The 54,818-nt window shown below is 65.7% G+C and carries 59 protein-coding genes and 1 pseudogene (2 of these 60 cut by a window edge); 46 read left to right on the top strand and 14 right to left on the bottom strand.

The window, feature by feature from the left end; translation table 11 throughout:
- The 4 genes from N911_RS0110170 to N911_RS0110155 form a co-directional block, all read right to left on the bottom strand.
- Positions 1–685, bottom strand: partial view of an ABC transporter ATP-binding protein gene (locus N911_RS0110170; protein WP_029896799.1) — the 5' portion only. Its footprint begins 287 nt before the window's first position; only the first 685 of its 972 coding nucleotides appear in the window; the start codon lies at positions 683–685; its stop codon lies off the left edge, out of view.
- Between the two features lie 3 nt (positions 686–688).
- Positions 689–1,618 (bottom strand): ABC transporter permease, encoded by a 930-nt coding sequence (locus N911_RS0110165; protein WP_029896797.1) that lies wholly within the window; start codon positions 1,616–1,618, stop codon positions 689–691.
- Between the two features lie 3 nt (positions 1,619–1,621).
- Positions 1,622–2,599 carry an ABC transporter permease gene (locus tag N911_RS0110160; protein ID WP_029896795.1) on the bottom strand — a complete coding sequence of 326 codons (978 nt, stop codon included), beginning with the start codon at positions 2,597–2,599 and terminating at the stop codon, positions 1,622–1,624.
- A 98-nt stretch (positions 2,600–2,697) separates the two neighbouring features.
- Positions 2,698–4,326, bottom strand: a complete 1,629-nt coding sequence (locus N911_RS0110155) for an ABC transporter substrate-binding protein (protein WP_029896793.1) — start codon at positions 4,324–4,326, stop codon at positions 2,698–2,700.
- Between the two features lie 332 nt (positions 4,327–4,658).
- On the opposite strand from N911_RS0110155, the pseudogene N911_RS19090 reads away from it, so the two are divergent.
- The 22 genes and pseudogenes from N911_RS19090 to hcp all read left to right on the top strand — a co-directional run.
- Positions 4,659–4,784: pseudogene (locus N911_RS19090) on the top strand (VOC family protein); the annotation flags it as partial.
- Positions 4,785–4,926: 142 nt separating this feature from the next.
- Positions 4,927–5,094, top strand: a complete 168-nt coding sequence (locus tag N911_RS18840; protein WP_237559933.1) for a VOC family protein — start codon at positions 4,927–4,929, stop codon at positions 5,092–5,094.
- Between the two features lie 295 nt (positions 5,095–5,389).
- The gene (locus tag N911_RS0110145; RefSeq protein WP_029896791.1) at positions 5,390–6,007 is read left to right on the top strand and encodes a TetR/AcrR family transcriptional regulator; all 618 of its coding nucleotides are present in this window, start codon (positions 5,390–5,392) and stop codon (positions 6,005–6,007) included.
- Between the two features lie 100 nt (positions 6,008–6,107).
- Positions 6,108–7,211 carry a sulfite exporter TauE/SafE family protein gene (locus N911_RS0110140; RefSeq protein WP_051694161.1) on the top strand — a complete coding sequence of 368 codons (1,104 nt, stop codon included), beginning with the start codon at positions 6,108–6,110 and terminating at the stop codon, positions 7,209–7,211.
- Between the two features lie 12 nt (positions 7,212–7,223).
- Positions 7,224–7,688 carry a hypothetical protein gene (locus N911_RS0110135; protein WP_029896787.1) on the top strand — a complete coding sequence of 155 codons (465 nt, stop codon included), beginning with the start codon at positions 7,224–7,226 and terminating at the stop codon, positions 7,686–7,688.
- 271 nt (positions 7,689–7,959) lie between these two features.
- Positions 7,960–8,547: a Na+/H+ antiporter subunit E gene (locus N911_RS0110130; protein ID WP_081859153.1), complete on the top strand. Its 588-nt coding sequence runs from the start codon at positions 7,960–7,962 to the stop codon at positions 8,545–8,547.
- Complete coding sequence (locus N911_RS0110125) at positions 8,547–8,840, top strand: MrpF/PhaF family protein (RefSeq protein WP_029896783.1); 294 nt, start codon at positions 8,547–8,549, stop codon at positions 8,838–8,840. The genes N911_RS0110130 and N911_RS0110125 overlap by 1 nt, the downstream gene beginning before the upstream one ends.
- A 1-nt stretch (position 8,841) precedes the next feature.
- The gene (mnhG, locus tag N911_RS0110120) at positions 8,842–9,165 is read left to right on the top strand and encodes a monovalent cation/H(+) antiporter subunit G (protein ID WP_029896781.1); all 324 of its coding nucleotides are present in this window, start codon (positions 8,842–8,844) and stop codon (positions 9,163–9,165) included.
- Between the two features lie 4 nt (positions 9,166–9,169).
- Positions 9,170–9,415, top strand: coding sequence for a hydrogenase subunit MbhD domain-containing protein (locus N911_RS0110115; protein ID WP_029896779.1), 246 nt, complete (start codon positions 9,170–9,172; stop codon positions 9,413–9,415).
- The gene (gene mbhE / locus N911_RS0110110) at positions 9,412–10,245 is read left to right on the top strand and encodes a hydrogen gas-evolving membrane-bound hydrogenase subunit E (RefSeq protein ID WP_029896777.1); all 834 of its coding nucleotides are present in this window, start codon (positions 9,412–9,414) and stop codon (positions 10,243–10,245) included. Before N911_RS0110115 ends, mbhE begins: the two co-directional genes overlap by 4 nt.
- Positions 10,242–10,622, top strand: a complete 381-nt coding sequence (locus N911_RS0110105) for a cation:proton antiporter subunit C (protein WP_029896776.1) — start codon at positions 10,242–10,244, stop codon at positions 10,620–10,622. Before mbhE ends, N911_RS0110105 begins: the two co-directional genes overlap by 4 nt.
- A gap of 2 nt (positions 10,623–10,624) precedes the next feature.
- On the top strand, positions 10,625–12,082 hold the full coding sequence (locus N911_RS0110100) for a complex I subunit 5 family protein (RefSeq protein ID WP_029896774.1): 1,458 nt from the start codon (positions 10,625–10,627) through the stop codon (positions 12,080–12,082).
- An 11-nt stretch (positions 12,083–12,093) separates the two neighbouring features.
- Positions 12,094–13,560 carry a monovalent cation/H+ antiporter subunit D family protein gene (locus N911_RS0110095; RefSeq protein WP_029896771.1) on the top strand — a complete coding sequence of 489 codons (1,467 nt, stop codon included), beginning with the start codon at positions 12,094–12,096 and terminating at the stop codon, positions 13,558–13,560.
- Positions 13,561–13,571: 11 nt separating this feature from the next.
- Positions 13,572–13,820, top strand: coding sequence for a hypothetical protein (locus tag N911_RS0110090; protein WP_029896769.1), 249 nt, complete (start codon positions 13,572–13,574; stop codon positions 13,818–13,820).
- On the top strand, positions 13,810–15,573 hold the full coding sequence (locus N911_RS0110085; RefSeq protein WP_029896768.1) for a Na(+)/H(+) antiporter subunit D: 1,764 nt from the start codon (positions 13,810–13,812) through the stop codon (positions 15,571–15,573). Before N911_RS0110090 ends, N911_RS0110085 begins: the two co-directional genes overlap by 11 nt.
- Positions 15,574–15,594: 21 nt before the next feature.
- On the top strand, positions 15,595–16,074 hold the full coding sequence (locus N911_RS0110080) for a Crp/Fnr family transcriptional regulator (protein ID WP_029896766.1): 480 nt from the start codon (positions 15,595–15,597) through the stop codon (positions 16,072–16,074).
- A 214-nt stretch (positions 16,075–16,288) separates the two neighbouring features.
- Entirely contained in the window at positions 16,289–16,564 is a 276-nt protein-coding gene (locus N911_RS0110075; RefSeq protein WP_029896764.1) for a hypothetical protein, read from the top strand.
- A complete protein-coding gene (locus N911_RS0110070) occupies positions 16,561–17,022 on the top strand; it encodes a hypothetical protein (protein ID WP_029896762.1) in 462 nt (153 codons plus the stop codon). Before N911_RS0110075 ends, N911_RS0110070 begins: the two co-directional genes overlap by 4 nt.
- A 131-nt stretch (positions 17,023–17,153) precedes the next feature.
- Entirely contained in the window at positions 17,154–17,417 is a 264-nt protein-coding gene (locus tag N911_RS0110065; RefSeq protein WP_029896760.1) for a hypothetical protein, read from the top strand.
- Positions 17,414–17,890 (top strand): hypothetical protein, encoded by a 477-nt coding sequence (locus N911_RS0110060; protein WP_029896758.1) that lies wholly within the window; start codon positions 17,414–17,416, stop codon positions 17,888–17,890. The genes N911_RS0110065 and N911_RS0110060 overlap by 4 nt, the downstream gene beginning before the upstream one ends.
- 63 nt (positions 17,891–17,953) lie before the next feature.
- Positions 17,954–19,150 (top strand): GAK system CofD-like protein, encoded by a 1,197-nt coding sequence (locus tag N911_RS0110055; protein WP_029896756.1) that lies wholly within the window; start codon positions 17,954–17,956, stop codon positions 19,148–19,150.
- Between the two features lie 166 nt (positions 19,151–19,316).
- Positions 19,317–20,969 carry a hydroxylamine reductase gene (hcp, locus tag N911_RS0110050; protein WP_029896754.1) on the top strand — a complete coding sequence of 551 codons (1,653 nt, stop codon included), beginning with the start codon at positions 19,317–19,319 and terminating at the stop codon, positions 20,967–20,969.
- Positions 20,970–21,522: 553 nt separating this feature from the next.
- Here hcp and groL read toward each other — a convergent pair.
- Together groL and groES are read right to left on the bottom strand one after the other, a co-directional pair.
- On the bottom strand, positions 21,523–23,181 hold the full coding sequence (groL, locus tag N911_RS0110045; RefSeq protein WP_029896752.1) for a chaperonin GroEL: 1,659 nt from the start codon (positions 23,179–23,181) through the stop codon (positions 21,523–21,525).
- A 46-nt stretch (positions 23,182–23,227) separates the two neighbouring features.
- On the bottom strand, positions 23,228–23,515 hold the full coding sequence (groES, locus tag N911_RS0110040) for a co-chaperone GroES (protein WP_029896750.1): 288 nt from the start codon (positions 23,513–23,515) through the stop codon (positions 23,228–23,230).
- 262 nt (positions 23,516–23,777) lie between these two features.
- Between groES and N911_RS0110035 the strand changes: the two genes are divergently transcribed.
- From N911_RS0110035 to N911_RS0110005, 7 genes are all read left to right on the top strand, one after another.
- On the top strand, positions 23,778–24,179 hold the full coding sequence (locus tag N911_RS0110035; protein WP_029896748.1) for a PA2779 family protein: 402 nt from the start codon (positions 23,778–23,780) through the stop codon (positions 24,177–24,179).
- On the top strand, positions 24,166–24,756 hold the full coding sequence (locus N911_RS0110030; RefSeq protein WP_237559932.1) for a C39 family peptidase: 591 nt from the start codon (positions 24,166–24,168) through the stop codon (positions 24,754–24,756). The genes N911_RS0110035 and N911_RS0110030 overlap by 14 nt, the downstream gene beginning before the upstream one ends.
- A complete protein-coding gene (locus N911_RS0110025; protein WP_029896743.1) occupies positions 24,753–25,151 on the top strand; it encodes a PA2779 family protein in 399 nt (132 codons plus the stop codon). Before N911_RS0110030 ends, N911_RS0110025 begins: the two co-directional genes overlap by 4 nt.
- Positions 25,126–25,626, top strand: a complete 501-nt coding sequence (locus N911_RS0110020; protein ID WP_081859152.1) for a tetratricopeptide repeat protein — start codon at positions 25,126–25,128, stop codon at positions 25,624–25,626. Before N911_RS0110025 ends, N911_RS0110020 begins: the two co-directional genes overlap by 26 nt.
- Positions 25,627–25,700: 74 nt before the next feature.
- Positions 25,701–26,705 (top strand): phosphate/phosphite/phosphonate ABC transporter substrate-binding protein, encoded by a 1,005-nt coding sequence (locus tag N911_RS0110015; protein WP_081859151.1) that lies wholly within the window; start codon positions 25,701–25,703, stop codon positions 26,703–26,705.
- Positions 26,702–28,819, top strand: coding sequence for an ATP-binding protein (locus tag N911_RS0110010; RefSeq protein ID WP_237559931.1), 2,118 nt, complete (start codon positions 26,702–26,704; stop codon positions 28,817–28,819). The genes N911_RS0110015 and N911_RS0110010 overlap by 4 nt, the downstream gene beginning before the upstream one ends.
- A gap of 81 nt (positions 28,820–28,900) precedes the next feature.
- Entirely contained in the window at positions 28,901–29,482 is a 582-nt protein-coding gene (locus N911_RS0110005; protein ID WP_029896736.1) for a MarC family protein, read from the top strand.
- A gap of 149 nt (positions 29,483–29,631) precedes the next feature.
- Here N911_RS0110005 and hisG read toward each other — a convergent pair whose 3' ends face one another.
- On the bottom strand, positions 29,632–30,504 hold the full coding sequence (gene hisG / locus N911_RS0110000; RefSeq protein WP_029896733.1) for an ATP phosphoribosyltransferase: 873 nt from the start codon (positions 30,502–30,504) through the stop codon (positions 29,632–29,634).
- Complete coding sequence (hisI, locus tag N911_RS0109995; RefSeq protein WP_029896731.1) at positions 30,501–30,878, bottom strand: phosphoribosyl-AMP cyclohydrolase; 378 nt, start codon at positions 30,876–30,878, stop codon at positions 30,501–30,503. The genes hisG and hisI overlap by 4 nt, the downstream gene beginning before the upstream one ends.
- Positions 30,879–31,491: 613 nt before the next feature.
- Between hisI and N911_RS0109990 the strand changes: the two genes are divergently transcribed.
- The gene (locus N911_RS0109990; RefSeq protein WP_029895528.1) at positions 31,492–31,764 is read left to right on the top strand and encodes a transposase; all 273 of its coding nucleotides are present in this window, start codon (positions 31,492–31,494) and stop codon (positions 31,762–31,764) included.
- The gene (locus N911_RS0109985) at positions 31,761–32,537 is read left to right on the top strand and encodes an IS3 family transposase (protein ID WP_051693988.1); all 777 of its coding nucleotides are present in this window, start codon (positions 31,761–31,763) and stop codon (positions 32,535–32,537) included. Before N911_RS0109990 ends, N911_RS0109985 begins: the two co-directional genes overlap by 4 nt.
- Before the next feature lie 96 nt (positions 32,538–32,633).
- Here N911_RS0109985 and topA read toward each other — a convergent pair whose 3' ends face one another.
- Positions 32,634–34,922 carry a type I DNA topoisomerase gene (gene topA / locus N911_RS0109980; protein WP_029896729.1) on the bottom strand — a complete coding sequence of 763 codons (2,289 nt, stop codon included), beginning with the start codon at positions 34,920–34,922 and terminating at the stop codon, positions 32,634–32,636.
- Between the two features lie 137 nt (positions 34,923–35,059).
- Here topA and era point away from each other — a divergent pair, with 137 nt between their 5' ends.
- Positions 35,060–35,968, top strand: a complete 909-nt coding sequence (gene era, locus N911_RS0109975; protein WP_029896727.1) for a GTPase Era — start codon at positions 35,060–35,062, stop codon at positions 35,966–35,968.
- A gap of 3 nt (positions 35,969–35,971) precedes the next feature.
- On the opposite strand, the gene N911_RS0109970 is transcribed toward era, so the two are convergent.
- Positions 35,972–36,220 (bottom strand): type II toxin-antitoxin system HicA family toxin, encoded by a 249-nt coding sequence (locus N911_RS0109970; RefSeq protein ID WP_029896726.1) that lies wholly within the window; start codon positions 36,218–36,220, stop codon positions 35,972–35,974.
- 49 nt (positions 36,221–36,269) lie between these two features.
- Between N911_RS0109970 and N911_RS0109965 the strand changes: the two genes are divergently transcribed.
- The 5 genes from N911_RS0109965 to cobT all read left to right on the top strand — a co-directional run bounded on the left by N911_RS0109965 (position 36,270) and on the right by cobT (position 41,722).
- On the top strand, positions 36,270–37,214 hold the full coding sequence (locus tag N911_RS0109965; protein WP_029896724.1) for a radical SAM protein: 945 nt from the start codon (positions 36,270–36,272) through the stop codon (positions 37,212–37,214).
- A 219-nt stretch (positions 37,215–37,433) separates the two neighbouring features.
- On the top strand, positions 37,434–38,777 hold the full coding sequence (locus N911_RS0109960) for a glutamine synthetase family protein (RefSeq protein ID WP_029896722.1): 1,344 nt from the start codon (positions 37,434–37,436) through the stop codon (positions 38,775–38,777).
- A gap of 119 nt (positions 38,778–38,896) precedes the next feature.
- Complete coding sequence (locus N911_RS16880; RefSeq protein WP_051694160.1) at positions 38,897–40,102, top strand: sensor histidine kinase; 1,206 nt, start codon at positions 38,897–38,899, stop codon at positions 40,100–40,102.
- Positions 40,099–40,548 carry a response regulator gene (locus N911_RS0109950; protein WP_029896717.1) on the top strand — a complete coding sequence of 150 codons (450 nt, stop codon included), beginning with the start codon at positions 40,099–40,101 and terminating at the stop codon, positions 40,546–40,548. The genes N911_RS16880 and N911_RS0109950 overlap by 4 nt, the downstream gene beginning before the upstream one ends.
- A gap of 106 nt (positions 40,549–40,654) precedes the next feature.
- Positions 40,655–41,722 carry a nicotinate-nucleotide--dimethylbenzimidazole phosphoribosyltransferase gene (gene cobT, locus N911_RS0109945; RefSeq protein WP_029896715.1) on the top strand — a complete coding sequence of 356 codons (1,068 nt, stop codon included), beginning with the start codon at positions 40,655–40,657 and terminating at the stop codon, positions 41,720–41,722.
- A 1-nt stretch (position 41,723) separates the two neighbouring features.
- Here cobT and hemC read toward each other — a convergent pair whose 3' ends face one another.
- From hemC to N911_RS0109925, 4 genes are all read right to left on the bottom strand, one after another.
- Complete coding sequence (gene hemC, locus N911_RS0109940; protein ID WP_029896712.1) at positions 41,724–42,653, bottom strand: hydroxymethylbilane synthase; 930 nt, start codon at positions 42,651–42,653, stop codon at positions 41,724–41,726.
- A gap of 8 nt (positions 42,654–42,661) precedes the next feature.
- Positions 42,662–42,892 carry an FmdB family zinc ribbon protein gene (locus N911_RS0109935; RefSeq protein ID WP_029896710.1) on the bottom strand — a complete coding sequence of 77 codons (231 nt, stop codon included), beginning with the start codon at positions 42,890–42,892 and terminating at the stop codon, positions 42,662–42,664.
- Positions 42,893–42,916: 24 nt separating this feature from the next.
- Positions 42,917–43,528, bottom strand: a complete 612-nt coding sequence (locus N911_RS0109930; RefSeq protein ID WP_029896708.1) for a D-sedoheptulose 7-phosphate isomerase — start codon at positions 43,526–43,528, stop codon at positions 42,917–42,919.
- A 69-nt stretch (positions 43,529–43,597) separates the two neighbouring features.
- Positions 43,598–46,201, bottom strand: coding sequence for a PAS domain-containing protein (locus N911_RS0109925; protein ID WP_029896706.1), 2,604 nt, complete (start codon positions 46,199–46,201; stop codon positions 43,598–43,600).
- 218 nt (positions 46,202–46,419) lie between these two features.
- Here N911_RS0109925 and N911_RS0109920 point away from each other — a divergent pair, with 218 nt between their 5' ends.
- The 9 genes from N911_RS0109920 to ngg form a co-directional block, all read left to right on the top strand.
- Complete coding sequence (locus N911_RS0109920; RefSeq protein ID WP_029896705.1) at positions 46,420–47,595, top strand: ABC transporter substrate-binding protein; 1,176 nt, start codon at positions 46,420–46,422, stop codon at positions 47,593–47,595.
- A gap of 82 nt (positions 47,596–47,677) precedes the next feature.
- A complete protein-coding gene (locus N911_RS0109915; protein ID WP_029896703.1) occupies positions 47,678–48,604 on the top strand; it encodes a branched-chain amino acid ABC transporter permease in 927 nt (308 codons plus the stop codon).
- A 4-nt stretch (positions 48,605–48,608) separates the two neighbouring features.
- Entirely contained in the window at positions 48,609–49,622 is a 1,014-nt protein-coding gene (locus N911_RS0109910) for a branched-chain amino acid ABC transporter permease (protein WP_029896700.1), read from the top strand.
- A 9-nt stretch (positions 49,623–49,631) separates the two neighbouring features.
- Positions 49,632–50,399: an ABC transporter ATP-binding protein gene (locus N911_RS0109905; RefSeq protein WP_029896698.1), complete on the top strand. Its 768-nt coding sequence runs from the start codon at positions 49,632–49,634 to the stop codon at positions 50,397–50,399.
- 6 nt (positions 50,400–50,405) lie between these two features.
- Positions 50,406–51,134 carry an ABC transporter ATP-binding protein gene (locus N911_RS0109900; protein ID WP_029896697.1) on the top strand — a complete coding sequence of 243 codons (729 nt, stop codon included), beginning with the start codon at positions 50,406–50,408 and terminating at the stop codon, positions 51,132–51,134.
- A gap of 58 nt (positions 51,135–51,192) precedes the next feature.
- Positions 51,193–51,741: a homoserine kinase gene (gene thrB, locus N911_RS0109895; protein ID WP_029896695.1), complete on the top strand. Its 549-nt coding sequence runs from the start codon at positions 51,193–51,195 to the stop codon at positions 51,739–51,741.
- Positions 51,738–52,343 (top strand): hypothetical protein, encoded by a 606-nt coding sequence (locus tag N911_RS0109890; protein WP_029896693.1) that lies wholly within the window; start codon positions 51,738–51,740, stop codon positions 52,341–52,343. Before thrB ends, N911_RS0109890 begins: the two co-directional genes overlap by 4 nt.
- Before the next feature lie 256 nt (positions 52,344–52,599).
- The gene (locus tag N911_RS0109885) at positions 52,600–54,381 is read left to right on the top strand and encodes an N-acetylglutaminylglutamine amidotransferase (RefSeq protein WP_029896691.1); all 1,782 of its coding nucleotides are present in this window, start codon (positions 52,600–52,602) and stop codon (positions 54,379–54,381) included.
- Positions 54,382–54,394: 13 nt separating this feature from the next.
- Positions 54,395–54,818, top strand: partial view of an N-acetylglutaminylglutamine synthetase gene (gene ngg, locus N911_RS0109880; protein WP_029896689.1) — the start only. Its footprint extends 1,355 nt past the window's final position; 424 of the gene's 1,779 nt are visible here — the first part of the coding sequence; its start codon is at positions 54,395–54,397; the stop codon falls past the right edge of the window.

The following is a 54,818-nucleotide window of genomic DNA, read 5'->3' as shown; positions in this document are numbered from 1 at the left end:
CGATCTTCTGGGTGACCTGGGAGACCACGGCCAAGTCGTGGGTGATGAGGATGAGCCCCATGTGCTCGTTCTCGCACAGGTGCAGCAGCAGTTCCATGATGTCCGCCTGGATGGTCACGTCCAGGGCGGTGGTGGGCTCGTCCGCCACGATGAGTGAGGGGTTGGTCAGCAGGGCGATGGCGATGACGATGCGCTGCCGCATACCGCCGGAAAACTCATGCGGGTACTGCTTGAGGCGCTTTTCCGGCGAGGGGATGGCCACCTGCCCCAGCTTCTTCCGGGAGATGCGCTCGGCTTCCTTGCGGGTGATGTTCTTGTGCGCCAGGAGCGTTTCGACCATCTGGGTGCCGATGGTCAGCACCGGGTTGAGGGTCATCATGGGGTCCTGGAAGATCATGGAGATCCGGTTGCCCCGGATCTGGCGCATCTTCTCCTCGGGCAGTGTGGTCAGCTCGGTGCCTTGGAAACGGATGGACCCGCCGGAGATGCGGCCCGGCTTGGGGATGAGATTGATGATGCCGAAGCCGGTGATGGACTTGCCCGCGCCGGATTCGCCGACCAGGCCCAGGCGCTGGCCCGGCTCCAGGGTGAAGGTGGTCTTCTCCACCGCGGTCAGTTCGGTCTGCCGCATGGAGAACGTGACCCGCAGGTCCCGGACGTCGAGGAGGGAATGCTCGGCGGCCATGACCTAGGACCCCTTGTAAAGCTTGGGGTTGAGGTAATCGCGCAGCCAGTCGCCCAAAAGGTTGATGGTCAGGATGAGGACGACCAGGGCGATGCCCGGGAAGAGGGTGATCCACCAGGAGCCGGAGAAGATGTAGTCGAAGCCCGACTTGATGAGCGAGCCCAGCGAGGGGCGGGTGACGGGCATGCCCAGCCCCAGGAAGGACAGGGCCGCCTCGCTCATGATGGCGTTGGCCACCTGGATGGTGGAGATGACCAGCACCGGGGTCAGGGAGTTGGGCAGGATGTGCCGCCACATGATGCGCGAACGCTTGAAGCCAATGACCCGCGCCGCCTCAACATACTCCTTCTTGCGCTCGGAGAGCACCGAGGCGCGCACGGTGCGGGCGTACTGCGGCCACTCCGCGAAGCCGATGATGAGGATGAGCAGGGGCACGGCCAGGTCCTCGTAGGCGCCCATGCCGAAGGCCGCCTGAAAGACCGCTCCGAAGAAGATGGCCACCATGTAGGTGGAGAAGGAGAGCTGCACGTCGGCCAGGCGCATGAGGATGGAATCGATGCGCCGCCCCATGTAGCCGGCCATTAGCCCAAGAAGGATGCCCAGCGCGGCCTGCAGGGCCACGGCGCCCAGTCCGATGAGGACCGAAACGCGCATGCCGTAGAGCATGGTGGAGAGCAGCCCGCGCCCCTGGGAGTCGGTGCCCAGCAGGAACTCGGGGTTGCCTCCCTCCATCCAGATCGGCGGTGTCTCGGCGTCGAGGACGTCGATGGAGGCTGGGTCGTAGACGTCGTGCGGGGCGAGGATGGGCGCGCCGAAGCTGCTCACGATGAGCACGATGAGGATGAGCGCGGAGCCCCAGGCGGTCACGTCCCGGCGGAAGGACCAGAAGAAGTGGGAGCCGAAGAAACGGCGCAGGCGGGTCTCGTCGGCCATGCCCTACTTCCTCCCCGTGATGCGGACCATGGGGTTGATGAGGCCGTAGATCACGTCCACCAGCGTGTTGACCACCACGAAGATGAAGCCCACGAAGACCATGTAGGCCACCATGAGGGAGGAGTCGGCGCGCTCCACGGACTCGATGAAGACGAAGCCCATGCCCTGCCACTGGAATACGGTTTCCGTGAGGATGGTGAAGGCGATCATGATGCCCAGCTGCACGCCGCCCACGGTGATGACCGGCATGAGGGTGTTCTTGAAGCCGTGCACGATGAGCACCCGCCAGGCTTTCAGCCCTTTGGCCCGGGCGAACTTGATGAACTCCGTCTCCATGACCTCCTTCATCTCCGCGCGGATGAGGCGGATGAACAGCGGCAGCATGATGGAGGACAGGGCCACCGAGGGCAGGATGAGGTGCAGAAGCCCGTCGCGCGTGGTCAGTCCGGACTGCCAGAAGCCGAACAGCTGCTGGGTCTCGCCCCGGCCGTAGGAGGGGAGCCAGCCAAGCTCAACGGAAAAAAGGTAGATGAGCAGGATGGCCGTGAGGAACACCGGGATGGACACGCCCACGATTGACGCCCCCATGAAGAACCGCGCCAGCTTGGCGTTGGGTTTGACCCCGGCGTAGATGCCGATGGGAATGGAGAAGAGAATGACGATGATGGAGGAGCAGAAGACCAGTTCCAGGGTGGCCGGGGCGCGGGAGAGAATGACCTCCATGGCCGGCTTCTTGTAGTAGAAGGACTGGCCGAGGTTGCCCTGGGCGGCCTGGGTCATGAACCGCCACCACTGCACCGGCAGGGGGTCGTTGAGGCCAAGCTCCTCCCGCAGGGCCTCGCGTTCGGCCTCCTTGACCTGGATGCCGGTGATGCCGCGCAGGGGGTCGCCCACGGCCTGCTTCACCGCGAAGCCGAGCACGGAAATGATGACCATGACCAGCACGGCCTGGGCGATGCGCTTGATGAGAAAGGCGAACATGGCGCTTGAGCGTCCCCCGGGGAAAATGAAGCCGGGCGGGCCGTGGCCCGCCCGGCAAGCGGACGATTGCTACGAGATTGCGAAGCGTCTTGTCAAGCCTACTCGATCACCAGATCGGCGAAGTAGGGGAAGTTCATGACGTTGACGATTTCGCCGGGGTTCTGCAGGCGGTCGGAGCCGGCCCAGGACAGCATCTGCCAGTGCAGGGGCACGAAGGCGGCGTCGTTGTAGACGATGCGCTCGGCGTCCTTGAGCATCCCGGCGCGCTTCTCCAGATCGGTCTCGGTCTGGGAGGCCAGGATCAGCTCGTCCACCTTGGGGTTGCAGTAGTTGCCGGAGTTGTACTGGCCGTAGCCAGTCTCCTTGTTGGGGCACATGTAGAGGAACTCGAAGAAGTTGGCCGAGTCCTCGGTGTCCGAGTGCCAGCCGATCATCTGGATGTCGGCCACCTGCTCGTCGAACTCGTTCCAGTACTGCGCCTTGGGCATGGTCTTGAGCTCGACGTCGATGTTGATCTTGGCCAGCATGGAGGCGGCGGCCTCGGCGATCTTGTAGTCGTTCACGTAGCGGTTGTTGGGGGCGATCATGGAGACGGTGAAGCCGTCGGCGTAGCCCGCCTCTTCCATCAGCGCCTTGGCCTTGTCCAGGTCGTAGCGGGGGGTCAGCTCGGGCACGTGGCCGTCATAGCCCTCGGGGGAGTTCTGCCCGGCCACAGTGGCCTTGCCGTTCATGATCTTCTGCACGATGCCGGGGTTGTTGATGGCGTGCACGATGGCCTGGCGCACCTTGGGATTGGCGAACTCCTCGCGGCGCTCCTGGTTGAGCTGCAGGGTGATGATGCGCGCGCCAGGCATGGAGATGAGCTGCACCCCGGAGGTGTCCTCGATGCGCTGGTAGTCCTGCGGGGGCACAGGCATGATGAAGTCCACGTCGCCGGACAGCAGGGCGGCCACACGGGTGGCGTTGTTCTTGATCGGGGTCAGCACGATCTGCTCAAGGTTGCCGATCCTGTCGGCGCCCCAGTAGTCATTGAAGCGCTTCAGCACCCACTTCTGACCGGGCACGAAGGACTCCACGTAGAAGGGGCCGGTGCCGGACTCGTTGACGTTGGCGAAGGACCAGCCGGTCTTGCTGATGGCGTCCTTGGGCTCGCCCTTCTCGTCGGTGCCGGTGTAGAATTCGGAATCCATGGGGAAAATGTAGGTGGCCATGTTCAGCAGCAGGCCGTAGGGCTTCTTGGTCTTGATGTCCACGGTGTGGGCGTCCACGACCTCGGCCCCGGCGAAGGGCTCGAACAGGCCCTTGAAGTCCGGGCTGCGCTTGAGGCGCTCGATGGTCCAGACCACGTCCTCGGCGGTGAACTCGTTGCCGGAATGGAACTTCACGCCCTCGCGCAGGTGGAAGCGCATGGTCAGCTCATCCACGCGCTCCCAGCTTTCGGCCAGGCGGGGGGTGATCTCCATGTCCTGGGACCAGCGGACCAGGGGATCGTACACGATGTGGGAGTACTGCAGCATGCCGCCGGAAAGCTGCACGTGCGGGTCAAGGGACACGGGGTCGGCGTCCATGGCCAGACGCAGGGTCACGGGCTCGTCAGCGGCCTCCTCGACCACTTCCACTTCCTCCACCGTGGCCTCGGCGGCCTCTTCCTTCTTCTGCTCCTCGCCGCAGCCGGCCAGCAGCAGCAGGGCCAGCATGGCTGCCCAGACGATCCATAGCTTCCTCATGTCGCTCCTCCATCCTGATAAGGTTGCCGCGCCGGACCCGGCCGGCGCGCGTAAGCCCGGCAAAGATTGAAAACCCTGGCCTTATACGCGCGATAATCCATGAATAGCAAGAGCCTCTGGGTACGTCTGCAACCATGCGGATTCACTAGCGGATCAAACGCACTCCGAAACACGATCGACACACGATTGGGCCGTTTTTCACGAACGCCCGCCGCTTCCGCGCCGCGCGCCCAGCCCGGCTTGTCGCCAAGCGGGGTGGACAGCGGCTCCCCGCCCGGGCAAAAAATGGAAGCCTTTTCCTCATCCTCAAGCCCCCTCGCAAAGGAGCCGCCATGCAGCCTCGAATCAGCGTCGTCACCCTGGGCGTATCCGACCTGGACGCCTCCGCCGGTTTCTACGAGCGGCTGGGCTTCACCCGCTCGCGCAAGGCCTCGGACGAGGCCATCGTCTTTTTCCAATTGCACGGCGGCGCGGTCCTGGCCCTGTACCCCAGAGAGGGCCTGGCCGAGGACGCGGACCTCCCGCCGAGCGAGCCCGCGGCTTTTTTCCGGCGTCACCCTGGCTGTCAACTTTCCCTCCCGCGAGGCGGTGGATACGGCCATGGACGAGGCCCGCCAGGCCGGGGCCGAAGTGGCCAAGCACCCCCAGGACGTCTTCTGGGGCGGCTATTCCGGCTACTTCCGCGACCCGGACGGACACCTCTGGGAACTGGTCCACAACCCCTTCGTGGCCTGCGACGAGACCGGCGGGCTTACCCTGCCGGATTGACGGCGCACCGGGCCCCTCCCCCGGGGATCCCTACCGTTCCCGCTCCCTCGGCCGGCTCCCACCCAACCACGCCGGGAGTCCACGCCCCGATGCCTGCCCGGCCTATTTCACACTTCTCCGACCGAGTGCTCACTCGGAAAATTTTCGTCGTTTTCCCGCACTATTCCAGTGCGTTGCAAGTTCCATCTGCCGGGGGCTCCTGAATTTACGCTTGACTTTGTGACATCGGGCACGTAGATGGTGCTCCGTAGCGACTGAGCGCTCACTCGGGAAGCGGAGTGGAAGAGGAGGAAACGTGTCCAAGCGCGACGCCATTCTGGAAGCGGCCACCGGCCTGTTCGCCGAAAAAGGGTTCAGGGAGACCTCCATGTCGGAGTTGTCCCGCCTGTCCCGGGTGGCCGAGGGAACCATCTTCTACCACTTCAAGTCCAAGGTGGAGATCTTCGTGGCCATATTGGACGAAGCCCGCCGCACCCTCATCAGGGAGCTGGACGCCTTCCAGAGCTCCAGCCGCTTCGAGTCCGGCCTGGATATGGTCCAGGGCCTGGTCTCCCACTATCTGTACCTGGTGGACTCCATGGAGAACCTGTTTCTCCTGCTCCACCGCCACTATCCCTACGATCTGGCCGCCACCAACGCGGATTGCCGGAAGCACCTGGAGGCCATCTACAGCAGCCTCTTCGGGTCCTTCGAGAAAGCCGTGGCGCGGGGCCAGGAGGACGGCTCCATTTCCCCCGGGGTCGAGCCGGGGCGTTCGGCCCGGTTGCTGTTCGCCCTGGTCAACGGCGTGGTGCAGTACCGCACCAACAACCTGTTCGACCCCAAGGACCTCTACCCCGAGCTCTTCGCCTCGGTCAGACGCATGCTGACCAGCGAAAACGGCGGGCATCACCTCGAACGGCAAGCGGGGTGAGGCGGCGTTCTTTCAAACTCGCATCCGGCCTTCCGCCCACGGCCGGCTGCGCAACGAGCCCTGAAAGCGGGCGTACGGAACAACGAGGAGGGTATGGCAAATGAGTAAATTGACCAAGAGCCCCTACCTGGAGATCACCATCATGGTGGGGGTGCTCGTCATCTCGTTCATCGGGATGGGCATCCTGACCACCGGCATGGAAACCCCGGGTGGCGGCATGGAAGGCTCCACCATTTTCTGGATTCTTCTGGGATCCTTCATCCTTTCCTTCGGCATCGCCCTGCTGGCCGTCATGGGCGGCATCGGCGGCGGCGTGCTGTTCACGCCAATCATGCTGGCCTTCACCGCGGTGGACTCGCTCATCGTGCGCGCCACCGGCCTCATCGTGGCCATGTTCTCGGGCCTCATCTCCACCGGCCCCTTCATGCGCCGCGGCCTGGCCAACCTGAAAATCTGCATCCTGGCGGCCACCTGCTACGGCATCGGCGCCTTCGGCGGCGCCCAGGGGGCCATTCTGGTGGCCGAGCACATGGGCCCCGAGGGCGAGGGCGCCGTGCGCCTGGCCCTGGGCTTCATCATCTTCATGCTGGCCATCTACTTCCTGGTGGGCGGCAAGAAGATCGAGTACCCCGAGGTGCACAAGGTGGACAAGTTCACCGAGAAACTGGACCTCACCCAGCCCTACTACGAGGCCTCCGAAGGCAAGGTCTGCGAATACAAGGTCACCCGCGCCGCGCTGATGGGCGTGGCGGTGACCGGTGTGGGCCTGCTCTCCGGCTTCTTCGGGCTGGGCGCGGGCTGGGCCATCGTCCCCGCCCTGAACATCATCATGGCCGTGCCCCTGAAGGTGGCCGCGGCCTGCTCCGGCGTGCTGCTGGGCATGGGCGACTGCGTTGCCCTGTGGCCCTACCTGCTGTCCGGCGCCATCATCCCTCTCTTCGCCGCTCCCTGGCTCGTGGGCCAGGTGCTTGGCGGGCTGGTGGGCGCCTATATCCTCATGCGGGTCAAGGCCGGGTTCATCCGCATCCTGCTCATCGGCATCATGTTCTTCTCCGCCTACGGCCTGCTGACCAAGGGCCTGAACATGATGAACGTCATCGCCAACCAGCCGCCCAACTCCGTGACCTTCTCGGTCCTGGGCGTCATCGTGACGGCCGTGGTCCTCATCCTGACCGGTGTTCTGCCCGGCTACAAGTCCAAGTAAGGGAGGAGCGACATGACCAAGGAATTCAAGGAAACGTGCGCACCGGCCGATCGTCCGGTCATGCCCAAGGCGCAGATCATATACGGCGACACCGTCTACTGGCTCTGCGTGCTCTCCGCCCTCGTCTGCATGGTCGGGCCCGTGGTGGCCCTGGCCTTCCCGGACGCCAACGTCATCGACCCGCGCCACCTCTTCGGCGCCATCTGGGAGGGCAAGGACGCCCTGGAAGTGTGGCGCGTCCGCGGCAGCGAGTTCCCCGGCGGCCACTTCTGGATGGACCATCTGGCCTTCGGCGACGGACTGACCCAGTTCGGCCTGTTCCTGGGCGGCGTCTGCGCGGCCCCGGCACTGGTCCTGTCCTCCATCTCGTACATGACCGATCCCAAGAACAGGCACCCCCTGTGGGCCGTGCTGGGCTTGTGGGTTGTCTTCCTCATCGCGCTCTCGGCCAGCGGCCTCGTCGGCATGGGCCACTAGACCGCCGAACCGGAAGCGACGACACGGCCGGGGGGGCTTCCCCCTCCGGGCCGGATTTTTCAGGGAGCCGAGCGGGGCCCGGCAAGTTGGAAAGGACGCGGTCAACGCACCCGAAAGAGGCCTCGGCGCGGCGGGGGTGCCACGTTTCGAGGCTTTACAAAATGAAACACAATGCTTAGATTTACTAGTTTATGCGGCTGGCGGGCGGGGGTGCCTCACCTGACCGCGGCCCGCTTCGCGGGCTTCCCCGAACACGCAGTGGAGTAACGACGTGCAGACGCAAGAAAACGCAGGTCTTGACCAACTTTCCGGGCTCAAGGTCCACCGGGCCCGCACCCACCCCGCGGAGCGGGGCGGCGGAAGGCTTCCCGGCGCGACGCTCCTTGTGGCGCGCTTTGTGATGCTCTTCGCCCTCTGGGCGATCCTCTCCGGCATGTTCGACCCCTTCCACCTCTCGCTGGGGGCCGCCGCCAGCGCCTTCGTGGTCTGGCTCACCAGGGATTTCGTCCCCCCCGGGGTGGAGCGGGTCCTCGACCCCCGCTTCATGCTGCGCATGCTCGGCTACCTCGTCTGGCTCCTGTGGCAAATCATCTGGGCGAACTTCGCCATGCTGCGCCTGGTCTTCCACCCCCGGATGAACGACCTGGTTGATCCGCAGATCGTGGAATTCAAAACGCGCCTCACGTCCAAGCTGGCCCTGGCCACTCTGGCCAACTCCATCACCCTCACACCGGGAACCATCACCGTGACCATCGACGAGCGCGGCTACGTCACGGTCCACGCCATCGACAAACGCTCCGCCGAGGGCGGCTTCGGCGAGATGGAAAACAGAATCGCCCGCGTCTACGGAGAAGCCTGATGGAACAGATCATCCTCGGCTCCAGCCTGTTCCTGGTGACGCTCATGCTGCTCTCCCTCTACAGGGCGGTCAAAGGGCCCACCACCCTCGACCGCCTCATGGGCATGAACGCCATCGGCTCCAAGACAACCGTCCTGATCATCATGATCGGCCTCATCTTCGGACGCGTGGAGATGTTCGTGGACATCGCCCTCACCTACGGCATGCTGAACTTCATCGCCGTGCTGGCCGCCTCCCGCTACCTGCACAAGCGCGGGCTCAGGCCGATGAACGAAACGACAGGGAAGGAATGACATGCTTTACGTTGCCTGCGCGCTGATCTTCGCCGGCCTCGTCTTCTATTTCGGGGGGACCATCGGCCTGCTGCGCCTTCCGGACGTGTACTCGCGCCTGCACATGGCGGGCAAGCTGGACACGCTCGGCTCCCTGTGCCTGCTCCTGGGACTCATCGCGGTCATGCTGCTGACCGAGGAGGCCGCCGGGCTGCTGGTGGCCGGGAAGATATTCCTCATCGTCGTCTTCGTCTTCATCGCCAGCCCCACGGCCACCCACGACATGGTGGACGCTGGAATGCGGTCCGGCCAGGCCCCCTGGCTGCGCGGCGAGGAGAGGAGGTAGCCCCGTGATCTGGGAGATCAAGCTCGCCACCCTCATTGTCATGATCGCCTGCGCCGTGGCCGCCATCAACGTGCGCGACCTCCTCGGAGCGGCGATTCTCTTCGGCATCTACAGCTTCATGATGTGCATCCAGTGGCTGGCCATGGGCGCGGTCGACGTCGCCTTCACCGAGGCCGCCATCGGGGCCGGCATCAGCACGGTTCTGGTGCTGGCGGCCATCTTCAGGACAACCCGGAGGACAAAGGATTGAAGAAAGCAGCCCTTGCCTCTGTCATTCTCTGCGGCCTGCTGCTCGCCTTCTCAACGCTGGACTTCCCCAAGTGGGGCGACCCCGAGTCTCCGGCGAGCATGCACGTCTCGGCCGAGTTCCTGGAACACGGCCTGCACGAGACGCACACGCCCAACATCGTCACGGCCATCCTCGGAGACTACCGGGGCTTCGACACCATGCTGGAGACCTTCGTGGTCTTCATCGCCGGCCTGGCCTGCTTCTTCATCCTCCGCCTGCCCCAGCAGGAATGCAGGATCGCCAAGTACCACTACCGCCACAAGGCCACCGGGCTGGTGGTGCAGGTCAACCACAGGTGCAAGCCCGAGACCCGGACCCCCGATTTCGAGCGCGTGGACTCGGGCTGGTCCCCGCAGGACATCGTCGTGGAGACGGTGGGACGCCTCTTCATCCCGCCCATCCAGCTCTTCGGGCTCTACGTGCTGGCCCACGGGCACTACAGCCCCGGCGGAGGATTCCAGGGCGGCGTCATCTTCGCCGCCTCCTACATCCTGCTGGCCGTCTCCCACGATCTCCGCACCCTGGTCGACCACGTCAGCGAGCGGCTCACGCACCTCATAGCCGCGGTGGGCGTGCTCGTCTTCGCCGGCGTCGGCCTGGTCTGCATGGCCTGGGGGGCTAACTTCCTGGACTACGGCGGCCTGGCCGGCTTCCTGAACATGCAGCTGGCCTCCGGCCACTCCCTCGGCATCCTGCTGGTGGAAACCGGCGTGGGGCTGACCGTGACCACCGCGCTGTTGCTGATCTTCAAACTGCTCTCGTCCCAGGGCACGGTCATGGAGGGGCTGTGAACACATTCCTCGAGCCGCTGGTCTCCCATTTCAACTACGTGGCCTACATCGCGATCATGATGATCGGGCTGTACGCCATGGCCGCCAAGCGCAACCTGATGAAAAAGCTCATCGGCATGGGCATTTTCCAAACCTCGATCATGCTCCTGTACGTCTCCATCGGCGCCAAGGAGGGGGCGAGCATCCCCATCGTGGCCAAGTACGCCGAGACGATCTCCCCGGAGAGCTACGTGAACCCGCTTCCCCACGTGCTCATGCTCACGGCCATCGTGGTCTCGGTGGCCACCCTGGGCGTGGCCCTGTGCCTGGTTCAGGTCATCTACAAGCAGTACAAGAGCCTGGAAGAGGACACTATTCTCGATAAGGAGCGGAGCTGATCATGCAGGCGGCGATCCTTACGATTCTCCTGCCCCTTCTGGGCTCGATCCTGATTGTCCTCGGCACGTGGGGCAGAAACAGGATGGGCATGACCGTGGCCCTCCTCTCCCTTGTCGCGTCCGCCGGGATGTCCGTGGCTGTGCTCGTCCGGGTCATGGAAGAAGGCATGCTCACCTACCAGCTGGGCGGGTGGCCCACCCCACTGGGAATCAACCTCACCATCGACGGCTTCTCCGCGGTGATGCTCTGCCTGGTGGCCTTCGCCTCCCTGCTGACCCTGTGGTCCTTCCGGGGCGACTTCCTGCGCAAGGGCCAGGAAAAGGCCCCCGCCATGCTGGGGCTGTACCTGCTGGCCGTCGCGGGCCACATGGGCATCGTGGCCACCGGCGACATCTTCAACCTCTACGTCTTCATCGAGGTGGCCGCCCTCAGCGGCTACGCCCTGCTGTCCTTCGGCGGCGCGCGCTCGGCCCGGGCCAGCCTCAACTACCTGCTCATCGGCTCGGTGGGGGCCTCCCTCTACCTGCTGGGCGTGGCCTATCTCTACATCGCCACCGGCTCGCTCAACATGCTGGACGTGGCCGACATCGTCGCCAAGAACCCCACTTCGGGGATCCTCTTCACCGGCTTCGTCATCCTGGTCTTCGGCGTCTGGATCAAGATGGCCCTCTTCCCCTTCCACGGCTGGCTGCCCGGGGCATACGGGCGCACCAGCCTGCCCTCCGCCAGCCTGCTGGCGCCGCTGACAACCAAGGTCATGGCCTACGTCCTGGTGCGGTTCATCCTGACCGTCTTTCCCGAGAACACAGCCGAGGCCATCCCCGCCCTCTCGCAGCTCGCGGTCTGGGGCGCCACGGCGGCCATCGTTGCCGGCGCGGCCTTCGCCCTGGCCCAGACCGACCTGCGCCGCATGCTCTGCTACATCCTGGTGGCGGAGGTGGGCTACATGGTCGGCGGGAGCTTCGTGGGCAACGACACGGCTCTGACCGGGACAATGCTCCACGTCCTGGCGGACGCCGCCATGACCCTCACCCTCTTCCTGGCCCTTGGCAATATCGTCCGCCGCCGCGGCGGACAGGGGCCTGAGCAGCTGGACGGGCTGTTCTCCAGCATGCCCGTGACCATGGCCGCCTTCGTCCTTGGCGCTCTCTCCATGATCGGCGTGCCGCCGCTGTGCGGGTTCTACAGCAAATGGTACCTGGTTTCGGGCGCGTTCGAGGCGGGCCAGTTCCAGTTCGCCGCGGCCCTGCTGCTGTCCAGCCTGGTCAACGTGGTGCTCTTCTTCCGCGTCTTTGAGCGGGCCTTTTTCCGGAAGCCGCCGGAATCCGGCTACGACGACGTCAAATGGACCAGATTCGCCCCCCTGGGGCTGGCCGCCATAGCCCTGCCGCTGCTGGGGCTTCTCACCGGCGAAATCGTTGACTACCTCATCACCCCAACCCTGGCGTTCGGGGCATAGGACAGCCAGCCATGCAGACCACTACATCCATACTCCCACTGCTGGCCCTGCTCGCCCCCCTGGTGGCCGTCCCCGGCATTCTCTCCGCCAGGGGGCCGAACATCCGCGAGGCCTGGAGCTTCACCGCGGCCGCCCTGCTGTTCGGCCTGGTGCTCTCCCTTCTCCCCCAGGTGCTCGACGGCGCCACCCCCACGGTGCTCCTGGCCCCGGTCATTCCAGGCGCCCCCCTGGCCCTGCGGGTGGACGCCGCCGGGATGCTCTTCGCCCTGGTGGCCTCCTCGCTGTGGATCGTCACCACGGCCTACGCCATCGGCTATACGCGAAGCCTGAACAAGAAGTCGCAGACACGCTTCTACACCTTCTTCGCGTTGTCCATCTTCGCGGCCATCGGCGTGGCCTTCTCGGCCAACCTGCTGACCATGTACCTCTTCTACGAGCTGCTCTCCTTCTCCACCTACCCCCTGGTCACCCACGGCCAGGACGAAGAGGCCAAGAAGTCCGGGCGCAAGTACCTGACCTACATCGTCGGCACCTCCATCGGCCTGGCCCTGCCCGCGGTCATCGCCACCCACGTCCTCTCCGGGAGCCTGGGCTTCGGCGAGGGCTCCATGCTGGCCGGCCACGTGAGCTCCGGCGTGGGGGCCGTGCTGCTGGTGATGTTCCTCTTCGGCTTCGCCAAGGCGGCGCTGATGCCGGTGCACGGCTGGCTGCCCGCGGCCATGGTCGCTCCCACCCCGGTCAGCGCGCTACTGCACGCCGTGGCCGTGGTCAAGGCGGGCGCCTTCTGCATCGTCAGGGTGGTCACAGAGGTCTTCGGCGTGGACCTGCTGGCCACGCTGGGCCTGGGGGGCATCATCACCGCCCTGGCCGCCGTGACCATGCTCGTGGCCTCGCTGATCGCCCTCAGCCAGGACGGCCTGAAACGCAGGCTGGCCTTCTCCACCATCGGCCAACTGGCCTACATCGCCATGGGTGTGGGCATGCTCACGCCCATGGGCGTCACCGGCGGGGTGCTGCACATCGCCATGCACGCCTTCGGCAAAATCACCCTCTTCTTCTGCGCGGGGGCCATCTACGTGGCCACCGGGGAGAAGTACATCAGCCGCATGGGCGGTATCGGGCGGCGCATGCCGTGGACCATGCTGGCCTTCTTCATAGGCTCCCTGTCCATCATCGGCGTCCCGCCCACGGGCGGCTTCCTCAGCAAGTGGCATCTGCTGCTGGGCACCCTCCAGGGCGAGCACTGGGTGCTTCTTGGCGTGTTGCTGCTCAGCTCGCTGCTCAACGCCATGTACTTCCTGCCCATCGTCTACAGGGCGTGGTTCGTGCCCGAGAACGAGGCCAACTTCGGGAAGCCGGTGCAAGAGGCTCCCAGCTGGTGTCTGGTGCCGCCGCTCATCACCGCGGCCCTGTCCATCGCCGTCTTCCTGCATCCCACCCCGCTGGTCGATTTGGCCAGAATGGTGGCCGGACTCTAGGATAAGAACAGATGCAAAAGAAAAAGAACCAGGACCTGTTCAGTCCCGCCGCGCGCAAGCTCATGTGGTGGCTGCTGTACGGCGCTTGCGCCGTCAGCCTGCTCGCGGCCCTGCTCGCCCCGCCCAAGGCGCATTTCCCCTTCGAGGAAATCTTCGGCTTCCACGCCATTCTGGGCTTCGCCTCCTGCGCCGTGCTGATCATCGTGGCCAAGGGCCTTGGCCTGTTCGTCAAAAAGGGGGAGGACTACTATGAGCGCTAGCCTCGCGCCGGCGCTTCCCATGCTGGCCTGCGGCCTCATCCTGCCGCTGGTGGCCGAACGCGCCCGCAACGCGGTGATGCTCGCCGTGGCCGTCCTGGCCTTCGGGTTCGTGCACACCCTCGCCCCCGGCACGGAGCTGCACCTGAACTTTCTGGGACTGCAGCTGACGCCGCTGGAAGTGGACAAGCTCAGTAAGGTCTTCGGCTACGTTTTCACCATCAGCGCCTTCGCGGCCTTCCTGTTCGCCTACAAGCTGCGTGACCTCCGCCAGCACGTGGCCGCCCTCTTCTACATCGGCTCGGCCCTGGGGGCGGTCTTCGCGGGCGATCTGGTCTCCCTGTACGTCTTCTGGGAAATCATGGCCGTCAGCTCCACCGTGCTCATCCTGGCCCGGGGGACCTCCGCCTCCTACGGCGCGGGGTTGCGCTACGTCCTGGTGCACCTCTTCGGGGGGCTTTTGCTCCTGGCGGGCATCGCCGTGCATTATTACCAGACAGGCTCCATCGACTTCGCCCCCTTCCAGGCACAGACCCTGGCCTCCTGGCTGATCCTGGTGGGCGTGCTCATCAACGCCTCCGCCTTCCCCTTCTCCAGCTGGCTGTCCGACGCCTATCCCGAGTCCACCATCACCGGCGGCGTGATCCTCTCCGCCTACACCACCAAGACGGCCGTCTATGTCCTGCTGTCCGTGTTCGCCGGATGGGAAGTGCTCATCTACGTCGGCTGCTTCATGGTCATTTACGGCATCATCTACGCCCTGCTGGAAAACGACATGCGCCGCATCCTGGCGTATTCCATCACCAACCAGGTGGGCTTCATGGTCACAGGCGCGGGCATCGGCACCGCCCTGGCCATCAACGGCGCCGCGGCCCACGCCTTCACCCACATCATCTACAAGGGCCTGCTGTGGATGAGCGCGGGCGCCGTGCTGTACATGACCAGCCGCAGCAAGTGCACCGAGCTGGGCGGGCTGTGGAAGTACATGCCCTGGACCATGGTGCTGGGCACCATCGGCGCGCTGGCCATCTCCGGCGTCCCGGGCACCAGCGGCTTCACCAGCAAGACCCTCATCCTGCAGGCGGCGGTGAACCAACACATGGCCTGGCCCTGGCTGGCGCTGGAGATCGCCTCGGCCGGCGTCTTCCTGCACGCGGGAATCAAGTTCCCCTACTTCGTATTCTTCAACGTGGACAGGGGCCTGCGGCCGCCCGAGGCGCCGCGCTACATGGTCCTGGCCATGGGGCTTTTGGCCTTCTTCTGCATCTACCTGGGCGTGCACCCCGATCCCCTGTACGCCATCCTCCCCTACGACCTGGAACCAGGGTACACGGTGTACAAGGCCGGCAAGGTGGTTGGGCAGATGCAGCTGCTGCTGTTCTCGGCCCTGGTCTTCTTCCTCTTCCTGCCGCTTCTCAAGCGCACCGACACCATCGCCCTGGAGGTGGACTGGTTCTACCGCAAGGGCGGCAGGCTGGCCTACGCCCTGGCCGACAAGACGTTCAACGGCATCAACGCCGTCTGCGCGCGGGCCACGTCGGCCGTCACAGGATGGCTGGCGCGGACGTGCACCAACCTGCCCCAGAGGATCGTCCAGGCGGCCGCCACCCCCTACTACGCCCTCCTGGCCCCCCGGGAGGCCGAATCCGCCAGGAACCAGTTGCACAAGGCTGTTCAGACCGGGTTCGTCGGGGTTGGCCCCACCCTCATCGCAATCTTCCTTGGACTCGCGCTTTTGCTTGCATTGGCGCTGTAAGCCAAGCAGAGGAGTTTCATCATGAATGCTGTACTTGACCCCAAGCGCTTCCGCCTGCTGGAAGGTCTGCCCCAGAACGTCGTGGACGCCCTGAACGGGATGGCCACGGTCACGAGCTACAAAGAGGGCGACCTCGTCATGGCCCAGGGCGAGCCCGCGGACACCTTCTTCTTCCACATCCGGGGCAAGGCCAAGCTGGAGGACGCGGTCGACGATGAATTCAAAGTCACCCTCGGCGACGTCCGCACCGGCTACTGCTACGGCTGGTCCTCCCTGGTCGAGGGCGGCCGGTACCAGACGAACGTGATCTGCAGCGACGAGTGCCAGGTCGCCGAAGTCAAGGGAACCGACCTGCTGGCCCTGCTGTCCGAGCACCAGGACGCGGGCTATCGGTTCATGGCCAACCTCAACCAGCTGCTCATGGACAGGCTCAAGCTTCGCACCAGCCAACTGGTGAAAGTCCTGGAGACCCATCCCGATCTGGAGAAAATCCAGAGCTAGTTCCTTGCGGATGGACGATTCCCGCGCGGGAATCGTCCTCCCCACACGCTCCCGGAACGCTTCCGACACAGCCGCCCGGCCTGCAGGCCTGGCGGCTGTGTTCGTTCCAGCCCCGAAAGGGTGGCGAAACCCATTAATTTGGGGGTTTCACCCCATTGCCACACGCTCCCGGTCTGGTATCGCCTTCATTTGGCAAACCGATACGGAGGAACGCATGGACGGATTATGGCTGATGCTCGTCCTCTTGGCGGGGGTCACCGAACTGCTGGTCCTGCTCGGCGTGCTGGACCGCGTCCGCAAGCATGTGGAGATGCGCCGCACCTGCCTGCGACGCAAGGAAGCTCTGGTCAAGGCCAAGCTTGACGGCCTGGCCAGGTGCAACGAGGAACTGCGCGCCAAGATCAAGGAAGTCCACGCGCGGGCCATCGACGCCGAACTGCGCGTCAGCGCAGAAGAGAGCCGAAGCGCGGAGAACGAGGCCCCGGCGTGACCATCCTGCTGGTGGTGGCTCTGCTCTCGGCCCTGCTCATCTTCGGGCTTTTGGCCTGCCAGCGCCTGCACCTCTGGAGCGATGCCAGGACACGCGAGATCAAGGCGCGGGAGGCGCGGCTCACCAGCAGGCTGGAGGAGGCCATGGGCGAGCGCAGGGAGCTGGAACGGCAACTCCGCATCGCCGAGCAGAATCTGAGCCTAGTGCTGTACCGGCTCTCCGGACTTGAATCCGATGACGACCAGCCCCGGCCTGCGCGCCCGGCCCGCACAGCCGGTGAAATCGACGAGCGGGCCGGCTCCTGGCTGCTGCGCCAAGGCCACCTGAGCATCGAACAGCTGGAGAAGGCCTCCAAACTGGTGGGCAAAACCGGCCAGGACCTTTTGGAAACCTGCCTCATCCTGGGATACATCAGCAAGGAAGCGGCCAAGGAGGCCGCCAGGGCCGCCTACTCCTGACCCCCTGTTTCCCCTCCCTCCGGCGTGGCCCTCCGTCCCGTCTTGTGCTAAAAACCGTCCCGCGCGGCGTTCCGCCCCGTCTGCCCCGAACTTGGACGCCGCGCCCCTTCACGAAGCGTGAGAGGCATTCCATGGACGGCTTCCTGATGATGATCTGTATCCTGGCCCTGGTTGGGGCCGTACTAGGCCTTGTGGCCCATTTCGAAGGCGCGCGGCAGGTTGTTGAGACCAAAAAGGCTGCCTTGGCGCGCCTGGAAGCGGACCTGCGCCACAAGACGAAGGCCGTGCGCAAAACCAACAAGGACCTGGAGCGGCGGCTGGCCGAGGCCAGGGCCGAAGCGGACGCCCTGCGTGGGCGGCTCGGCGGCGACACCTCCGGTGAGAACGGACAATGATCTGGCTGACCGTCGCGGTGCTGGTGATTCTGGGCGCTGGCAGCCTGGTTGGTGTGCGCCGCATCACCTCCTGGCGGGAGAAGGCCATGGACGACATAGGCCGCCAGGAGGATGAACTGCGCGAGGAATACCGCCAAGCGCGCGAACGGCAGGCGGAGCTGCAGGCCGAGCTTGACCAGGCGCGGGCCGAGGTTGCGCGGGCCAGGTGGGAGCTGGAGGAGGCAACCGCGGAACCTCCGCCGGAAGACCCCGGGGCGGCACCGGAAAAGAAGCGCCACGCCAAGCAAATCCGCGATCAGGCCATGGCGGACTGGCTGCTGCGCCAGGGGCACATCAAGCTGGAGCAGCACGAGAAGGCCAGCAAGCTGGTGGGGCAGTTGGGCCAGGACATGGCCGAAACCTGCCTTCTGCTGGACTACATCGACAAGCGGACAGCCTCCGAGGCGCGCAAGGCGGGCGAACGGGCGGCCTAGTCTTTAAACCGCCACGGACTCCGTGGCACAATGGCCTCTCCCAACCACCCGCCAGGAGCCCCCATGCCGCAACACCTCCGCGTCACCCGCAGCGTCACCACCCCCGATCCGGTCAAGCTGGCCCGCTACCGCCGCGTACCGGACCTTGGGCCGCGCGCCCTGTTCTTCACAGGCGGCACCGCCCTGCGCGACCTGTCGCGGGAAATCATTTCCTCCACCCACAACTCCATCCACGTCATGACCCCCTTCGACTCCGGGGGAAGCTCCGCCACCATCCGGCAAGCCTTCGGCATGCTGGCCGTGGGCGACATCCGCAACCGCCTCATGGCCCTGGCCGACCGCACCCTCAAGGGCAACCCGGAAATCTTCGATCTCTTCGCCACCCGCCTGCCCACTGGCGAGGCCAACGGCGACCTGCGCGCCAGGCTGGACCAGCTGGTGCGCGGCAAGGACCCCATGGTGGCGGCCGTGCCCGACCCCATGCGCAAGATCATCCGTTCGCACCTCGGCTTCTTCCGCGAGCGCATGCCAGAGGACTTCGACCTGCGCGGCGCCTCCATCGGCAACCTCATCCTCACCGGCGGCTACTTCAACCAGCGCCGCCACATCGACCCCGTGATCTACCTCTTCACCAAGCTGGTTGAAGCCCGGGGCACGGTGCGTCCGGTGGTCAACCGCAACGCCCACCTGGCGGCCGAACTCGAGGACGGCTCGGTGGTGGTCGGCCAACACCGGCTCACCGGCAAGGAAGTCCCACCCATCTCATCCCCCGTGGTCCGTCTGTGGGCCACGCTGGACCCGGACAACCCCCAGCCCGCCGACCTGCCCATCCGCGACAAGATGCGCCGGCTCATCAATTCGGCGGAAATCATCGTCTACCCCATCGGCTCCTTCTACACCTCCCTGGTGGCCAACCTGCTTCCGCGCGGGGTGGGGGACGCCATCCGCACCACAGAGTGCCCCAAGGTCTACGTGCCCAACGTGGCGGGCGATCCGGAGATGAAGGGCCTGAGCGTGGCCGGAGCGGTGAAGACCCTGTTCGGCTACCTGGAGCGGGGCTGCTCCGCCAAAGCCTCCCGCGATTCCCTGCTGAACTTCATTCTGGTGGACTCCAAAAACGCCGACTACGGCGGCCCCCTGGAACTGGACAGGATACGCCGCTTCGGAGTGGAGGTCATCGACACCACCCTGGTCTCGGAAGAATCCGTCCCCCTGCTGGACCCCCACCTGCTCATCCAGCATCTGCTCAGCCTAGTCTGATCCGCCTAAATCCCCGGCACGGGCTCGATCCTCCAGCCCCTACGGGGAGACACTGGTTATCTCTCGGGGATTTGCCCGCCGCGCCGTTTAATCATTCACCCCACACGTGTATTGGATAGGATGGCATTGATAGGCGCACAATCCATACCCAGAAAGGAGACTTTCCATGTTCTGCTACCAGTGCGAGCAAGCGGCCAAAGGCGAGGGATGCACCAAAGTGGGAGTGTGCGGCAAGCAGCCGGATGTCTCCGACCTGCAGGACCTGACCGCCTACTGCATGCGCGGCCTGGCCTTGGTGGCTCTGCGCGGCCGCGAGACCGGCAACACCATCAAGGAAGCGGACGAGTGGGTGGTCAAGAACCTCTTCGCCACCCTGACCAATGTCAACTTCGACCCAGACTATTTCATGGAGCAGATCAACGAGATCTGCCGTTTCCGCGACGAGCTCAAGGCCCAGATCGAGAACACGGGCAACGAGTTGAACCTGCCCGAGGGGCCGGCCACCTTCATGCCGGCGACCGACCACGACGGCTTGGTGGCCCAGGCCCAGGACAAGGGGCTGACCAACTACCCCACCGATGACGACGATGTCCGCTCCCTGATGCATACCGTCCTCTTCGGCCTCAAGGGCGTCTGCGCCTACGCCGACCACGCCCAGATCCTGGGCCACAAGGACGCCGATCTGTACGAATTCGTCTACCGCGCCCTGGCCGCCGGGTACGATGGCAAAGAGCGCACCCTGGAGGACTGGGTGAACCTGGCCCTGGAGGTGGGCAAGTACAACCTGCGCGCCATGGAGCTATTGGACGCGGCCAACACCTCCACATACGGCCACCCCGTTCCCACCCAGGTCCCCCTGGGACACCGCAAGAACAAGTGCATCCTCGTCTCCGGCCACGACCTGCGGGACCTGGATCTCATCCTGGAGCAAACCAAGGACCTGGGCATCGACGTCTACACACACGGCGAAATGATCCCCACACACGGCTACCCCGAACTGAAGAAACACCCCCACTTCTACGGCCACTTCGGCACCGCCTGGCAAAACCAGCAGCGGGAGTTCCGCGACTTCCCCGGCCCCATCGTCATGACCACCAACTGCCTGCAGCGCCCGCCCGAAGAGTACGCCGACCGCCTCTTCACCACCGGCTTGGTGGGCTGGCCGGACATCAAGCACATCCCGGAAGGCCCCGGCGGGGAAGGCGACAAGGACTTCTCCCCTGTGGTGGAGATGGCCCAGCAACTCGAAGGCTTCACCGACGATGTGGACAAGGGCGAGGTCACCGTGGGCTTCGGCCACAACGCCGTCATGGGCGTGGCCGACAAGATCATCGAAGCTGTCAAGGCCGGAAACATCCGCCACTTCTTCCTGGTGGGCGGCTGCGACGGCGCCAAACCGGGCCGCAACTACTACACCGAATTCGTGGAAAAGGCCCCCAAGGACACCGTCATCCTCACCCTGGCCTGCGGCAAGTTCCGCTTCTTCGACAAGGACCTCGGCGACATCGGCGGGCTGCCCCGGCTCATCGACATGGGCCAGTGCAACGACGCCTACTCCGCCATCCAGGTGGCCTTGGCCCTCTCCCAGGCACTGGACACCGAGGTCAACGACCTCCCCCTGTCCATGATCCTCTCCTGGTACGAGCAAAAGGCCGTGGCCATCCTGCTCACCCTGCTGCACCTGGGCATCAAGGACATCCGGCTGGGACCCTCCCTGCCCGCCTTCCTCACGCCCAATGTCCTGGACCACCTCGTCCAGAACTACGACATCAAGCCCATCTCCACACCCGAGGAAGACCTCGAAGCCTGCCTGGCTTAACCTTCCTCTCCGGCTACGTGGAACAAAGGCCCGCGCCTCGTAACGAGGCGCGGGCCTTTATTGGTTTGGGAGCAAGGGAATGGAGGGTGGTCGGTTGGGGTGGAAGTTCCGGGCAGTGGGAGAGGGAGGAAAAACCCTTTAAAAAGGGGTCTTTCCTCCCTCTCCCACACCCACACCCTCCTTTTCCTAATTTTTTGTCGCTCGCTTCGCTCGGGAGCGGAGTACGGGGAAATGGCTGGCGGGGGCCATCCTCCTAATTTCGCGTCCAACGCATCGCCAGTCAAAGGGCCAGTGCAGGGTTTTATTGTCTGAAATAATTCAGCAATCACGGATTCGCCGGAGTACCCCTTGTCCTTTCCCCTGCCGCGCGCCAACCCGCGAAAACACATGCAAAGGTAGTTTGCCGCGGGTCCAGGGCCGCGCAGGCCCTGGTCGCCCGCAGGGCGAAATCTTCCTTCTTCCCATCCCCTCACTTTCCACAAAAAAAAGCCGGGCGGGGTTTCCCCCGCCCGGCTGTGTGGCGATCGGTATGTGTCGGCTGGGCCGTGGGTGGCTAGTACATGCCGCCCATGCCGCCCATGCCGCCCATGCCGCCCATGCCGCCGGGCATGCCGCCGCCGCCGGACTCGTTGTCCTGCGGGGATTCGGCGATGGCGCACTCGGTGGTCAGCAGCAGGCCGGCCACGGAGGCGGCGTTCTGCAGGGCGATGCGGGTCACCTTCTTGGGGTCGATGACGCCGGCCTTGATGAGGTCTTCGTACTCGCCGGTGGCGGCGTTGAAGCCGTTGGCGTCTTTCTGTTCCTTGACCCTTTCCACCACGATGGAGCCTTCCTCGCCGGCGTTGTAGGCGATCTGGCGCAGGGGCTCGACGATGGCGCGCTTGATGAGCTCGATGCCGGACATTTCGTCGTCGTCGGCGCCCTTGAGCTTATCGAGCACGTGGCAGCAGCGCACCAGGGCGACGCCGCCGCCGGGCACGACGCCTTCCTCGACGGCCGCGCGGGTGGCGTTGAGGGCGTCTTCCACGCGGGCCTTCTTTTCCTTCATCTCGGTCTCGGTGGCGGCGCCGACGTTGATGACGGCCACGCCGCCCACGAGCTTGGCCAGGCGCTCCTGGAGCTTCTCGCGATCGTAATCGGAGGTGGTCTCCTCGATCTCGCGGCGGATCTGGGCCACGCGGGCCTTGATGTCCTCGGCATTGCCGGCGCCGTCAACGACGGTGGTGTTTTCCTTGTCGATGACCACGCGCTTGGCGGAGCCCAGGTCGTTGACGGTGACGTTTTCAAGCTTCACGCCCACGTCCTCGGACACCACGGTGCCGCCGGTAAGGGAGGCGATGTCCTGGAGCATGGCCTTGCGGCGCTCGCCGAAGCCGGGGGCCTTGACGGCCACGGCCTGCAGGGTGCCGCGCAGCTTGTTGACCACCAGGGTGGCCAGGGCTTCGCCCTCGATCTCCTCGGCGATGATGACCAGGGGCTTGGACATCTTGGCCACCTGCTCCAGCACGGGCAGGAGGTCCTTCATGTTGGAGATCTTCTTTTCGTTGATGAGGATCATGGGATCCTCCATCTCGCAGACCATCTTCTCCGTGTTGGTCACGAAGTAGGGGGAGAGGTAGCCGCGGTCGAACTGCATGCCCTCGACCACGTCCAGGGTGGTTTCCAGGCCCTTGGCCTCCTCGACGGTGATGACGCCTTCCTTGCCAACCTTGGACATGGCGTCGGCGATGATGTTGCCGATGGTGGTGTCGTTGTTGGCGGAGATGGTGCCGATCTGGGCGATCTCTTTCTGGTCGCGGGTGGGCTTGGTCAGCTTTTCCAGCTCGGCCACCACGGACTCCACGGCCTTGTCGATGCCGCGCTTGATGGCCATGGGGTTGCGGCCGGCGGTCACCAGCTTGACGCCTTCGTTGAAGACGGACTGGGCCAGGATGGTGGCGGTGGTGGTGCCGTCACCGGCGATGTCGGAAGTCTTGGAGGCGACTTCCTTGACCATCTGGGCGCCCATGTTCTCGAACTTGTCCTCCAGCTCGATCTCCTTGGCCACGGTCACGCCGTCCTTGGTGATCGTGGGGGAGCCGAAGGATTTCTCGATGACCACGTTGCGGCCGCGGGGGCCAAGGGTCACCTTCACGGCATTGGCCAGTTTGTCTACGCCGCGCTGCAGTTTCTCGCGGCCGCGGGTGGCGAAAAGAATGTCTTTGGCAGGCATGTGCTTCCTCCGAATACAGGCTTAGCTTCTGAAAAAAATGCGGGTGCTATTCGATGATGGCCAGGATGTCGTCCTCGCGCATGACGAGGTACTCTTCGCCGTCGACCTTGATCTCGGTGCCGGCATACTTGTTGAAGAGCACCTTATCGCCGGTCTTGACGCTCATGGGCTGGGGCTTGCCGTCGTCGCCGGTCTTGCCCGGGCCGGCGGCCTTGATCTCGCCGCGAATGGGCTTTTCCTTGGCGGAATCGGGGATGATGATGCCCCCGGCGGTCTTTTCCTCTTCCTCAAGGCGCTTGACCAGAACCCGGTCGTGAAGCGGTTTCAGATTCATCTGCAACCTCCGAATCAAATGGTTAATATTGCGCGATTGCTGTTAGCACTCGCCGAGGGAAAGTGCCAATTCTCGACGGTCGGTGAAGTAAGGCGGGGGGTGTTTTTTGTCAATGGCGGGGAGCAAAAAAATTTTTCATCCCCCGCCGGGCGGGGGTTTGGCCGTCTTGTCAGCGACTTGACTCGCGGCGCGTTTCCCGTGTTATATAGGTCATCACACCCTTTTCTTCACCGTAAACGGGGGGGAAGAAGAGGAGAGCGCTATGCGAGAATTTCTCGAGACGGGCTGGTTCAGGTCCCTGGCCGCGGGCATGGCTGTGGTCATGTGTCTGGTTTCCTTCGTCCCGCGCGTGGAGGCGGGCTTCGTGCCCAGCGACAGGTCCCTTTCCGCCGAGGTGCGGACCGACGACCTGGCCACCGTGCAGAAGTCCCTGGAAAACAAGATGGTGCGGGAGCGGCTGGCCGACCTGGGCTACTCGCCCGAAGAGATCGAGCAGCGGCTGTCCATGCTCTCGGACCAGGAACTGCACTCCCTGGCCTCCCAGATCGACGCGGTGGACTCCGGCGGCATCCTGGGGGCCATCATCGTGGTCCTGATCATCGTGCTGGTGGTCATCGTCGTCCTCAAGGTCACGGACAAGCAGGTCGCGGTTGAGGACAAATAGGTCGCGGGCCAAGGCGGCTCTTCTTCCGGTCCTGGCCCTGGCGGCCTTTGGCCTGCTCGTCGGCTGCGCTTCGCGCTCCCTCCCCGGGGACTTCCGTCCGCCGGACGGCAGCCGCGTGCTCTCCAGCGTGCCGTTCCACCCGCAGGATCCCAACCAGTGCGGCCCGGCTTCGCTGGCGGGCATCCTCAACCACCATGGCGACCCTGTGAAGCCAGACGAGATTCGGCGGGAGATTTTCCGCGAGGACATCCAGGGCACGGTCAGCCTGGACCTGGCTTTGTACCCCCGCACGCGCGGCTTCGCCACCGAGTGGTTCGCCGGGGAGCCGGACGACCTGGTGCGGGCCGTGGACGCGGGCCGTCCCCTGCTGGTCATGGTGGATTACGGATTCGGCGGGGTTGCCATCAACCACTACATGGTGGTGGTGGGCTACACTCCGGAGGCGGTGGTGGTGAACTCCGGCCGAACCGAACACAAGCGCCTGCCCTGGTCCGACTTCCACGCCCGCTGGGACAACGCCGCCCGTTGGACCCTGCGTGTCACCCCCAACCCTCCCCACAGCGAGGTATCCCCATGAACGCCGTCGTTTCCCACCCCCTTTTCAAGGGCCTGGCCTCCTGCATGGCCGTGCTCATGTGCCTGGTGTCCTTCGTTCCCCGCGTTCAGGCGGGCTTCGTGCCCAGCCACCGCTCCCTGTCCGCGGATGTACGCGCCGACGACCTGGCCACCGTGCAACAAACCCTGGAGAACAAGGTCGTCCGCGAACGGCTGGCCGACCTGGGCTACTCCCCCGGGGAGGTCGAGCAGCGGCTGGCGGCTTTGTCCGACCGGGAACTGCACACCCTCGCCTCGCAGCTTGAAGCGCTTGACGCCGGAGCTGGCGCGGGCGGCGTGATCATCGCCATTGTCATCATCGCCATCCTGGGCTTCGTCATCTGGTACATTTATGACGACGAATTCCGGGTCAACTAGCCCTGCGCGGCGCTGGGCCGGGCCGGTTGCCGCCTGCCTGGCCCTGCTGCTGCTCTCCGGCTGCGCCCTGCCCTCCCTGCACCGGCACCGCGACGCCCTCACGCCGCAGGAGCATCTCAAGCTGGGGCTGTCCTACGAGAAGAACGGCGAATACAAGCTGGCCCTGCGGGAGTACGAGGCCGCCCTGCCGGAAATGGAGCAGGCCCACCTCTTCATGGGCAACACATACTACTCCATGCAGCGGTACGGCGAGGCCGAGGCAAGCTACCGCGAAGCGGTGGAGACCATGCCGGACGACCCCGAGCCGCGCAACAACCTGGCCTGGCTGCTTTTACAGCGGCGCGAGGACCTGGAGGAGGCGGAGCGGCTGGCCCGCGAAGCGGTCAACCTGGCGGACGCCAAGCACCGGGGCGAGTACCTGGACACCTTCGAGCGGATCCGGGCCGTGCGCAAGGGCCCTCCGCCCGGGAACTGAGCACGTTCGTCCCTTTTTTCGCAAGCGCCGCCCCCCGCTAGGCAATGGGCCTTGGAAGGTGTAACCATGACCCCATGCCGCCGGCGGACGAACCTCGACGCGTCTGGCGGGACCTGACCCGCACCTTCCTCCTGCTGGCCCCCCTGCTGGCCGGGCTGGCCGCTCTCGTCCTCGCCCTGGCGCTGGCCGGCTGCGGCGACGACGAGGAGGTGGTCCAGGTCGACCTCTCCAAGCGCGTGGAGGTCAACCTGGAGCAGCCCCCGGGCGGCCTGACCTACGCCTACCTGCCGCAGTACTCCCACACCGTTTCCTACCGCCGCCACGGCCCGCTTGTGGACTATCTGGCCGAGGCCACCGGCCTGCGGCTGCGCCAGGTCTTTCCGGACACCTTCGACGACCACATCTCCATGGTCGGCGAAGGGGCCATCGACATCTCCTTTCTCAACCCCTTCGCCTACGTGAAGATCAACCAGCGCTTCGGGGCCACCGCCTTCGCCCGCATCGAGGAACCGGGCTCCCGAGGCTTCTACGGCGAGATCATCGCCCGCCGCGACAACGAGTTCATATCCTCCCTGCTGGACTGCCGGGGCAAGCGCTGGATCGCCGTGGACCCCACCTCGGCCGGGGGCTACCTCTTTCCCCTGGGCCACTTCCTGGAGCACGGCCTCTCCAAGTCGGACTTCGCCGAGATCGATTTCGCCCCCGGGCCGGGTGGCAAGCAGGAAAAGGTCGTCCTGGCCGTGTACTACGGCAAGTTCGAAGTGGGCACTGTGCGCTCCGGCACCCGAGCCCTGCTGGCCGACCGCATCGACCTGGACGAGCTCAAGGTGGTGGCCTCCACCCGCGACTACCCCGGCTGGACCTTCGCCGCCCGCAAGGGCCTGTCCGCCTCCGTCACCCAGCGCATACGCGACGCCCTGCTGGCCCTGGACCGCGATGACCCGGACGACAGGGCCATCCTGGAGCGTGCCCACTTCCAGGGCGTGGTGGCCGCCAGGGACTCCGACTTCGACCCGGTGCGCGACCTCATCAAGCGGCTGGAGTCGGCCGGGGAGATCACCGTGGGAGGCGGCCAATGACCAACCCGGCGGTAATGGCCTACCGCTACCTCTGCCGCCTCTCCTTCGCGGCCAAAATCTACCTGGGCATCGGCGGCCTGCTCTTCATGGCCGGGGTGGCCTCGGTGCTGCTCTCCTCCAACATCTCCGGCGCGGCCCTGACCAAGGAGGCCAAGAAACGCGGGGCCACCCTGGCCTCCTCCCTGGCCGCCCGCTCCGTGGGCCCCATCCTCTCCGTAGACCTTTTGCGGCTGAAGAACATGACCGATGAGGCCGCCTCCTCGCCGGACATCGTCTACGCCTTCGTGCTGGACTCGCGGGGACAGGTGCTGGCCCATTCCTTCATCGGCGGCTTCCCTGTGGAACTGGCCCGGGCCAACCCCATTCCGCGGGATGAGGGCCAGTCCGACGCCGTTCTCGACATCGGCTCCCAGCGCGTCTACGACTTCGCCCACCACGTGGACGTGGAAGGCGACACCCTGGGCGTGGTCCGGGTGGGCCTGTCCCAGGACCGCATCCGCGCCGCCCGGCGCGACGTGGCCTGGGCCATCGTCCTCTCCCTGGGGCTGGTGGCTGTCCTGGCCGTGGGACTGGGCTCGGTCTTCATCCGCACCGTCACCCGCCGCTTGGGCGCCCTGCGGGAGTCCGCCGAGGAAGTGGTCAAGGGCAACCTCGACGTCCTGGCCGGGCCGACCATATCCGCCAACTGCTGGGAGATAATGAACTGCGACCGCAAGGAGTGCCCGGCCTACGGCGACCCCTGCCGCCGCTGCTGGTACGTGGCCGGAACCCTCTGCCCGGAGTGCGCCCCCGGCGACTACCCCCACAAGATCGAGTCTTGCAGTGACTGCCGCGTCTACCGCGAAAACCGGGGCGACGAGATTCAGGACCTGGCCGAGGCCTTCGACGTCATGGCCGTCTCCCTCAAGACGCACATCGACGAACTCAAGTCCACGGAAAAGAACCTGGCCCGCTCCGAGCAACTACTGCGCACCATCTTCGACGTCACCCCGGACCTGGTCTCCCTGCAGGACGAGAACGGGGCCTACCGAGCCGTGAACAAGGCCTTCTGCCGCTATTTCAACCTGCGCGAGCAGGACATCATCGGCCGCACCGACCACTCGGTATTCTCCATCCAGGACCAGCACACCAACCGCGTGGAGGACAAGGAGATCCTGCAGACCGGCATCCCCGTGTCCAAGGAGGTCATGGTCTCCCACGAGAACGCCAAGCGCTGGTTCCACATCGTCAAGGTGCCGGTCTACGACGCCGAGTCAAACATCATCGGCCTCCTCCTCACCGCCCGCGACATCTCCGCGGTGAAGAACTACCAGGAACAGCTCATCCAGTCCCAGAAGATGGAGGACCTGGGCAGGCTGGCCGGAGGCGTGGCCCACGAGATCAACACCCCCCTGGGCATCATCCTCGGCTACACCCAGATGCTTCTGGAGGACCTGCCCGAAAAGTCCCAGGAGCACGAAGACGTAGCCGTCATCGAAAAGCAGACCAAGGTCTGCAAGAAAATCGTGGCCGACCTCCTCGGCTTCTCCCGCCAGTCCGAGTCCTCGCTGCAGAAGATGGACCTCAACGAGTCCATCGACGAGGTGGCCAACCTGGTCCGCACCATTTTCAAGCAGGACCGGGTGGAGCTGGAGCTGGACCTCGACCCCAAAATACCCCCCATCGAGGGCGACAAGGAAAAGCTCAAATCGGTCTGGCTCAACCTGGTCAACAACGCCTTCGACTCCATCGGCCAGGACGGCACCATCTTCATCCGCTCCAAGCTCTGCAAGCACCGCCGACGGGTGGTGGTATTCTTCGCCGACTCCGGCTCGGGCATCTCCCAGGAGAACCTCAAGAAAATCTTCGACCCCTTCTTCACCACCAAGCAGGTGGGCAAGGGCACCGGCCTGGGCCTGTCCATCTCCTTCGGCATCATCAAGGAGCACAAGGGCCGCATCTCCGCCGTATCCCCCGCGCCGGTGGATTACCTGGGCTCCGGCCACGGCCAAATCAAGCAGCCCGGCCCCGGCACCGTCTTCATCATCGAACTGCCCCTCACCTCCGAAGGCCTGCCCGAGGAGGAATGCGAGGAGTTCGCCGACGTCACCGGCGACGCCGCCGTGCGCGTCTAGCCGCCCTTCTCCGGCGCGAATCCGGGCCGCCGCCCTCCCCCGCGCCTTGACAGGGGAGGGGAAGTCCACCATGAGGTGCCCATGTTTCTCAGCGTCTGCATCACCTTCTTCTTTCTGCTGACCCCGTTCTTCGTCCTGACGGTCTTTCTCTCCCTGACCGCGGACGAGAACGCCGCCGCCCGGCGGCGGCTGGCCGTGCGCACCACCCTGGCCGTGCTGGTGGTCACTTTCGTGCTCTACTTCTTCGGCCAGGCCATCTTCGACATTTTCGGCATCACCCTGGACGCCTTCCGCATCGGCGCTGGCTCGCTGCTCTTCCTCAGCGCCGTCAACCTGGTGGGCAGCGCCAAGGCCCCGGCCGCCGGGGAGGGCGACGTGAGCGTGGTGCCCCTGGCCATCCCCGTGGCCGTGGGACCGGCCACCACCGGCGCCATCCTGGTCATGGGCGCCGAGGGCGCGGACCCCTCGGAACGGCTCGTCGGCCTGGCCGCCCTGGGCACGGCCGTGCTGGCCCTGGGCGCGCTGCTCTACCTGTCCTCGCCCGTGGAACGGCTGCTGGGCAAACAGGGGCTGTCCATCCTCACCAAGCTCACCGGCCTGGTGCTGGCCGCGCTGTCCGCGCAGATCGTCTTCACCGGAATCAAGAACTTCCTGGACCTGTAGGACGCTCCCCTCCCCGCAAGGGAAGGCGGGCGAACGCGCCGGAAGAAAGGAAGGGGAGCCGCCCGGTCGGGCGGCGCGGAAAAGAAAACGGCCGGGTCCCGCCTGGGAGCCCGGCCGCGTAGCTCGGCTCGTCTAGTTGTTCGGCCCGGCTAGATGACCTTGTTCAGGGCGTACTCGATGATGCCGCTGGCGCCGTGGTCCACCAGCTGCGGAATCAGGTCCCGCACCGTGGACTCGGCCACCACGATCTCCACCGACACCCAGTCGGAATTGTGCAGGTGGGCCACCGTGGGCGCGGTCAGCGCGGGCAGCAGCTCCATGACCGTGTCCACCTTGTCCGCGGGCACGTTCATCTTCAGCCCCACCAGGGCCTCGGCCTCCAGAGCGCCCTTGAGCAGCATGTTGATCTGCTCGATCTTCTTGCGCTTGAAGGGATCCTCCCAGGCCTCCTTGTTCGCGATGAGGCGGGTGTTGGTGTACATCATGTCCTTGATGATGCGCAGGCCGTGGGCGCGAATGGTGGTGCCGGTCTCGGTCACCTCCACGATGGCGTCGCACAGCCCCTCCACCACCTTGGCCTCGGTGGCGCCCCAGGAAAACTCCACGTCCACGTCGATGCCCTGCTCGGAAAACCACTTGCGGGTGAAGTTGCAAAGCTCCGTGGCGATCTTCTTGCCCCGCAGGTCCTCCGGCTTCTCGTAGGGGGAATCCCCGGCCACGGCCAGCACCCAGCGGGCCGGGCGGTTGGAGACCTTGGAGTAGACCAGGTCGGAAACCACCACCACGTCGGACTCGTTCTCCTCGATCCAGTCCTTGCCCGTCAGCCCCACGTCCAGGGTGCCGTCGGCCACGTACCGGCTCATCTCCTGGGCGCGGCACATGGAGCACTGCATGCTCTCGTCGTTGATCTCGGGGAAATAGTTGCGGTGGCTGGGATTGATCTTCCAGCCCGCCTTGGCGAACAGCTTGATGGTCGCGTCCTGCAACGATCCCTTGGGAATACCCAGCTTCAATTTGCTCATTTCTTGTACACCTCCTGCGGGTCGAAAACCATCTCGCTCACCACGACCGGCTCCCCCGCGCTCTCGATCTCGCGATAAAAACAGCTCTTGTACCCCTTGTGGCAGGCCGCGCCGCCCAACTGCTCCACGATCAACAGAACCGTGTCCGCGTCGCAGTCCAGACGGATATGGTGCACCTTCTGCACATGGCCGCTCGTGCCGCCCTTGCGCCACAGCTTCTGCCTGCTCCGGCTCCAGTAATGGGCCTCGCCCGTGGCCAACGTCCTCTCCCAGGCGTCCTCGTTCATGTAGGCGAGCATCAACACCTCGCCGTCCTCGACGTCCTGCGCGATCGTCGGCACCAACCCGCCGCACTTCTCGAAATCTGGCTGCATGGCTTACCTCGCAAAAAAAGTCGCAAACCGCCCCGCATACCCGGAACGTGTGACAGTTGCAAGGCATGCGAGGAAGGCGGAGATTACGAGGCCTTGGAAGAGAAAAGATTTCGCCCTGCGGGCGACCAGGGGCTACGCGCCCCCTGGACCCTGCGGCAAAGTAACTTTGCATGTGTATTCGCGGGTTGGTGCGCGGTGGAATCGCGAGCGGGGAGCACTCCGGCGAATGGACGATTGTGGGGCGCGTCTACCCGGTAGAACCCAACCCTGGCCGCCTGGCTTCAGATGCGTTGAACGCTGAATTGGGCTGGGGACTCCCGGATCCACCCTCCCCGCACCACGCTCCCGAGCGAAGCGAGCGACAAAAAATTTAGGAAAAGGAGGGTGAGGGCGTGGGAGAGGGAGGGAAGAACCCTTTTTAAAGGGTTTTTCCTCCCTCTCCCACTGCCCGGAACTCCAACCCCGGCCAACCACCTCGCATTCCCCTGCCACCCCCTCCCCAAAAAAAGGGGTTGAAGCGTAATTCGCTTCAACCCCTTTATCCTGCCCCCAGTTTGAAACAGCCTTGATCTAAGTGGAAGTCCGTGGCTTCTCAACAGGCAGGAGGTTTGCCATGAAGCGACGGAAGTGGACCCCGGAGCAGAAGACTCGGGTCGTCCTCGAAGGCCTTCGAGGACGACCCGTGGGCGAAGTGTGCGCCGAGTACGCCATCTCGCAGAACCAGTATTACAAGTGGCGCGATCAATTCCTTGCCCAGGCGCACAGAGCGTTCGAGCAAGAGCACGGCGCACAGCGTACGGCCAGACTTGAGCGCGAAAACATGAAGCTCAAAAGCCTGATCGGTGAGTTGACCATTGAGCTAAAAAAAAGCGGGCCGTTCGGATGAAGCGCGGACCATATGCAAAGGTCGCCGAGCGCAACGCCGACCTCCTGGCCCGCATTCGCGGCATCAAGGCCGACCATCCGTTCTGGGGATACCGTCGGGTCTGGGCGTTCCTGCGCTTCGTGGACGGCGTTGTCGTCGGCCAAAACCGCGTCTACCGGCTCATGAGCGAGCATGACCTCACGGTGAAGCCCAACCTGCGACTCAAGGCCAAACGCAAGCCGACCGGCGTCAAGCCCCGGCCCTCGCGACCCAACGAGTGGTGGGGTATCGACATGACCAAAATCAAGATTGACGGCTACGGCTGGCTGTACGTGGTCATTGTGCTTGACTGGCGCACCAAGAAGGTCGTCGGCCACTACGCCGGCGATCAAGCCAAGGCATGGCATTGGCTCTCGGCGCTCAACGCGGCTGTCGGCAGGCAGTTCCCCGAAGGCGTGCGCGGCGGCGGTCTTCATCTCATGGCCGACAACGGCTGCCAACCGACCTCGACGAGCTTTATGAAGGCTTGCCGCGTCATGGACATCAAACTCGCCTTCACCAGCTACAACAACCCCAAAGGCAACGCCGACACAGAGCGCTTCATGCGCACCATGAAGGAAGAGCTGGTCTGGATCAATGAATGGCGTAGCCCGACGGCCTTTTACCAAGCCTTGGGCTCCTGGATCGAAGAATACAACCAAGGCTACCTGCACTCGGCGCTGGGGTATAAAACCCCGGTGACAACCGAGCAGGAACTGATCAACTCGCGGACTCTCTTACAAAAGGCTTGCTAAACCGGGGGCAGTACACCTTTTCTTTTCCTTCAACTTCCCAGCTCTACTCGTCCGAAAACGCTTCAACCCCTTTTCATTCCCTCGAATTTCCCGGCCCTACTCGTCCGTTTCTTCCTCTTCGATGGAGCGGGTGAAGCGGCATTTCTTGTTGGGGCAGGCGATGTGGGGGCCGCGCGCCTTGGTGGTTTTCTTGACCAGCACGGGGGATTCGCACATGGGGCATTTTTCGTTGATGGGCCAGTCCCAGACGGCGTAGTCGCATTTGGGGTACTGGTTGCAAGAGTAGAAAACCTTGCCCCGTTTGGAGGATTTTTCCACCAGTTCGCCGGGGCAGTTCTGGTTGGGGCAGGGCACCCCGGTGGTGAAGGGTTGGGAGTATTTGCAGTCCGGGTAGCCGGAGCAGGCGATGAAGCGGGAGCCGGTGCGGGAGGTCTTGACGTAGAGGTCCTTGCCGCATTCCGGGCAGGCGCCCACGGGTTCCAGCTCTTCCTTGGGCTTTTCAATGAGCTGGATCTGGCCAGACTCGTCGCGGTTGAACTCGGAGGTGAAGGTGCAGTCCGGGTAGCCGGAGCAGCCCAGGAACTCGCCGTTGCGGCCAAAGCGCACGGTGAGGGGCTTGCCGCAGTCCGGGCAGGGGATGCCGGTTTCCTTGCCCGAGCCCTTGACCCCTTCCATTTCCTCCTGTGCTTTTTCCAGGGTGGGGTAGAAGTTGCCGGTGAACTCCTTGAGCAGGTGCTTCCAGTCCTCGCCGCCTTCGGCCACGTGGTCCAGGGATTCCTCCATGCGGGCGGTGAAGCTGATGTCCATGAGGTTCTGGAAGTGCTTGGAGAGCAGGTCGGAGACGGTCATGCCCAGCTCGGTGGGCACGAACCGTTTTTCCTGCAGCCGGGCGTAGTCGCGGTCCAGCAGGGTGGAGATGATCTGGGCGTAGGTGGAGGGGCGGCCGATGCCCTTGTCCTCCAGCTCCTTGACCAGGGAGGCTTCGGAGTAGCGCGGGGGCGGCTGGGTGAACTTCTGTTCCTTGGAGACCTTCTTGGGGGTCAGCTCCATGCCCTGTTCCAGCTTGGGCAGGGCGGACTCGGCCGCCTCGTCCATGCCGTAGATCTTGAGGAAGCCGGGGAAGAGGATGCGCTCGCCCTTGGCCCGCCACTGGGTGGGTCCGCGGTCGATGGTGACCACGGTGTCGTGGATGACGGCGCTGGCCATCTGCGAGGCCATGAACCGCCGCCAGATGAGCTCGTAGAGGCGGAACTGGTCGCGCGGCAGATAGGGCTTGACCTCCTCCGGGGAGAGGAAGACGTCGATGGGGCGGATGGCCTCGTGCGCGTCCTGCGCGCCGGACTTGGTCTTGTAACCGCGCGGCTTGTCCGGCACGTATTCGTCGCCCATCTTCTTGAGCAGGAAGTCGCGGGCCGCGCCGCGCGCTTCGCCGGACACGCGCACCGAGTCGGTACGCATGTAGGTGATGAGGGCGGTGGTGCCCCGGTCGCCGAGCTCCACGCCCTCGTAGAGGCGCTGGGCGGTGGACATGGTCTTCTTGGCGGAGAAGCCCAGCTTGTTGGCCGCGTCCTGCTGCAGGGTGGAGGTGATGAAGGGCGGCTTGGGATTGCGCTTGCGCTCCTTCTGAGCCACCTCGGCCACGATGAAGGGCTGGCCCTCCATGCGGCCCTCCAGGGCCTCGGCCTCCTCGCCCGAGCCGATGGCGGGCTTCTTGCCGTCCACCTTCCACAGGTCGGCGGTCAGGGGAGGCGGCTCGGGGCCTTCCAATTCCGCCTTGAAGAGCCAATACTCCTCGGGCTCGAAGACCATGCGCTCCCGCTCGCGGTCCACCACGATGCGCAGGGCCACGGACTGCACCCGGCCCGCGGAGATGCCCCGCTTGACCTTCTTCCACAGCAGGGGGGAGAGCTTGTAGCCCACCAGCCTGTCCAGGATGCGGCGCGCCTGCTGGCTCTCGAACAGGGAGCGGTCCAGGCTGCGCGGCTGCTCCAGGGCCTCGCGCACGGCCCGGGCGGTAATCTCGTTGAACTGGATGCGGCTGATGGGGGTTTCCTCCGCATCCTTTTTCTTTTTCTTCCCCCCGGCCTCGCGCAGCAGTTCGGCCACGTGCCAGGCGATGGCCTCTCCCTCGCGGTCCGGGTCCGGGGCCAGGTAGACGTGGTCGGCCTTGGCCGCGGCCTGGCGCAGCTTGTTGACCACCTTCTCCTTGCCGCTGATGACCTGGTAGCTCGGCTCGAAGCCGTGCTCCTCGTCCACGCCAAGCTCCTTGGAGGGCAGGTCGCGCACGTGGCCCACGGAGGCCTCCACGCTGTAGTCCTTGCCCAGAAACTTGGAGATGGTCCGGACCTTGGCCGGGGACTCGACTATGATGAGGTTCTTGCCCATGGATTCTCGCAGATTGGGGACTACCCCCGGAAAAGGCTCGCCCGGGGGAGATACCGGGGAGCTATAGTCACGCAGGCGGCAGAACGCAACCCGCTTCCCCCTTGACCCCGGCGGCGGGCGGGGATACTCGCCGGAGCATGAGCAAGCGCTTCGGCACCATCACCCTCATGGGCCCCCCCAACGCGGGCAAGTCCACCCTTCTCAACCACGCCCTGGGGGAGAAGCTGGCCATCGTCACGCCCAAGCCCCAGACCACCCGCAACCAGATCACCGGCATCCTGACCACGGCGGAGGCGCAGGTGCTGTTTCTGGACACGCCCGGCGTGCACCGGCTGAAGGGCGAGATGAACCGCTTCCTGCTGCGCTCCGCCTGGGAGGCCATGAACCAGGGCGACGTCATCCTGCTCATGCTGGACGCCAAGCGGTACGTGGACAAGCCGAGGCTGTTCGAGCAGGAGACCCAGCCCCTGGCCGAGGTGCTGCAGAGTCCCCCGGCCCCCTTGTTCGTGGCGGCCAACAAGATCGACCGCGTCCACGACAAGCGCCAGCTGCTGGCCCTTCTGGCCCGCATCAACGAGACCTGGCCGCAGGCCGAGGTCTTCCCGGTCTCCGCCCTCACCGGCGACGGCGTGGACGAGATGCTGGAGCACGCGGTGAAGCTCCTGCCCGAGGGCGATTTCCTCTTTCCCGAGGACCAGCTTTCCACCCTGCCCCTGCGCTTCATGGCCCAGGAGATCATCCGCGAAAAGCTGTTCCTGGAGCTGCGCCACGAGCTGCCCTACTCCACGGCCGTGGAGATCGAGTCCTGGGAGGAGGAGGACCCCAACTTCACCCGCATCCACGCGGTCATCTACGTGGCCCGGCAGACGCACAAGGGCATGGTCATCGGCAAGGGCGGCCAGCGGCTGAAGCAGATCGGCCAGCTGGCCCGCGAGGAGATCGGCCAGCTCACCGGAACCAAGGTCCACCTGGAGTTGTGGGTCAAGGTGCAGCCGGACTGGACCGAAAACCCCTCCTTTCTCCGGTCCCTGGGCCTTGGCGAATAGCCCCTATTCCCCGCAGGAATCGTCCTTTCGCAGGCAGGCCCGCATGTCCTCCACGGTCATGCCGGTCTGGCGCATGATGCGGCGCAGCAGGTCGCGCCCCAGCTCCTCGCCGGAATGGCGGGGGATGGTGGCGGAGCGTCCGTCCGGGTGCTTGAGATGAACATGGGAGCCTTTGCTGCGGTGTTCCTCGAACCCCTCGCGCTTGAGGGCCTTGAGGAGCTTGGCGGAATCCACGGCTGGCAGGCGGTGCATGGGTCTGGTCCTTGTTGCCTTGCGTTGGGGCTGTGGTAGCATGGACTCCATGTCCGCGTCATACATCCCCCTGCACCGCGACGACCGGCTCAAGGCCAGGGCCGAGGAGGCCGTGGCCAGGCTGGCGGACTGCCGCCTCTGCCCCCGCCAATGCGGTGTGAACCGGCTTGAGGGGGAACTGGGCTTCTGCCGCACGGGACGGCTGGCCCAGGTGGCCTCCCACCACCTGCATTTCGGCGAGGAACAGCCGCTGGTGGGCCAATCCGGCTCCGGCACCATCTTCTTCGCCCAGTGCAACCTGGACTGCGCCTTCTGCCAGAACGCGGAAATCTCCCAGGGCGGCGGCGATTTCGAAGAGGCCGAGCCCGAGGTGCTGGCCGAGTGCATGCTGGTCATGCAGCGCCAGGGCGCGCTGAACGTCAACCTGGTCACGCCCAGCCACGTGGTGCCGCAGGTGCTGGAGGCGGTGGACATCGCCGCGGCCAAGGGGCTGACCCTGCCCATCGTGTACAACTCCGGCGGCTACGACGAGGTGGAGACCCTGCGGCTGCTGGACGGGGTGGTGGACATCTACATGCCGGACGCCAAGTTCTGGTCCCCGGACGCGGCGGCGCGATTCTGCGCCGCCCGCGACTACCCGGAGAAGGCGCGGGAGGCCATCGCCGAGATGCATCGCCAGGTGGGCGACCTGGAACTGGACGACAAGGGTGTGGCCGTGCGCGGCCTGCTTGTCCGCCACCTGGTCATGCCGGACGACCTGGCCGGGGCAAGGGAATGGGTCGCCTGGCTTGCGGCGCTCTCGCCCAACACCTACGTCAACGTGATGGAGCAGTACCGGCCCTGCCACCGCGCCCGGACCATGGAGGGCGCGGACCGTTCCCCCACCGCCGTGGAATGCCGCGAGGCCAGAGAGGCAGCCGAGGCAGCGGGCCTGCGGCTGGACGAGCGGTCCGGGGGCACGGCGGATTTCCTTCTGCGCATGCTCCGGCGGTGACAAACCCCCCGGAGTATGGTTTACAATAATGAAAAGGGGCTCGGGCCATACCCGAGCCTTTTTGCGAAAATTGTCCAACCCGGCCCGGCGTGCCGGTGGTGATTTTCACATAACTCTTTGAAATGACTGGCGCGGCTTGCCTTGGCCCTGATCTTGAAAAAGGGAGTCGCCAGCAAGGCTGCAAACCCCAACCCCGAAAACGCGGGAGGAGGAAAAATTATGGAAACTCCGGTCTTCAATTGCAAGAACGCCGACGACGTGATGCGCGCCGTCAAGGACTACAACGTCAGCTTCATCCAGTACTGGTTCATCGACATCGTGGGCACGCTGAAGTCCTTCCAGATCACCCCCAACGAGCTGGAAGCCTCCTTCGAAGAGGGCATGGGCTTCGACGGTTCCTCCATCCTGGGCTTCGCCCGCATCGAGGAATCGGACATGGTGGCCTTCCCCGACCCCACCACCTTCCAGCTGGTCTCCTGGCGCCCCACCGAGCGCCCCGTCGCCCGCATGTTCTGCGACGTGAAGAACCCCGACGGCACTCCCTTCGCCGGCGACCCCCGCTTCATCCTCAAGTCCGCGCTGGAGAAGGCCGCCTCCAAGGGCTACACCATGTACGTGGGACCCGAGCTGGAGTTCTTCACCTTCGCCAGCCCCAACGACCCCAAGGTCCTGGACTTCGGCGGCTACTTCGACGCCCCGCCGCTTGACCTGGGCAACGACATCCGCCGCGACATCATCTTCTCTCTGAACCGCATGGGCATCCAGGTGGAGTACTCTCACCACGAGGTCGCCCCCTCCCAGCACGAGATCGACCTGCGCTACCAGGAAGCCCTGAAGATGGCCGACACCGCCATGACCTACAAGGTCGTGGTCAAGGAAACCGCCCGCAAGCACGGCTGCTACGCCACCTTCATGCCCAAGCCCCTGTTCGGCGAGAACGGCTCCGGCATGCACGTGCACCAGTCGCTGTTCAAGAACGGCAAGAACGCCTTCTTCGACCCCAACGCCCAGTACAACCTCTCCGACGAGTGCAAGGCCTACATCGCCGGCCTGCTGAAGCACGCCAAGGAGTTCGTGGCCATCACCAACCCCATCGTCAACTCCTACAAGCGCCTGGTGCCGGGCTACGAGGCCCCGGTCTACATCGCTTGGGCCAACCGCAACCGTTCCTCCCTCATCCGGGTGCCCATGTACAAGCCCGGCAAGGAAGCGGCCACCCGCATCGAACTGCGCTGCCCGGACCCGACGGCCAACCCCTACCTGGCCACCGCCGCCATGCTGGGCGCCGGCCTCAAGGGCATCGAGGAAGGCTACGAGCTGACCTCCCCCACCGAGGACAACATCTTCTCCATGACCGAGCGCGAGATGGAAGGCCGCGGCATCGACTCCCTGCCCGGCTCCCTCTACGAGGCCCTGACCCACCTGCGCGACTCCGAGGTCATGAAGGAAGTCCTGGGCGAGCACATGCACAACGCCTACCTGGAAGCCAAGTTCGCCGAGTGGGACGAGTTCCGCACCCACGTCTCCGAATGGGAGCTGTGCCGCTACCTGCCCACCACCTAGGGCGAAGCGGGCAACCAACCGCGAGCAAGGCCTCCCGCCCCGGCGGGGGGCCTTTTTTTCGCACCTTGTACTTCGTCGGAAACTCGGGCTATTCTGCCCACCGGAGGAGCCTCACGCACATGGGGGAGAAGGACGGAACCAGCCTGCGCGGCGACCTGCGCAGCCTCAAGCGGCGGGTGGACACCCCCGGCTCGGAGGGCGGCGGCGAGCCCCTGCGCTATCTGGATGGCAGGGACTTCCTGGCCCGGATCATCAACACCTCGCCCGTGGGCATCGCGGTCTGTGACACCGAAGGGCAGATCGTATTCGCCAACAGCCACGCCGAAGCCATCCTCGGGCTGCTACGCGACGGCAACGGCGAGGGCTACGAACAGCCCGCCTGGACCGTCACCGACCTCGACGGCGCCCCCGCCCCGGAGCAGGGCCTGCCCTGCGCCGAGGTGCTCCAGGCCGGCGAGGCTGTGGAGAACATGGAACGCGTGGTCCGCTGGCCTGACGGCCGCCGCAGCCTGCTGTCCATAAACGGCTCCCCCCTGGCCAACCGATCCGGCGGCCTGGACGGGGTGGTTTTCGCAGTGTCCGATGTCACCGAACCGCGCCGCACCCGCGAGGAGCTGGCCAGGGAGGCGGCCAAACTGTCCGCCTCCAACGAGGAGTTGCAGCAGTTCGTCTTCATCGTATCCCACGACCTGCAGGAGCCGCTGCGCTCCATCACAGGCTTTCTGCAGCTCATCCGCAAGCGGTTGCCGGACCTGAACGGCGACGTGCGGCGCTACATGGACAAGACCATCGCCGCCGCCGCCCGGCTGCAGGACCTCATCAACGACCTGCTCAGGTACTCCCGCGTCACCACCCACGGGGCGGAGCTCGCGCCCGTGGATACGGACGCGGTCCTCGACGGCGTCATCAGGGACATGGAGTCCTCGTTCAGGGAGCACGACGCCGAAATCACCCGCGACCACCTGCCCGGCGTGCTGGCCGACGCGGTCCAGTTGCGCAGCGTCTTCGCCAACCTCCTCTCCAACGCCCTGAAGTTCCGCTCAGCCGAGCCGCCGCGAATCCACGTCTCGGCGGCGGACGACGGGGACATGGTCCGCGTCACTGTGCTTGACAACGGCATCGGCCTGGACCCGGCCTACGCGGAGAAGATCTTCGGCATCTTCAAGAAGCTCCATCCCCCTTCCACGTATTCCGGCACGGGCCTGGGACTGGCCCTGTGCCACAAGATCATCCACCGGCACGGCGGCACCATGCGGGTGGATTCCCGACCCGGCCAGGGAGCCGCCTTCTCCTTCACCCTGCCACAACCCGGAGACCACGCATGACCAGCCCCGAGGAACACAACCTCACCCGCCCCATCCGCGTCCTTCTCGTGGAAGACAATCCCGACGACATCGAACTGACCACCGAAGCCCTGCAAGAGTCCAAGCTCAAGGTGGACCTGGAGGTGGTGCAGGACGGCGAGGCCGCCCTGCAGTGCCTGCGCAGGGAAGGCAAGTACGCCGGGTGCGGCAAGCCCGACCTCATGCTCCTGGACCTCAACCTGCCCCGCAAGGACGGCCTGGAGGTTCTGCGGGAGATCAAGCGGGACGAGGAGCTGCAGCGCATCCCGGTGGTGGTGCTGACCATCTCCCAGGATGAGCAGGACGTGCTCAAGGCCTACGACCTCCACGCCAACTGCTTCATCACCAAGCCGGTGGACTTCGAGCGCTTCATCGAGGTGGTTCGCTCCATCGAGGGCTTCTGGCTGACCATCGTCAAGCTGCCGTAACCCTCCCGGACCGTGCCGCCGCGCCTCCCCCCGGTGGGCTGGATTTTTCTCCATTGGGAACCTATGTTCCCCGGCTTTGTATCCGTGCAACCAGGAGATTTGTTTCATGTATTCCCGCATTGAAGAGGCAGCCGCGCGCGTGCGGCCCGTGGATGATTCGCTGATAGAGCGCGGCCGGGCGCACCTGGACTCGCGCACCAAGCCCGTGGGCAGCCTGGGGAGGTTGGAGGAACTGGCCCTGAAACTCTACCTCATCGCCGACAGCGGCCCGCCGCGCGTAGACCCGGTGCGGGTCTGCGTCATGGCCGGGGACCACGGCGTGGTGGAACGCGGGGTGAGCTGCTTTCCCCAGGAAGTGACCCGCCAGATGGTGGGCAACTTCCTGGCCGGGGGCGCCGGGGTGAACGTGCTGGCCCGCGTCTGCGGGGCCGAGGTGGTGGTGGCGGACTGCGGCGTGGCCGGTGAGGAGTTCGAGGGCGCCCCCGGGCTTGTGCGCCGCAAGGTGGCCGAGGGCACCGCCGACCTGAGCCGGGGCCCGGCCATGTCTCCGCAGCAGTGCGCCGAGGCCGTGCGAATCGGCCTGGACATGGCCGACCAGGCCGCCCTGGAGGGAGTGCGCTGCCTGGTCACGGGCGACATGGGCATCGCGAACACCACGCCGTCCACAGCACTGTTCTGCGCCTATCTGGGAATGGACCCGCAAACCGTTACCGGCCCGGGCACCGGATTGGACGCGGACGGCGTGTCGCGCAAGGCGGCCATCGTGGCCGAGGGCTTGGCGGTGAACGCGGAGGCCGTGGCCCGGGGGCCGCTGGACACCCTGGCCGCCCTGGGCGGGTTCGAGATAGCCGCCCTGGCCGGGCTGGTGCTGGGCGGCGCGGCCAACCGCCAGACGGTGGTGGTGGACGGCTTCATCTCCACGGCGGCCTATCTGGCGGCGCGGGCGGTGCAGCCGCTGGTGGAGCGGTACTGCGTGCTGGCCCACGACTCGGCCGAGCCTGGCTACCGCACCGTCATCGAGGCCATGGGGGAACGGCCCCTGCTGAACCTGGGCTTCCGCCTGGGCGAGGGCACGGGAGCGGTGCTGGGGGCGCACCTGCTTCGCTGCGCCGCGGCCATCTGGAACGAGATGGCTGGGTTCGAGGACGCCGGGGTGGTTACCGCGGGGGGCTGACTCAGCCCTGGGAGTAGACCTCTTCCAGGATTTCCTTGCCGCCCGCGGCCAGCACCTCGTCCGCCAGCCGCACGCCCAGGTCCCAGGCCTCGTCCAGGGGGGCGGAACCCTCGCGGCGGATGACCTGTTTGCCCCGCACGTCCGATACCAAGCCGGTGAGGTGGACCGTTTCGCCGTCCAGCACGGCGTGCCCGGCGATGGGCACTTGGCAGCCGCCCTCCAGGCGGGTCAGGAAGCCGCGCTCGGCCAGCACGCGGGTGCGGGACTCGGGGTGGTTCATGAAGTCCAGCAGGGCGCGGGTCTCGGCGTCGTCCTCGCGGTACTCGATGCCCAGCGCCCCCTGGGAGACCGCCGGGATGAAGCGCGGCGGGCCCAGGACCTCCATGCGCGGGGCCTCCACGCCCAGCCGCTTGAGCCCGGAGGTGGCCAGGACGATGGCGTCGTACTTGCCGTCCAGCAGCTTCTGCATGCGGGTGTCCAGGTTGCCGCGCAAGGACTCGATCACGAGGTCCGGCCGCAGGGCCAGGAGCTGGGCCTGCCGCCGCAGGGAGGCCGTTCCCACCAGCGCGCCCCGGGGCAGTTCGTCCAGGCCGCCGTACTTTACCGAGCACAGGGTGTCGGTGGGCAGTTCCCGCTCCGGGGTCACGCCCACCACCAGCCCGCCGGGCAGCTCGGTGGGCACGTCCTTCATGGAGTGCACGGCCAGGTCGGCCCGGCCGTCCAGGATGGCGTCCTCGATCTCCTTCACGAAGAGGGCCTTGCCGCCGATCTTGGCCAGGGGCACGTCCAGGATTTTGTCGCCCTGGGTCTTGATGACCACGAGCTCCACCTCCAGGCCCGGGTGTTGGGCCATAAGGCGGTCGCGCACGTGATTGGCCTGCCACAGGGCGAGCTTGGAGCCCCGGGTTCCGATGCGAAGCTGTTGGGCCATGAAGCGTCCTAGCAGGTGGAACAGGAACCGCCGGAGCAGCCGGAGCAGCCTCCGCCGGAGCCGGTGGGCGGGGTGAAGTCCAAGCCGGAGGAGCCGCCGCCGTGCTTGTGGCGGCAGCTGGACATGAGCTTTTTCGTGTCGTGGCTGGCGCAATCGGGGCAGGCCGGGGCCTGGTCGCCGAAGACCAGTTCCTCGAACTCGCGGCCGCACGCGGCGCACTTGTATTCAAAAATGGGCATCGTCGTCTCTCCTTGCCCTGGGGGCTACCCCAGATAGGGCTGCAGTTCGGTCACGGCCTCGAAGAGGAAGTAGTCCACCAGCTCGCACACGCAGTGCCCGGCGGTGATGTGCACCTCCTGCACCAGCGCGGTGGTCTTGCCCGGGACCAGCAGGCAGCGGTCGCACAGGGAGAGCATCTCCCCGCCGTCCTTGCCGGTCAGGCCCACGCGGGTCATGTCCAGGTCGCGGGCCGCGCGCAGGGCGGCCACCACGTTGGGGCTGTTGCCCGAGGTGGACAGGGCGAAAAGCATGTCCCCCCTGCGGCCCAGGGCCTGCACCTGCTTGCTGAATACCTCGTCGAAGCCGTAGTCGTTGCCGATGGCGGTAAGCACGGAGGTGTCCGTGGTCAAGGCCAGGGCGGGCAGGGGCGGGCGCTCCAGCTTGAAGCGGTTGACGAACTCCGCCGCCAAGTGCTGCGCGTCGGCCGCGCTGCCACCGTTGCCGCAGAAAAGCAGCTTGCCGCCCGAGGCCAGGCAGACCGCCGCCAGGCGGGCGATCTCCAGGACCTCGCCGGAGCGCTCCCGGAAGAACCGCCGCCGCAGCTCGGCGCCCTCGTCGGCGTGTTCGGATATGCGGCGCAGGGCTTCTTCGGACATGTCACACCTCCGGTCCCGGTGGGAGGCCCGGTTCATAGCCCAAAGCGCGGGCCGTGACAATCCGGGGCATCACCCGGATACCAGCCCGGCAACGGTCTTGTTAAAGGCCGACCAGTCCACCGGCTTGGTCAAAAAGGCGTTCATCCCCGCCTCCAGGCAGCTGTCCCGGTCGTCCTCGAACACATGCGCGGTCAGCGCCACCACGGGCACGTCCGGGTCGCGCACCCCTTCCTCCCCGGCGCGGATGCGACGCGTCACCTCCAGGCCGTCGAGCCGGGGCATCTGCAGGTCCATGACCACCAGGTCAACGTCCTCGGCCGCCAGCAGGCGCAGGGCCTCGAGGCCGTCCGCCGCTGGCAGCACCTCGTGCCCCTGCCCCTCCAGGGTGCGCTGGGCGGCCAGCAGGTTGACCGGGTTGTCCTCCACCAGCAGAAGGCGCAGGGGCCGAATCGCCGCCGCCTCCTCTTCTTCCGCGAGGGATTTTCCGCAGCGCGCCGGCAAGGGCAGGGCCACCTCGGCCCAGGTCCCCCCGCCCGGCTCGGAGGACAGCGACAACCAGCCGCCCATGGCCTCCGCCAGCTTGACGCAGATGGTCAGCCCCAGGCCCGCGCCCGGCTGGATGCCGGAGCCGCCCCGGGCGTACGGGGAAAGGACCGCCTGCAAAAGCTCCGGGTCCATGCCCGGGCCGTCGTCCTCCACCACGAAGCGCAGGCCGCCGCCCCCGTCGGAGCCCAGGCGCAGCACCGCCGTCCCCGGCGCGGCGTACTTGACCGCGTTGTTCAGCAGGTTGAGGAGGATCTGCCGCACCCGCAACGGGTCGCCCTCCACGCAGTCCGGCAGGCCAGGCTCGAACCCCGCCTCTATCTCCAGCCCGGCGGCCTCGGCCGCGCCCTCCACCAGCCGCATGGCGTCCCGGGCCAGGGCGGACGGGTCGAAGGGTTCCCGGGCCAAATCCAGATGCCCGGCCTCCAGGCGGGAGAAATCCAGCACGTCGCCCAGCACGCGGGTCAGGTCCCGTCCGGACTCCACGGCCCGCCGCACGTCGGCCAGCGTTTCCGGCTCCAGGTCCCTGGCCTGCACCAGTTCCAGGCCGGAAAGCATGCCGGAGAGAAGGTTGCGCACCTCGTGGCTGGTCTGGGCCAGGTACTCCCTGCCCGCCTGGCTGGCCTTCCTGGCCTCCTCGCTCTCCCTGCGGATGGCCTGTTCCCGCTCCACCTGCTCGGTGACGTCCTCGGCCAGCCCCACCAGCCGCTGGATGTTGCCGGACTCGTCCCGCACGGGATAGGTCCGCGACCAGATCCAGGCCTGTCCGTCCGGCCGCACCACCCGGTAGGTGACGTTGAAATCCTCGCCGTCCTGCTCCCACTGCCTGCGCATGGCCCGAACCACCTTTTCCCGGTCCTCCGGATGAACGCGGTCCAGAAAGCGCATGCCGTCGGCCAGGATTTCGGCCGGGTCCATGGCGAACATGTCCAAGATGGCGGGGCTGACGTAGGACACGGACAGGTCCGGCTCCACCACCCAAAACACCTCGCGGATGTTCTCCACCAGCAGGCGGAACTGCTCCTGGCGCAAATGCTCGTCGGTGACGTCCTCGGCCAGGCCCACCACCATGGGGGTGTCGCCGCCGCGCACCGGATATCCGCGCAGGCGCACGTGGCGCACCCCGCCCTCGGGCGGAATGATGCGCGCGTCCATGCGCAGTGGGGAGCCCTCCTCCCGCAGCCGCCTGATGGCCTCCCGCAGGGGCTCGCGGTCGCCCGGATGGAAGGCCTCCATGAACGTCTCCGGGGCCTCAAGCATGCTGCGCACGCTGCGGCCGAGGATGCGTTCGCAGGCGGGGTTGACGTGCAGGATGCGGCCGTCTGTCAGGTCGCGCACCCAGATGACCTCGTTGACCCCTTCCATGACCGCGTTGAACAGGTCCGTGGTCCGCCGCAGCGCCCCCTCCGTTTCCCTGTGGCCGGCGATCTCTTCGTTGAGGGCCGCCACGGTGCGGTGGAGGTCGCGGGTGCGGCGGTTCACCATGTCCTCCAGCCCGGCGCGGGTGCTGGCCAGGCTCTCCTCCAGCCGCCGCCGCTCGGTGACGTCCACCAGCGCGCCGCGCAGGAGGCCTGATTCATCCGCCTCGCAGGTGCGGATGACCAGCCGCTCCTTGCCGCCCTGCAACTGAAGCCGGAATTGCATGGGCCGTCCCGGCGCGCCCTCCAGCTCCCCTTCCCAGGCCATCCGCACGCGCTGGGCGTCCCCGGGGTGGACCCGGGCGAGCACCGCCTCCAGGCCGGACTCCCCGTCCCCGCCGAGGCCCAGCAGACGGAGGGACTCCCCGGACCACTCGAATTTCTGGGAAGCGGGGTCGAAACTCCACAGCCCCACCCCGGAGAGGTAGCGGGCCCACTCCAGGTCCGCCCCGCTCGAGGTCGGGTGTTCCGGGAGGTCGCAGACCTGCCCGCCATGCAGGAAAAGGTTGGCCGGTTCGGTGTGCAGGGCCGCGGCCAGGGCGCATATGGAGGAGAAGGAGGGGGAGGCCGCGCCCCGCTCCAGCTTGCTGAAATGTTCCAGGGAAATGCCGGAGCGCTCCGCCAGCTCGGCCTGGGTCATTTCCGCCAGGCCGCGCAGAAAGCGCAGCCGTTCGCCAAAAGCGTTGCGGAGGCTGGCGACGTCGTTGCTCATGATCTGTCCACCTTGATCGTACAGTACATGATTTTCCAACCGACGACACGTAATCTGATTACGGCTTACCCCGCAACCCCCTCTTTCCATTTTTAGAAAAACATCACGTTGTTCCCGCGTGCGGCGGATTTTGACTTGAATAAACGATGCCGCATCGGGTATGTCTGCACGTCATGTTCGGGGTACAGCCTCATTCACCCGCGCCAAGGAGCACCCAGATGCGCAAACATGTCATTCTGCTCGCGGCTCTCGCCCTGTCCGCCCTGCTGGCTTTCGGCTGCGGCGGCGGAGACGGCGACGAGAAGGTCGTCAAGATCGGTTTCAACATCCCCCTCACCGGCGACATCCCCAAGGTGGGCGAATCCTCCAAGAACGCCGCCGAGATGCTGAAAAAACGCATCAACGACGCAGGCGGGCTGCGGGTGGGCGAGGAGATGCTGCCCCTGGAGTTCGTCTACGAGGACAACGAGTCCAAGGCCGAGTCCGCCGTGTCCGCGGCCCTGAAGCTCATCGAGCAGGACCGCGTGCTGGGCCTCATCGGACCCCAGAGCTCCAAGCAGGCCATCCCCGCGGGCGAGGTGGCCGACGCCAACATGACCCCCATGATCTCTCCCTGGTCCACCAACCCCACCACCACCAAGAACCGCCCCTACGTCTTCCGGGCCTGCTTCCTGGACCCCTTCCAGGGTCCGGTGGCCGCCAAGTTCGCCACCGAGGAGTTCGGGGCCGACAAGGCCGCCGTGCTCTACGACATCGCCTCCGACTACCCCAAGGGGCTGGCCGAGTTCTTCACCAAGGCCTTCGAGGAAATCCACGGCAAAGGCTCCGTGGTGGCCTCCGAGACCTTCACCACCAAGGACCAGGACTTCAGCGCCCAGCTGACCAACATCGTCAATTCCGACGCCGACGTGCTCTTCCTGCCCCAGTACTATTCCGAGGTGGCCCTCATCGCCAAGCAGGCGCACGACCTGGGCTGGGACAAGCCCATCCTGGGCTCCGACTCCTGGGGCTCGGCCGAGCTGATGAACCTTTGCGGCGACGACTGCAAGGGCCAGTTCTTCACCACCCACTACGCCGCCGCCGGAGCCACCGGCAAGACCAAGGAGTTCATCGAGGACTACGAGGCCGCCTACGGCGAAACCCCTGACGACGTGGCCGCCCTGACCTGGGACGCCATCCACATCATGCTCGACGCCGTCCAGCGCGCCGGCCTCAACGGCGAGCTTGAGCAGCGGCGCGAGGAAGTCATGACCGCCCTGGGCGGCATGGCCTCCTTCGAGGGCATCACCGGCACCATGTCCTTCAACGAGGACGGCGACCCCGTGAAGTGCGCCGTGGTGGTCAAGATCAACGACCAGGGCGAGTTCACCTTCTACAAGTCGGTCTGCCCCTAGCGGCCCGGCCAATTGACTTCCCCCCGGGGGGCGGGTACTCCGCTCCCCGGGCCCTTTTCCTGCGAGAAGGCGGAGCCGCGTGATCGAGACGATCCTTCAGAACATCCTCAACGCCCTGCAGTGGGGGAGCTTCTACTCCCTCATCGCCCTCGGCTACTGCCTGGTCTACGGCGTCCTGCTGCTGATCAACTTCGCCCACGGCGACGTCTTCATGGTCGGGGCGTACATCGCCTTTTTCGTGGCCACCTTCTTCCTGGGGCACTACGCCTTCGCCCTGCCCTTCGACCTGCCGGGCTGGGCCATCCTTGCGCTCAGCGTGCCCCTGGTCATGATCCTTACGGCGGCAGTGGGCGTAACCCTGGAACGGGTGGCCTACCGGCCATTGCGCCGCAAGGGCGCGCACCGCCTCTACGTGGTCATCACCGCGCTCATGTGCGGCCTCATCCTGTCGAATGGCAACCTGGCCCTGCTGGGTGCCTCGCGCCGCAACTTCCCCGAACTCATCGACAAGGTCATCTTCGACTTCGGCTGGATACGCTTCACCAACCTCAAGGTGATCGTCATCCTCACCGCGGTCCTCGTCTTCATCGGCCTGCGCCTCATCGTCACCCGCACCAAGATCGGCATGGCCATGCGGGCCATCTCCTGGGACAAGTTCGCCATCCCCCTCATGGGCATCCCGGTGGACACGGTCATCGTCTTCACCTTCATCCTGGGCAGTTCCGTGGCCGGGCTGGGCGGACTGCTCTTCGCCATGTCCTACCCCATCCTCGACCCCTACATGGGCGCCATGGTGGGCTGGAAGGCCTTCATCGCGGCCGTGGTCGGGGGCATCGGCTCCATCCGGGGGGCGTTCGCGGGCGGCTTTCTGCTGGGCTTCGTGGAAATCATGGTGGTGGCCGTATTCCCGTCCACCTTCCGCGACCTCATCAGCTTCACCATCCTGCTGATCATCATGACCTACAAGCCCACCGGCCTCTTCGGCATGGCCCGGACCACCAAGATCTGACATGATGCGCCGCCTCACCGTACCCCTCATCCTGGCCGCGGTCCTCGGCCTGCTCGTCACCCTGGCCCAGGGGGGAGGACTGGACCTCTACACCCAGTCGGTGCTCATGTTCATGGGCATCAACGTCATCATGTCCGCCTCCCTCAACCTCATCAACGGCCACATGGGCGAATTCGCCTGCGGGCACGCCGCCTTCATGGCCGTGGGGGCCTACGTCTCCTCCCTCATCACCGTGGCCCTCTTCGCCCAGGACACGGTCTTCGGCGCGCCGCTGCTGCCCGAGTCCCTGTCCGTGGCCTTCTTCCCCCTGGCGCTCCTGGCCGGAGCGGCCGTGGCCTCGCTTTTCGGCCTGCTGGTGGCCATCCCCTCCTTCAAGACGCGCGGCGACTACTTGGCCATCGTCACCATCGCGGCCAACTACATCGTCAAGAGCGCCATCGAGAACATCGACGCCATCGGCGGAGCCAGAGGGTTCATGGGCATGCGCCGCGTGACCACGGCCATGGAGTCCACGGCCGAGCTGCCCTGGATGCTCATCTGGTGCTTCGTCACCGCGGTCTTCTGCGTGTGGGTCATCCGCCGCTACGTCACCTCCACCTACGGCAAGGGCGTCATGGCCATCTGCCAGGACGAGGTGGCCGCGGAAATCATGAGCGTCAACACCAACCGCATCAAGCTGGTGACCTTCATGCTCTCCTCCGGCCTGGCCGGGCTGGCGGGCGGGCTGTTCGCCCACGTGGTGGGCTACGTGAACCCCGGTTCCTTCACCATCCTCAAGTCCACCGAGGCCATGGTCATGGTCTACATGGGCGGCATGGGCTCCATCTCCGGCTCGGTCATCTCCGCCGTGGCCTTCACCCTGCTGCTGGAAGCCCTGCGCCCCCTGCAGATCCTCAAGTGGGTCATCATTCCGCTGATCCTCATCCTGCTGATGATGTTCCGGCCCGAGGGCATCATGGGCAATAAGGAACTGTCGGACGTCTTCCCCAGGCTGAAAAAATACTTCAAGTTCAAATAGGTAGTCCGGATGTCCCTGGTTGAAGCCAATAACCTGACCATGCGCTTCGGCGGCCTCACCGCCGTCAGCGACTTCTCCCTGCGGCTCAAGGGCGGCGAGCTCATCGGACTCATCGGTCCCAACGGCGCGGGTAAGACCACCGTCTTCAACATGGTCTCCGGCTTCTACGCCCCCAGCGAGGGAGAAATCGTCCTCGACGGCAAGTCCATCTCCGGCAAGAAGCCGCATCAGGTCACGGCCATGGGCGTGGCCCGCACCTTCCAGAACATCCGCCTCTGGCACGACATGTCCGTGCTGGACAACATCCGCGTCTCCCAGCACTACCGCATGGGCTACACCCTGGCCGACTGCCTGCTGCGCACCCGCCGCCACGCCCGGCGCGAGGCGGAGATAGACTCCACCGCGCACGAGTTGCTCCAGGCCCTGGAGCTGGACCGCTACGCGGCCGAACTGCCCAAGAACCTGCCCTACGGCCTGCAACGCAAGGTGGAAATCGCCCGCGCCCTGTCCACCAAGCCCAAGCTGCTGCTGCTGGACGAGCCAGCCGCCGGGCTGAACTCCGCGGACGTGGAGGGGCTCATCAAGCTCATCCGCTGGATTCACGAAAAGTTCGACATCACCATCTGGATGATCGAGCACCAGATGACCGTGGTCATGAACCTCTGCCAGTGGATCCAGGTCATCGACTTCGGCCGCACCATCGCCCAGGGCACCCCCGAGCAAATCCAGTCCGACCCGGCGGTCATCAAGGCCTACCTGGGCGACGACACACTCTAGAGCGCCATGTACCTGCAAGTCAGCGATCTCTATGTCAAATACGGCAACATCGAGGCCCTGCACGGCGTCTCCTTCCACGTGGAACGGGGGGAGATCGTCACCCTCATCGGGGCCAACGGCGCGGGCAAGACCACCACCCTGCATTCCATCATGCGCCTGCCGCCGCCCGAGGCGCCCAAGGTCACCGGCGGCGACATCCTCTTCAAGGGCGAGTCCATCCTCAAGACCCCGCCCCACGTGGTGGTGGACAAACTGGGCATGGCCCTGGTCCCGGAGGGCCGCCACATCTTCGGCAACCTCACGGTGGAGGAGAACCTGGTCCTGGCCACCTACGCCCGCAAGGACGACGCCTCGGCCGTGGAAAAGGACTACGAGCGGGTCTACGCCCTCTTCCCCCGGCTGGCCGAACGCAAACGCCAGCGCTCGGAGCAGCTCTCCGGCGGCGAACAGCAGATGCTGGCCGTGGGCCGCGCCCTCATGACCCGCTGCGAGTTCCTCATGCTGGACGAGCCCTCCATGGGCCTGGCCCCCCTGCTCATGTACGACATGTTCCGGGCCCTGAAGCAGCTCAACGAGGAAGGCATGACCATCCTGCTCATCGAGCAGAACGCCAACCTGGCGCTGAAGTTCGCCCACCGGGGCTACGTGCTGGACACCGGCGAGATCGTGGCGGGCGGCCCCTGCGACGAACTCATGCGCGACCCCGAAGTCAAGAAAGCCTACCTGGGCGGCTGATTCCGCCCCCGGCACCGGGAGAGTTGACAGACCTCCCGCCACGCCCCATCCTCCAGCCATGCCCGCCGCCGAACACGCCATACCGGACGAGACCTGCGTCATCCTCATCGGCATCGCCGGGGCGGGCAAGTCCACCCTGGCCCCCCTGCTGGCGCACAAGCTGGGATGGGAGCACATGGACACCGACCGGCTCCTTGAAGCCACCCACGGCCGCCCCCTGCAGGACATCATGGACTCCTGCGGCCGGGAGACCTTTCTCCACCTGGAGGAGGAAGTGGTGGCCAACCTCGGGGTCAAGCGGCTGGTGGTCTCCACCGGCGGCAGCGTGGTCTACTCCAGGGCGGCCATGGACCGCCTTCGGCTGCTGGGCACCGTGGTCTTCCTGGACATCTCCCTGGAAACCTTTCTCAAGCGCGTCGGCCCCGCCGAGGGGCGCGCCTTCGTCTGCCCCGACGGCTACTGCCTGGAGGACGTCTACGAGGAACGCCGCCCCCTGTACCTGGCGGCGGCAGACGTGACCGTGCGCACCGACACCGAAACCCCGGAAACCTGCGCCAACCAAATCCTGCGGGCCGTGACCCGCCACCTGGAGGAATCCCAAGCGTGAAACGGCTCGGACGAAAGGCGGCCTTCCGCAAGCTGGCCGCCCTCTACAACGACATGCAGACCGAATACGACAAGGTGGCCCAGGCCATGGGACATACCTGCAAAGGCTGCACGGACAACTGCTGCGTCTCCCACTTCCAGCACCACACCTACCTGGAATGGGCCTACTTCTGGGAAGGCATGGACTCCCTGGACCAGGAAACCCGCCAAGCCGTCATCGACCGCGCCAAGGACAACCTGGAGCAGGTCCGCGCCTCCATGGCCGTGGGCCAAACACCCAAGGCCATGTGCCCGGTCAACGTGGACGGCCTCTGCATCCTCTACCAGCACCGCCTCATGATCTGCCGCCTGCACGGAATCCCCAACACCCTCACCAGCCCGCGCACGAAAACAGTCTCCCGCTTCCCCGGCTGCCACCTCTCCCAGCGGATTGCCGAGCAAATGCGGGAACACGGCGTTACGCCCCCAGCCCTGGACCGAACCCCCCTTTACCGCCGCCTGGTGGAACTGGAACAATCCTTCCTCGGCTCCCGCTTCAACCAACTCCCCAAGGTGGACCTCACCCTGTCCCAGATGATCGTCCAGGGACCGCCGCAGCTGTAAGAAGCGGAAGAAGGGAAGAGGAAGATTTCGCCCAGCCGGTCGACCAGGGCCTGCGCGGCACTGGTCGCCGAAGGCGGAACCTTCTCCCCCTCTTCCCTGCCTCCTTCTACCCTTCGGGTACGTTTTCCTACCCGATATGTCCTCGATGCGTTCCCCTTTTCTTCTTCCTTGGCTGGTGTAGAAGGAAAGAGTGGCGGGGCTTTTTGTTTCCGCGCCCCTCTTCCCTTTTTTGGTTCAGACAAGGAGATTTCCAAGTATGTGCGGTATTTGTGGTGAAATCCGTTTGGATTCCGAGGAAGCCGACGTTTCGGCGGTGGCGGCCATGGCGCGGTGCATGTCGCCGCGCGGCCCGGACGGCCGGGGGCTGCGCGCCCAGGGTGCGGCGGCTTTCGGCCACCGGCGGCTGAAGATCATCGATTTGTCGGAAAAGGCGGCCCAGCCCATGGTGGACCCGGAGCTTGGGCTGTCCATCGTGTTCAACGGATGCATCTACAATTACAAGGAACTGCGGGAAGAGCTGCAAGGCAAGGGGTACCGCTTTTTTTCCTCGGGCGATACCGAGGTGCTGATCAAGGCGTATCACGCCTGGGGCGACGGCTTTGTTGAGCGGCTGCAGGGCATGTTCGCCCTGGCCGTCTGGGAGCGTGACTCGGGCCGCGTGCTGCTGGCGCGCGACCGGCTGGGCATCAAGCCGCTGTATTTCTCCAGGGTGGACGGGGCCTTCCGCTTCGCTTCCACCCTGCCCGCCCTGCTGGCTTCCGGCGGGGTGGACGACTCCATCGACCCCGAGGCCCTGCACCACTACCTGACCTTCCACGCGGTGGTGCCGGCCCCGCTGACCATCCTGCGGGGCGTGCGCAAGCTGGAGCCGGGCCACACCATGGTGGTGGAGGAAGGCCGCGTGGGCGAGCCCAAGCGCTGGTGGGACGCGGACTTTGGCCCGACCAAGCAAGAGGACCAGCAGCGCTCCGAGGAGGAGTGGCAGGAGCTGGTGCTGGAGGCCATGCGGCTTTCCGTGGAGCGGCGGCTAACCGCGGACGTGCCCGTGGGCGTGCTGCTCTCCGGCGGCCTGGATTCCTCCCTGGTGGTGGGGCTGTTGGCCAAGGCGGGCCAGCGCGGCCTGGAGACCTTCTCCATCGGCTTCGAGACCGTGGGCGACGAGGAGGGGGACGAGTTCAAGTATTCCGACGTGGTGGCGCGGGAGTTCGGCACCCGCCACCACAAGTTGCGCATCAGCCCCGAGGAGACCCTGAAGGCGCTGCCCGGCTGCGTGGCGGCCATGAGCGAACCCATGGTCAGCCACGACAACGTGGGCTTCTACCTGCTGTCCCGCGAGGTCTCCCGCCACGTGAAGGTGGTGCAGAGCGGCCAGGGCGCGGACGAGGTTTTCGGCGGCTACCACTGGTATCCCCCGCTGCTGGACAGCGCCGACCCGGTGGCCGACTACTCCAAGGTGTTCTTCGACCGAGACCGGGAGGAGTACCTGCGGGCGGTGCGGCCGGAGCATCTGTCCCCGGGCGACGCGCCCACGGAGTTCGTGCGCCGCGCCTTCGAGACGGGCGGCAGCCAGCGGGCCATCGACAAGGCCTTGAAGCTGGACACCACGGTCATGCTCACTGACGACCCGGTGAAGCGGGTGGACAACATGACCATGGCCTGGGGGCTTGAGGCGCGGGTGCCCTTCCTGGACCACGAGCTTGTGGAGATGGCCGGGCGCATCCCAGCGGAGCTGAAGGTCAAGTCCGGGGGCAAGCACGTGCTCAAGGAGGCCGCCCGCCGGGTCATTCCGGCGGAGGTCATCGACCGGCCCAAGGGGTATTTCCCGGTGCCCGCCCTGAAGTACCTGCGCGGGCCCTTCCTGGAGAGCGTGCGCGACGTGCTGCACGCCCCGGAGGCCAAGCGGCGCGGTCTGTTCCACGACGACTACGTGCGGGAGCTTCTGGACGCGCCGGAGGAGCACATCACCCCGTTGCGCGGCTCCAAGCTGTGGCAGCTCGGTTTGCTGGAAATGTGGCTGCAAGCCCAGGGCGTGAAGTAAGGAGGACGGAACGATGGCCGCCAACATCAGGCACAGACTGGAACGGTCCAGCGTCCCCACGGTGCGCTCCTGGCGCGAGATGGACCCGGAGAGCGCGCGGCGCATCAAGCGCGACGCGGTCACGGACTGCGGCTGGGGCAGGCTGCTGTGGGGGCACACCTTCGAGGACGCCGGGAGCCTGGCCGAGGAGCTGCTGAACGAGGAGGAGGGACGACGGGACATCGCCTTCTACCTGCGTGACCCCCACGTGGTGCTCTCCCTGGCCCCGGACCGGCTCTTCCTGGACCCCTCCCACACCTACCGGCTGTGGTTCAGCCAGTACCAGCAGCCCAAGCGCAGGCACGGAGGCTTCGTCATCCGCCGGGTGGCCACCATGGAGGACGCCGAGGCCATGAACCGCATCTACGCCTCGCGCGGCATGGTGCAGCCGGACGAGG

Origin of the sequence: Desulfohalovibrio reitneri (assembly GCF_000711295.1) — a bacterium.
Classification (GTDB): Bacteria; Desulfobacterota; Desulfovibrionia; order Desulfovibrionales; family Desulfovibrionaceae; genus Desulfohalovibrio; species Desulfohalovibrio reitneri.
The sequence above is the reverse complement of the archived record's forward strand: the minus strand, read 5'-3'. Positions and strand labels throughout refer to the sequence as shown.

Excerpts from the sequence above, each read along its gene's own strand:
- N911_RS0110100 (WP_029896774.1), top strand. The coding sequence starts at position 10,625 with ATGCAGGCGGCGATCCTTACGATTCTCCTGCCCCTTCTGGGCTCGATC.
- cobT (WP_029896715.1), top strand. The coding sequence starts at position 40,655 with ATGTATTCCCGCATTGAAGAGGCAGCCGCGCGCGTGCGGCCCGTGGAT.
- N911_RS0109885 (WP_029896691.1), top strand. The coding sequence starts at position 52,600 with ATGTGCGGTATTTGTGGTGAAATCCGTTTGGATTCCGAGGAAGCCGAC.
- N911_RS18840 (WP_237559933.1), top strand. The coding sequence starts at position 4,927 with ATGGACGAGGCCCGCCAGGCCGGGGCCGAAGTGGCCAAGCACCCCCAG.
- N911_RS0109935 (WP_029896710.1), bottom strand. The coding sequence starts at position 42,892 with ATGCCCATTTTTGAATACAAGTGCGCCGCGTGCGGCCGCGAGTTCGAG.
- N911_RS16880 (WP_051694160.1), top strand. The coding sequence starts at position 38,897 with ATGGGGGAGAAGGACGGAACCAGCCTGCGCGGCGACCTGCGCAGCCTC.
- N911_RS0110160 (WP_029896795.1), bottom strand. The coding sequence starts at position 2,599 with ATGTTCGCCTTTCTCATCAAGCGCATCGCCCAGGCCGTGCTGGTCATG.
- N911_RS0110035 (WP_029896748.1), top strand. The coding sequence starts at position 23,778 with ATGCGAGAATTTCTCGAGACGGGCTGGTTCAGGTCCCTGGCCGCGGGC.
- N911_RS0110085 (WP_029896768.1), top strand. The coding sequence starts at position 13,810 with ATGAGCGCTAGCCTCGCGCCGGCGCTTCCCATGCTGGCCTGCGGCCTC.
- thrB (WP_029896695.1), top strand. The coding sequence starts at position 51,193 with ATGCCCGCCGCCGAACACGCCATACCGGACGAGACCTGCGTCATCCTC.
- N911_RS0110155 (WP_029896793.1), bottom strand. The coding sequence starts at position 4,326 with ATGAGGAAGCTATGGATCGTCTGGGCAGCCATGCTGGCCCTGCTGCTG.
- N911_RS0110080 (WP_029896766.1), top strand. The coding sequence starts at position 15,595 with ATGAATGCTGTACTTGACCCCAAGCGCTTCCGCCTGCTGGAAGGTCTG.
- N911_RS0110125 (WP_029896783.1), top strand. The coding sequence starts at position 8,547 with ATGGAACAGATCATCCTCGGCTCCAGCCTGTTCCTGGTGACGCTCATG.
- N911_RS0109900 (WP_029896697.1), top strand. The coding sequence starts at position 50,406 with ATGTACCTGCAAGTCAGCGATCTCTATGTCAAATACGGCAACATCGAG.
- N911_RS0109905 (WP_029896698.1), top strand. The coding sequence starts at position 49,632 with ATGTCCCTGGTTGAAGCCAATAACCTGACCATGCGCTTCGGCGGCCTC.
- N911_RS0109925 (WP_029896706.1), bottom strand. The coding sequence starts at position 46,201 with ATGAGCAACGACGTCGCCAGCCTCCGCAACGCTTTTGGCGAACGGCTG.
- N911_RS0110090 (WP_029896769.1), top strand. The coding sequence starts at position 13,572 with ATGCAAAAGAAAAAGAACCAGGACCTGTTCAGTCCCGCCGCGCGCAAG.
- N911_RS0109990 (WP_029895528.1), top strand. The coding sequence starts at position 31,492 with ATGAAGCGACGGAAGTGGACCCCGGAGCAGAAGACTCGGGTCGTCCTC.
- hisG (WP_029896733.1), bottom strand. The coding sequence starts at position 30,504 with ATGAGCAAATTGAAGCTGGGTATTCCCAAGGGATCGTTGCAGGACGCG.
- N911_RS0110020 (WP_081859152.1), top strand. The coding sequence starts at position 25,126 with ATGACGACGAATTCCGGGTCAACTAGCCCTGCGCGGCGCTGGGCCGGG.
- N911_RS0110010 (WP_237559931.1), top strand. The coding sequence starts at position 26,702 with ATGACCAACCCGGCGGTAATGGCCTACCGCTACCTCTGCCGCCTCTCC.
- N911_RS0110015 (WP_081859151.1), top strand. The coding sequence starts at position 25,701 with ATGCCGCCGGCGGACGAACCTCGACGCGTCTGGCGGGACCTGACCCGC.
- N911_RS0109960 (WP_029896722.1), top strand. The coding sequence starts at position 37,434 with ATGGAAACTCCGGTCTTCAATTGCAAGAACGCCGACGACGTGATGCGC.
- N911_RS0110140 (WP_051694161.1), top strand. The coding sequence starts at position 6,108 with ATGAGTAAATTGACCAAGAGCCCCTACCTGGAGATCACCATCATGGTG.
- N911_RS0110065 (WP_029896760.1), top strand. The coding sequence starts at position 17,154 with ATGGACGGCTTCCTGATGATGATCTGTATCCTGGCCCTGGTTGGGGCC.
- N911_RS0109970 (WP_029896726.1), bottom strand. The coding sequence starts at position 36,220 with ATGCACCGCCTGCCAGCCGTGGATTCCGCCAAGCTCCTCAAGGCCCTC.
- groL (WP_029896752.1), bottom strand. The coding sequence starts at position 23,181 with ATGCCTGCCAAAGACATTCTTTTCGCCACCCGCGGCCGCGAGAAACTG.
- hisI (WP_029896731.1), bottom strand. The coding sequence starts at position 30,878 with ATGCAGCCAGATTTCGAGAAGTGCGGCGGGTTGGTGCCGACGATCGCG.
- N911_RS0109985 (WP_051693988.1), top strand. The coding sequence starts at position 31,761 with ATGAAGCGCGGACCATATGCAAAGGTCGCCGAGCGCAACGCCGACCTC.
- N911_RS0110060 (WP_029896758.1), top strand. The coding sequence starts at position 17,414 with ATGATCTGGCTGACCGTCGCGGTGCTGGTGATTCTGGGCGCTGGCAGC.
- N911_RS0110025 (WP_029896743.1), top strand. The coding sequence starts at position 24,753 with ATGAACGCCGTCGTTTCCCACCCCCTTTTCAAGGGCCTGGCCTCCTGC.
- N911_RS0109910 (WP_029896700.1), top strand. The coding sequence starts at position 48,609 with ATGCGCCGCCTCACCGTACCCCTCATCCTGGCCGCGGTCCTCGGCCTG.
- N911_RS0110055 (WP_029896756.1), top strand. The coding sequence starts at position 17,954 with ATGCCGCAACACCTCCGCGTCACCCGCAGCGTCACCACCCCCGATCCG.
- N911_RS0110005 (WP_029896736.1), top strand. The coding sequence starts at position 28,901 with ATGTTTCTCAGCGTCTGCATCACCTTCTTCTTTCTGCTGACCCCGTTC.
- N911_RS0109965 (WP_029896724.1), top strand. The coding sequence starts at position 36,270 with ATGTCCGCGTCATACATCCCCCTGCACCGCGACGACCGGCTCAAGGCC.
- N911_RS0110075 (WP_029896764.1), top strand. The coding sequence starts at position 16,289 with ATGGACGGATTATGGCTGATGCTCGTCCTCTTGGCGGGGGTCACCGAA.
- N911_RS0110165 (WP_029896797.1), bottom strand. The coding sequence starts at position 1,618 with ATGGCCGACGAGACCCGCCTGCGCCGTTTCTTCGGCTCCCACTTCTTC.
- N911_RS0109930 (WP_029896708.1), bottom strand. The coding sequence starts at position 43,528 with ATGTCCGAAGAAGCCCTGCGCCGCATATCCGAACACGCCGACGAGGGC.
- hcp (WP_029896754.1), top strand. The coding sequence starts at position 19,317 with ATGTTCTGCTACCAGTGCGAGCAAGCGGCCAAAGGCGAGGGATGCACC.
- mnhG (WP_029896781.1), top strand. The coding sequence starts at position 8,842 with ATGCTTTACGTTGCCTGCGCGCTGATCTTCGCCGGCCTCGTCTTCTAT.
- N911_RS0110135 (WP_029896787.1), top strand. The coding sequence starts at position 7,224 with ATGACCAAGGAATTCAAGGAAACGTGCGCACCGGCCGATCGTCCGGTC.
- groES (WP_029896750.1), bottom strand. The coding sequence starts at position 23,515 with ATGAATCTGAAACCGCTTCACGACCGGGTTCTGGTCAAGCGCCTTGAG.
- N911_RS0109950 (WP_029896717.1), top strand. The coding sequence starts at position 40,099 with ATGACCAGCCCCGAGGAACACAACCTCACCCGCCCCATCCGCGTCCTT.
- N911_RS0110095 (WP_029896771.1), top strand. The coding sequence starts at position 12,094 with ATGCAGACCACTACATCCATACTCCCACTGCTGGCCCTGCTCGCCCCC.
- era (WP_029896727.1), top strand. The coding sequence starts at position 35,060 with ATGAGCAAGCGCTTCGGCACCATCACCCTCATGGGCCCCCCCAACGCG.
- N911_RS0109920 (WP_029896705.1), top strand. The coding sequence starts at position 46,420 with ATGCGCAAACATGTCATTCTGCTCGCGGCTCTCGCCCTGTCCGCCCTG.
- topA (WP_029896729.1), bottom strand. The coding sequence starts at position 34,922 with ATGGGCAAGAACCTCATCATAGTCGAGTCCCCGGCCAAGGTCCGGACC.
- hemC (WP_029896712.1), bottom strand. The coding sequence starts at position 42,653 with ATGGCCCAACAGCTTCGCATCGGAACCCGGGGCTCCAAGCTCGCCCTG.